This is a genomic window from Streptomyces sp. NPDC007907 (assembly GCF_042959365.1).
GTDB classification, from domain to species: Bacteria; Actinomycetota; Actinomycetes; order Streptomycetales; family Streptomycetaceae; genus Streptomyces; species Streptomyces indiaensis.
Genome location: NZ_JBIBKR010000008.1, coordinates 1 through 57,671, shown reverse-complemented (window position 1 = coordinate 57,671; position 57,671 = coordinate 1). Strand labels below are relative to the sequence as shown.

43 protein-coding genes and 2 pseudogenes (1 of these 45 running past the window's edge) are annotated in these 57,671 nt (G+C 72.3%); 27 read left to right on the top strand and 18 right to left on the bottom strand.

Translation table 11 applies throughout. From position 1 onward, the window contains the following. On the top strand, positions 1 to 197 hold the final stretch of the coding sequence (gene allB, locus ACFZDI_RS29810) for an allantoinase AllB (protein WP_391254616.1). 1,144 nt of this gene lie to the left of the window's left edge; the window shows 197 of its 1,341 coding nt (coding positions 1,145-1,341); its start codon lies beyond the left edge, outside the window; the stop codon is at positions 195 to 197. 38 nt (positions 198 to 235) lie between these two features. Beyond that, entirely contained in the window at positions 236 to 1,351 is a 1,116-nt protein-coding gene (gene alc, locus ACFZDI_RS29805) for an allantoicase (RefSeq protein ID WP_391254614.1), read from the top strand. Positions 1,352 to 1,497: 146 nt separating this feature from the next. On the opposite strand, the gene ACFZDI_RS29800 is transcribed toward alc, so the two are convergent. After that, the gene (locus ACFZDI_RS29800) at positions 1,498 to 2,241 is read right to left on the bottom strand and encodes a 3-oxoacyl-ACP reductase family protein (RefSeq protein ID WP_234845684.1); all 744 of its coding nucleotides are present in this window, start codon (positions 2,239 to 2,241) and stop codon (positions 1,498 to 1,500) included. A 237-nt stretch (positions 2,242 to 2,478) separates the two neighbouring features. Here ACFZDI_RS29800 and ACFZDI_RS29795 point away from each other — a divergent pair, with 237 nt between their 5' ends. Further along, on the top strand, positions 2,479 to 3,300 hold the full coding sequence (locus ACFZDI_RS29795) for an AIM24 family protein (RefSeq protein ID WP_391254612.1): 822 nt from the start codon (positions 2,479 to 2,481) through the stop codon (positions 3,298 to 3,300). Positions 3,301 to 3,407: 107 nt separating this feature from the next. Then, positions 3,408 to 3,803 (top strand): ribonuclease domain-containing protein, encoded by a 396-nt coding sequence (locus tag ACFZDI_RS29790; protein ID WP_391255261.1) that lies wholly within the window; start codon positions 3,408 to 3,410, stop codon positions 3,801 to 3,803. Positions 3,804 to 3,839: 36 nt separating this feature from the next. Here ACFZDI_RS29790 and ACFZDI_RS29785 read toward each other — a convergent pair whose 3' ends face one another. Further along, positions 3,840 to 4,040, bottom strand: coding sequence for a hypothetical protein (locus ACFZDI_RS29785; protein WP_234845681.1), 201 nt, complete (start codon positions 4,038 to 4,040; stop codon positions 3,840 to 3,842). 178 nt (positions 4,041 to 4,218) lie between these two features. Here ACFZDI_RS29785 and ACFZDI_RS29780 point away from each other — a divergent pair, with 178 nt between their 5' ends. Together ACFZDI_RS29780 and ACFZDI_RS29775 are read left to right on the top strand one after the other, a co-directional pair. Next, the gene (locus ACFZDI_RS29780) at positions 4,219 to 5,493 is read left to right on the top strand and encodes a histidine kinase (protein WP_391254609.1); all 1,275 of its coding nucleotides are present in this window, start codon (positions 4,219 to 4,221) and stop codon (positions 5,491 to 5,493) included. A 112-nt stretch (positions 5,494 to 5,605) separates the two neighbouring features. After that, a complete protein-coding gene (locus ACFZDI_RS29775; protein ID WP_391254606.1) occupies positions 5,606 to 6,283 on the top strand; it encodes a response regulator in 678 nt (225 codons plus the stop codon). 62 nt (positions 6,284 to 6,345) lie between these two features. On the opposite strand, the gene ACFZDI_RS29770 is transcribed toward ACFZDI_RS29775, so the two are convergent. Then, positions 6,346 to 7,368: a Gfo/Idh/MocA family oxidoreductase gene (locus ACFZDI_RS29770; protein WP_391254604.1), complete on the bottom strand. Its 1,023-nt coding sequence runs from the start codon at positions 7,366 to 7,368 to the stop codon at positions 6,346 to 6,348. Between the two features lie 128 nt (positions 7,369 to 7,496). Here ACFZDI_RS29770 and ACFZDI_RS29765 point away from each other — a divergent pair, with 128 nt between their 5' ends. From ACFZDI_RS29765 to ACFZDI_RS29745, 5 genes are all read left to right on the top strand, one after another. After that, on the top strand, positions 7,497 to 8,234 hold the full coding sequence (locus tag ACFZDI_RS29765; RefSeq protein ID WP_234845744.1) for a GntR family transcriptional regulator: 738 nt from the start codon (positions 7,497 to 7,499) through the stop codon (positions 8,232 to 8,234). A 113-nt stretch (positions 8,235 to 8,347) separates the two neighbouring features. Further along, positions 8,348 to 9,496 carry an ROK family glucokinase gene (locus tag ACFZDI_RS29760; protein WP_234845678.1) on the top strand — a complete coding sequence of 383 codons (1,149 nt, stop codon included), beginning with the start codon at positions 8,348 to 8,350 and terminating at the stop codon, positions 9,494 to 9,496. Beyond that, the gene (locus ACFZDI_RS29755; RefSeq protein ID WP_234845677.1) at positions 9,493 to 10,074 is read left to right on the top strand and encodes a sugar kinase; all 582 of its coding nucleotides are present in this window, start codon (positions 9,493 to 9,495) and stop codon (positions 10,072 to 10,074) included. Before ACFZDI_RS29760 ends, ACFZDI_RS29755 begins: the two co-directional genes overlap by 4 nt. A 107-nt stretch (positions 10,075 to 10,181) precedes the next feature. Then, positions 10,182 to 13,052: an SNF2-related protein gene (locus tag ACFZDI_RS29750; RefSeq protein WP_391254600.1), complete on the top strand. Its 2,871-nt coding sequence runs from the start codon at positions 10,182 to 10,184 to the stop codon at positions 13,050 to 13,052. A gap of 84 nt (positions 13,053 to 13,136) precedes the next feature. Beyond that, positions 13,137 to 15,620, top strand: a complete 2,484-nt coding sequence (locus tag ACFZDI_RS29745) for an SWIM zinc finger family protein (RefSeq protein WP_391254598.1) — start codon at positions 13,137 to 13,139, stop codon at positions 15,618 to 15,620. Between the two features lie 191 nt (positions 15,621 to 15,811). On the opposite strand, the gene ACFZDI_RS29740 is transcribed toward ACFZDI_RS29745, so the two are convergent. The 3 genes from ACFZDI_RS29740 to ACFZDI_RS29730 all read right to left on the bottom strand — a co-directional run bounded on the left by ACFZDI_RS29740 (position 15,812) and on the right by ACFZDI_RS29730 (position 19,259). Next, the gene (locus ACFZDI_RS29740) at positions 15,812 to 17,383 is read right to left on the bottom strand and encodes an oleate hydratase (protein WP_391254596.1); all 1,572 of its coding nucleotides are present in this window, start codon (positions 17,381 to 17,383) and stop codon (positions 15,812 to 15,814) included. A 198-nt stretch (positions 17,384 to 17,581) separates the two neighbouring features. Then, on the bottom strand, positions 17,582 to 18,004 hold the full coding sequence (locus tag ACFZDI_RS29735; RefSeq protein ID WP_391254593.1) for a hypothetical protein: 423 nt from the start codon (positions 18,002 to 18,004) through the stop codon (positions 17,582 to 17,584). A gap of 40 nt (positions 18,005 to 18,044) precedes the next feature. Next, positions 18,045 to 19,259, bottom strand: coding sequence for a globin domain-containing protein (locus ACFZDI_RS29730; protein ID WP_391254590.1), 1,215 nt, complete (start codon positions 19,257 to 19,259; stop codon positions 18,045 to 18,047). A 429-nt stretch (positions 19,260 to 19,688) separates the two neighbouring features. Here ACFZDI_RS29730 and ACFZDI_RS29725 point away from each other — a divergent pair, with 429 nt between their 5' ends. The 5 genes from ACFZDI_RS29725 (at position 19,689) to pflA (ending at position 25,720) form a co-directional block, all read left to right on the top strand. After that, complete coding sequence (locus ACFZDI_RS29725) at positions 19,689 to 20,594, top strand: universal stress protein (protein WP_391254587.1); 906 nt, start codon at positions 19,689 to 19,691, stop codon at positions 20,592 to 20,594. 26 nt (positions 20,595 to 20,620) lie between these two features. Continuing rightward, positions 20,621 to 21,526 carry a universal stress protein gene (locus ACFZDI_RS29720; RefSeq protein WP_391254584.1) on the top strand — a complete coding sequence of 302 codons (906 nt, stop codon included), beginning with the start codon at positions 20,621 to 20,623 and terminating at the stop codon, positions 21,524 to 21,526. Between the two features lie 294 nt (positions 21,527 to 21,820). After that, on the top strand, positions 21,821 to 22,261 hold the full coding sequence (locus ACFZDI_RS29715; protein WP_234847460.1) for a pyridoxamine 5'-phosphate oxidase family protein: 441 nt from the start codon (positions 21,821 to 21,823) through the stop codon (positions 22,259 to 22,261). A gap of 454 nt (positions 22,262 to 22,715) precedes the next feature. Beyond that, positions 22,716 to 24,977, top strand: a complete 2,262-nt coding sequence (gene pflB / locus ACFZDI_RS29710) for a formate C-acetyltransferase (RefSeq protein WP_391254580.1) — start codon at positions 22,716 to 22,718, stop codon at positions 24,975 to 24,977. Next, positions 24,974 to 25,720: a pyruvate formate-lyase-activating protein gene (gene pflA, locus ACFZDI_RS29705; RefSeq protein ID WP_234847462.1), complete on the top strand. Its 747-nt coding sequence runs from the start codon at positions 24,974 to 24,976 to the stop codon at positions 25,718 to 25,720. The genes pflB and pflA overlap by 4 nt, the downstream gene beginning before the upstream one ends. A 429-nt stretch (positions 25,721 to 26,149) precedes the next feature. On the opposite strand, the gene adhE is transcribed toward pflA, so the two are convergent. From adhE to ACFZDI_RS29690, 3 genes and pseudogenes are all read right to left on the bottom strand, one after another. Further along, on the bottom strand, positions 26,150 to 28,870 hold the full coding sequence (adhE, locus tag ACFZDI_RS29700) for a bifunctional acetaldehyde-CoA/alcohol dehydrogenase (RefSeq protein ID WP_391254576.1): 2,721 nt from the start codon (positions 28,868 to 28,870) through the stop codon (positions 26,150 to 26,152). Between the two features lie 337 nt (positions 28,871 to 29,207). Next, positions 29,208 to 31,878, bottom strand: a pseudogene (ppdK, locus tag ACFZDI_RS29695) (pyruvate, phosphate dikinase). A 36-nt stretch (positions 31,879 to 31,914) separates the two neighbouring features. Beyond that, a pseudogene (locus ACFZDI_RS29690) lies at positions 31,915 to 32,485 on the bottom strand (alcohol dehydrogenase catalytic domain-containing protein). Positions 32,486 to 32,872: 387 nt separating this feature from the next. On the opposite strand from ACFZDI_RS29690, the gene ACFZDI_RS29685 reads away from it, so the two are divergent. The 3 genes from ACFZDI_RS29685 (at position 32,873) to ACFZDI_RS29675 (ending at position 36,073) form a co-directional block, all read left to right on the top strand. Further along, a complete protein-coding gene (locus tag ACFZDI_RS29685; RefSeq protein WP_234847465.1) occupies positions 32,873 to 33,565 on the top strand; it encodes a response regulator transcription factor in 693 nt (230 codons plus the stop codon). Between the two features lie 130 nt (positions 33,566 to 33,695). Beyond that, complete coding sequence (gap, locus tag ACFZDI_RS29680; RefSeq protein WP_391254573.1) at positions 33,696 to 34,733, top strand: type I glyceraldehyde-3-phosphate dehydrogenase; 1,038 nt, start codon at positions 33,696 to 33,698, stop codon at positions 34,731 to 34,733. A gap of 347 nt (positions 34,734 to 35,080) precedes the next feature. Further along, positions 35,081 to 36,073 (top strand): Acg family FMN-binding oxidoreductase, encoded by a 993-nt coding sequence (locus ACFZDI_RS29675; RefSeq protein WP_391254570.1) that lies wholly within the window; start codon positions 35,081 to 35,083, stop codon positions 36,071 to 36,073. A 31-nt stretch (positions 36,074 to 36,104) separates the two neighbouring features. Here the strand turns inward: ACFZDI_RS29675 and ACFZDI_RS29670 are convergent, their stop codons facing one another. The 5 genes from ACFZDI_RS29670 to ACFZDI_RS29650 all read right to left on the bottom strand — a co-directional run bounded on the left by ACFZDI_RS29670 (position 36,105) and on the right by ACFZDI_RS29650 (position 43,456). Beyond that, on the bottom strand, positions 36,105 to 36,398 hold the full coding sequence (locus ACFZDI_RS29670; RefSeq protein ID WP_391254568.1) for a hypothetical protein: 294 nt from the start codon (positions 36,396 to 36,398) through the stop codon (positions 36,105 to 36,107). Between the two features lie 249 nt (positions 36,399 to 36,647). Next, the gene (gene narI / locus ACFZDI_RS29665; RefSeq protein WP_391254565.1) at positions 36,648 to 37,421 is read right to left on the bottom strand and encodes a respiratory nitrate reductase subunit gamma; all 774 of its coding nucleotides are present in this window, start codon (positions 37,419 to 37,421) and stop codon (positions 36,648 to 36,650) included. Continuing rightward, a complete protein-coding gene (gene narJ, locus ACFZDI_RS29660) occupies positions 37,418 to 38,209 on the bottom strand; it encodes a nitrate reductase molybdenum cofactor assembly chaperone (RefSeq protein WP_391254561.1) in 792 nt (263 codons plus the stop codon). The genes narI and narJ overlap by 4 nt, the downstream gene beginning before the upstream one ends. After that, positions 38,206 to 39,756 (bottom strand): nitrate reductase subunit beta, encoded by a 1,551-nt coding sequence (gene narH / locus ACFZDI_RS29655; RefSeq protein ID WP_391254559.1) that lies wholly within the window; start codon positions 39,754 to 39,756, stop codon positions 38,206 to 38,208. Before narH ends, narJ begins: the two co-directional genes overlap by 4 nt. Before the next feature lies 1 nt (position 39,757). Continuing rightward, positions 39,758 to 43,456, bottom strand: coding sequence for a nitrate reductase subunit alpha (locus tag ACFZDI_RS29650; protein WP_234847471.1), 3,699 nt, complete (start codon positions 43,454 to 43,456; stop codon positions 39,758 to 39,760). Between the two features lie 307 nt (positions 43,457 to 43,763). Between ACFZDI_RS29650 and ACFZDI_RS29645 the strand changes: the two genes are divergently transcribed. Then, complete coding sequence (locus ACFZDI_RS29645) at positions 43,764 to 44,732, top strand: Acg family FMN-binding oxidoreductase (protein ID WP_391254557.1); 969 nt, start codon at positions 43,764 to 43,766, stop codon at positions 44,730 to 44,732. 146 nt (positions 44,733 to 44,878) lie between these two features. Here the strand turns inward: ACFZDI_RS29645 and ACFZDI_RS29640 are convergent, their stop codons facing one another. After that, positions 44,879 to 45,301, bottom strand: a complete 423-nt coding sequence (locus ACFZDI_RS29640) for a pyridoxamine 5'-phosphate oxidase family protein (protein WP_391254554.1) — start codon at positions 45,299 to 45,301, stop codon at positions 44,879 to 44,881. Positions 45,302 to 45,616: 315 nt separating this feature from the next. Here ACFZDI_RS29640 and ACFZDI_RS29635 point away from each other — a divergent pair, with 315 nt between their 5' ends. Both ACFZDI_RS29635 and ACFZDI_RS29630 read left to right on the top strand, forming a co-directional pair. Beyond that, on the top strand, positions 45,617 to 46,900 hold the full coding sequence (locus ACFZDI_RS29635; protein ID WP_391254551.1) for an MFS transporter: 1,284 nt from the start codon (positions 45,617 to 45,619) through the stop codon (positions 46,898 to 46,900). Between the two features lie 47 nt (positions 46,901 to 46,947). After that, positions 46,948 to 47,421: a hemerythrin domain-containing protein gene (locus ACFZDI_RS29630; protein ID WP_391254550.1), complete on the top strand. Its 474-nt coding sequence runs from the start codon at positions 46,948 to 46,950 to the stop codon at positions 47,419 to 47,421. 59 nt (positions 47,422 to 47,480) lie between these two features. Here ACFZDI_RS29630 and ACFZDI_RS29625 read toward each other — a convergent pair whose 3' ends face one another. Next, on the bottom strand, positions 47,481 to 49,220 hold the full coding sequence (locus tag ACFZDI_RS29625) for a GAF domain-containing protein (protein WP_234847476.1): 1,740 nt from the start codon (positions 49,218 to 49,220) through the stop codon (positions 47,481 to 47,483). A gap of 367 nt (positions 49,221 to 49,587) precedes the next feature. Here ACFZDI_RS29625 and pcaC point away from each other — a divergent pair, with 367 nt between their 5' ends. Genes pcaC through ACFZDI_RS29610 form a run of 3 tightly spaced genes read left to right on the top strand, consistent with a single transcriptional unit; the run spans position 49,588 to position 52,388 of the window. Continuing rightward, entirely contained in the window at positions 49,588 to 50,895 is a 1,308-nt protein-coding gene (pcaC, locus tag ACFZDI_RS29620) for a 4-carboxymuconolactone decarboxylase (protein WP_391254546.1), read from the top strand. Positions 50,896 to 50,927: 32 nt separating this feature from the next. Next, complete coding sequence (locus tag ACFZDI_RS29615) at positions 50,928 to 51,563, top strand: MBL fold metallo-hydrolase (protein WP_234847478.1); 636 nt, start codon at positions 50,928 to 50,930, stop codon at positions 51,561 to 51,563. A gap of 45 nt (positions 51,564 to 51,608) precedes the next feature. Continuing rightward, complete coding sequence (locus ACFZDI_RS29610; protein ID WP_234847479.1) at positions 51,609 to 52,388, top strand: exodeoxyribonuclease III; 780 nt, start codon at positions 51,609 to 51,611, stop codon at positions 52,386 to 52,388. A 3-nt stretch (positions 52,389 to 52,391) separates the two neighbouring features. Here the strand turns inward: ACFZDI_RS29610 and ACFZDI_RS29605 are convergent, their stop codons facing one another. Beyond that, positions 52,392 to 54,161: a GDSL-type esterase/lipase family protein gene (locus tag ACFZDI_RS29605; protein WP_391254542.1), complete on the bottom strand. Its 1,770-nt coding sequence runs from the start codon at positions 54,159 to 54,161 to the stop codon at positions 52,392 to 52,394. 220 nt (positions 54,162 to 54,381) lie between these two features. Between ACFZDI_RS29605 and ACFZDI_RS29600 the strand changes: the two genes are divergently transcribed. Continuing rightward, complete coding sequence (locus ACFZDI_RS29600; protein WP_234847481.1) at positions 54,382 to 54,789, top strand: DUF6278 family protein; 408 nt, start codon at positions 54,382 to 54,384, stop codon at positions 54,787 to 54,789. A 140-nt stretch (positions 54,790 to 54,929) separates the two neighbouring features. Beyond that, positions 54,930 to 55,673 carry an amino acid ABC transporter ATP-binding protein gene (locus tag ACFZDI_RS29595; protein WP_234847482.1) on the top strand — a complete coding sequence of 248 codons (744 nt, stop codon included), beginning with the start codon at positions 54,930 to 54,932 and terminating at the stop codon, positions 55,671 to 55,673. Between the two features lie 221 nt (positions 55,674 to 55,894). On the opposite strand, the gene ACFZDI_RS29590 is transcribed toward ACFZDI_RS29595, so the two are convergent. Beyond that, on the bottom strand, positions 55,895 to 57,460 hold the full coding sequence (locus ACFZDI_RS29590) for a CocE/NonD family hydrolase (RefSeq protein WP_234847483.1): 1,566 nt from the start codon (positions 57,458 to 57,460) through the stop codon (positions 55,895 to 55,897). Positions 57,461 to 57,671: the final 211 nt, after the last annotated feature.

Sequence of the window (57,671 nt, the reverse complement as noted above, 5' to 3'; positions counted from 1 at the left end):
CCGACTTCGCCGTCCTCGCCCCCGACGAGACCTTCACCGTCGACCCGTTGGCCCTCCAGCACCGCAACCGGGTCACGGCCTACGCGGGCAGGACCTTGCACGGCGTCGTGAAGTCCACCTGGCTGCGCGGGCAGCGCATCGTCGCGGACGGCGAGTTCACCGAACCGAAGGGGCGGCTCCTCACCCGGACCAACTGAATCCCACCCCGGACACCCGAAAGGAAGACCTGATCATCGTGACGGCGATTCCCCGTTTCACCGGCGACGCGAACCCCTACGGAGGCGGCGACCCGTACGCGGACTACCGCACCGCCGACTTCCCCTTCACCTCGTACGCCGACCTCGCCGACCGGCGGCTCGGGGCCGGTGTCATCGCCGCCAACGACGAGTTCTTCGCCCAGCGCGAGAATCTGCTGGTGCCCGAGCCCGCCGCGTTCGACCCCGAGCACTTCGGGCACAAGGGCAAGATCATGGACGGCTGGGAGACCCGCCGCCGCCGGGGCGTCTCCGCCGACCACCCCTGGCCGACCGAGGAGGACCACGACTGGGCGCTGGTCCGCCTCGGCGCCCCGGGCGTGATCCGCGGGATCGTCGTCGACACCGCCCACTTCCGCGGCAACTACCCGCAGGCGGTGTCGGTCGAGGGCACCTGCGTGCCGGGCTCCCCGTCGCCGGAGGAACTCCTCGGGGACGACGTGAAGTGGACGACCCTCGTCCCGCGCACCGCGGTGGGCGGCCACGCGGCGAACGGCTTCGCCGTGGACGTCGAGCAGTGCTTCACGCACCTGAGGGTCAACCAGCACCCCGACGGCGGCATCGCCCGCCTGCGCGTCCACGGCGAGGTCGTCCCCGACCCCGCGTGGCTGGAGGCGCTGGGCACCTTCGACGTCGTCGCCCTGGAGAACGGCGGCCGGGCCGAGGACGCCTCCAACCTCTTCTACTCGCCCGCCTCCAACACCATCCAGCCGGGCCGCTCCCGCAAGATGGACGACGGCTGGGAGACCCGCCGCCGGCGCGACCAGGGTCACGACTGGATCCGCTACCGGCTGGCCGAGCAGGCCCGGGTCCGCGCCCTGGAGATCGACACCGCCTACCTCAAGGGCAACAGCGCCGGCTGGGCCTCGGTGTCCGTCAAGGACGGCGAGGACGGCGAGTGGCAGGAGATCCTGCCCCGCACCCGCCTCCAGCCCGACACCAACCACCGCTTCGTCCTGCCGGAGCCGGCCGTCGGCACCCACGCGCGCGTGGACATCTTCCCCGACGGCGGCATCTCCAGGCTCCGCCTGTTCGGCTCCCTGACCCCGGAGGGCGCGAGCCGGCTGGCGGCCCGCCACCAGGAGCTCGGCGGCTGACCCGACCCGTGGGGCGCACCGGCCGGACAGCACCGGTGCGCCCCACGCACTTCGGACGTACATCCCTCATGCCGCGCGTGCTTCACGACGTGCATGCCTGAAGCCGGGCGTGACTCACGACGTGCATGCCTCATGTCACGCGTGCCTCACGCCGCGTGGCCTCCGTCCACCGAGAACTCCGCCCCGGTCACGTACGTCGCCCCCGCCAGGTAGGCGACCATCGAGGCCACCTCCTCCGCCGTTCCGAACCGGCCCAGCGCCGTCATCGCCGCCTGGCCCGCCGCGAACGGTCCGTCCGCGGGGTTCATGTCGGTGTCGATGGGGCCGGGATGGACCAGGTTCGCCGTGATCCCGCGCCCGCCCAGCTCCCGGGCCAGTGCCTTGGTCAGACCGGCCAGGGCCGCCTTGCTCGTCGTGTAGAGCGTCCCGCCGGGCCCCGGCACCCGCTGGGCCATGCAGCTGCCGATCGTGATGATCCGCCCGCCCTCGGGCAGCCAGGCCGCGGCAGCCTGGGAGGCCAGGAAGACACCCCGTACGTTGACGGCGAGGACCCGGTCCACGTCCGCGAGCGACAGGTCCTCCAGCGGACCCAGCACCCCCACTCCGGCGTTGTTGACCAGGATGTCCAGCCGGCCCAGCGTCTCCGCCGCCGCGTCCACCATCTCGGCCGCCTCCGTGGCATCGCCCGTGTCCGCGCGCAGCGCCACTGCCCGGCGCCCCAGCGCCTCCACGGCCCGTACGACGTCCTGGGCCGCCTCCTTGCCGTTCACATGGCCGACGGCGACGTCCGCGCCCTCCCGGGCCAGCCGGACCGCCGTCGCCGCGCCGATCCCGCGGCTCCCGCCGGTCACGAGAGCCACCTTGCCGTGCAGGGTTCCTTGAGAAGTCATGGGTCCATCCCACCGGCCGCACGGCACCGGCGCTGGCGGCGAACGGACGTCGAGGTCCCCCCCCGGCCCGACGAGGCCCCCACGCTCCTCAGGCCCTCAGGCTCCTCAAGGTCCGCAGGCTCCTCAAGGCCCCCGGCCCGTCCACGCCCCCGGGTCCGACGAGGCCCCCCGGCCGTCGAGTTCCTCCGCCCGGAGCACATCCGGAACCTTTCCCTCCGCCTCCTCCGTTCTCCGGTCGTGACACTTCAGCAAGAGATCGTCGGCAACGCCATGCAGATGGCGGTCGTCAGCCTGCAGCCCGGTCAGACGGTGTACTGCGAGGCCGGGAAGTTCCTGTTCAAGACGACGAACGTGACCATGGAGACGCGCCTGGGCGGCCCGTCGGGCGGTGGCGGTCAGTCGCAGCCCGGCAGCAGCGCTTCCGGCGGCATGGGCGGGCTGCTGCGCCAGGCCATGGGCACGGCGATGCAGGCGGGCCAGCGCGTCCTGGCGGGCGAGTCGCTGGCCTTCCAGTACTTCACCACCCAGGGCGGCGAGGGCACCGTCGGCTTCGCGGGGGTGCTGCCCGGGGAGATGCGCGCGCTGGAGCTGGACGGCACGCGCGCGTGGTTCGCGGAGAAGGACGCCTTCGTGGCCGCCGAGTCCACCGTCGACTTCGGCGTCGCCTTCCAGGGCGGCCGTACCGGCAGGAGCGGCGGCGAGGGCTTCGTCCTGGAGAAGTTCACCGGACGCGGCACGGTGATCATCGCCGGAGCGGGGAACTTCATCGACCTGAACCCGGCCGACTTCGGCGGTCGCGTGGAGGTCGACACCGGCTGCGTCGTCGCCTTCGAGGAGGGCATCCGCTATGGCGTCCAACGCGTCGGCGGCCTCAACCGCCAGGGCCTGATGAACGCGGTCTTCGGCGGCGAGGGCTTGTCCCTGGCCACCCTGGAGGGCGACGGCCGCGTCATCCTGCAGTCCCTCACCATCGAGAGCCTCGCAAACGCCCTGCGAAAGGCCCAGGGCGGCGACAAGCAGGGCCCGACGGGAGGGCTGTTCTCGACGAACGCCCAGTGAGGGGGCGGGAGCGAGGGTGAACTTCCCGCGAACGGACGGGGCTTCACAGGAAATTCTCCTGGCTTGTCATTGACATGCCAGCGTCTACGCGCGTCATCATGAGCGTCATGAATTTCCCCCCACGCGCCTCGCGGCTGGGCGCAGCAGCCGTCCTCCTGTCCGCCCTCCTCGTCGGCGGAACCGTCTCCGCCACCACGGCCGACGCCGCCCCCACCGCCGTCGGCGACATCTGCTACAGCGACCTGCCGTCCCAGGCCCATGACACGCTCGACCTGATCGAGCAGGGCGGCCCCTACCCGTTCGACCAGGACGGCACCGTCTTCCAGAACCGGGAGGGCGTCCTGCCGGGCAAGTCGTCCGGCTACTACCACGAGTACACGGTCATCACCCCGGGCTCCTCCACGCGCGGCGCCCGGCGCATCGTCACCGGTGAGCAGAACCAGGAGGACTACTACACGGCCGACCACTACGAGTCGTTCGACCTGGTCGACCACGGCTGCTGAGCCCCGACGCCCGGGGGCCGGACGTCCGTCGGTGTCTCAGACGGACCTCCGGCTCCCGGCGGCCGCGAACAGGGCGACGCCCAGCACGAGCAGCGCGACGCTCGCGTAGATCTCGTAGCCGTCGAGGAACCCCAGGCGCTGCACCAGGCCCCAGTTCCAGTCGGTGAACTCGTGCACCAGGCCGGCCACGCCCTGGACCAGGGCGAGGAAGCCGAGAATCTCCAGTACCTGCTTCATGCCACCAGAGTCGTCCCGCGCACCCCCCACGCACATCGGCCGCGGGAGGGGCGCACGGCGACGGAAGTCCCCGCCGCCGCGCGGCGGCGGCATCGAAAGTATGCGTCGTGACGACTTCGGTCGACGATCCCGCCCGCGCACGGGTGGGGAGGGTGCCGACTGCGTAGATTGGTCGCTCGTGACGGGTGACGACGTGGGGCACGCCTCCCCGGTGCCGGTGGGGGAGACACCCGCACTGTTCACCGGACGCAGATGGTTCTTCCCGTCGGCCCTCCTGCACGAACTCGACCCCGACGCCGCCCGGCCCGGGCGGCGGCCCCGGCGCACCGCCCGGGACTGGGTCGTCGACTTCTTCTGCTTCATGCTGGCCGTGCTGGTGGGCGCGCTGGCCGCCGACGCCCTCGCCGGCAACCCGCACGTACCGGACGGACTCGCCGTCGTCGACCAGGTGGCGGGCGCACTGGCCTGTGCGGCCGTCTGGCTGCGGCGCCGTTGGCCGCTGGGGCTGGCCGTGGCGCTGACCCCCGTCAGCTTCCTGTCGGACACCGCGGGCGGCGCGGGCCTCATCGCCCTGTTCACCCTCGCCGTGCACCGCCCCTTCCGCTACGTGGCCTGGGTGGGCGGCGTCAACATGGCGCAGGTGCCGCTCTTCTACTGGGTGCGGCCCGACGCGGATCTTCCCTACCTGGTGAGCGTGGTGTTCGTCGAGGTGCTCACCGTGGCGACCATCGGCTGGGGCATGTTCGTACGGGCCAAGCGGCAGCTCCTGCTGAGCCTGCGGGACCGGGCCCGGCGCGCCGAGACGGAGGTGCGGCTGCGGGCCGAGCGGGCCCAGCGGCTCGCCCGCGAGGCCATCGCGCGGGAGATGCACGACGTGCTCGCCCACCGGCTCACCCTGCTGAGCGTGCACGCGGGCGCCCTGGAGTTCCGGCCCGACGCGCCCCCGGCTCAGACGGCGCGGGCGGCGGGCGTGATCCGGGAGAGCGCACACGAGGCGCTCCAGGACCTGCGGGAGATCATCGGCGTGCTGCGGGCGGGCGAGGCCGACGACACGGGCCGGCCGCAGCCGACCCTCGGGGCGCTGGACACCCTGGTCGCCGAATCCCGGCAGGCCGGCATGAAGGTCTCCCTCGACCACCGCGTCGAGGACCCCGCCGGCGTCCCGCCCTCGGTCGGCCGCACCGCCTACCGGATCGCCCAGGAGGGCCTGACCAACGCGCGCAAGCACGCCCCCGGAACGGAGGTCGCGGTGACCGTCACCGGCGCACCGGGCACCGGGCTCACCGTCCGTGTGCACAATCCGCCGCCCGAGGGCGAGGTGCCGCCCGTCCCCGGCTCCGGGCAGGGGCTGATCGGCCTCATGGAGCGGGCGACGCTGGCCGGAGGCCGGCTCGAGCACGGCCCCACCCCGCAGGGCGGGTTCGAGGTACGGGCGTGGCTGCCGTGGGGGTGAGCGCCCGGCCCCTGTGCCGTCCGACCCCTCTCCACCCGCCCGGCCCTCTCCCCGTCCGGGCCCCTTCCCGTTCCGACCCGCAGCCCGGGCCCGACGTGATCACGTACCGCTCATGACTGCGATCAGAGTGCTCCTCGTCGACGACGATCCGCTGGTGCGGGCCGGGTTGTCCTTCATGATGGGCGGCGCCGACGACATCGAGATCGTCGGCGAGGCCGCCGACGGAGCCGAGGCGGAGACGCTCGTCGACCGCACTCGTCCGGACGTCGTGCTCATGGACATCCGGATGCCGACCGTGGACGGTCTCACGGCGACGGAGCGGCTGCGCGCCCGCGAGGACGCCCCGCAGGTGGTGGTGCTCACCACCTTCCACGCCGACGAGCAGGTGCTGCGCGCCCTGCGCGCCGGCGCCGCCGGGTTCGTTCTCAAGGACACCCCGCCGGCCGAGATCGTCGCGGCGGTGCGCCGGGTCGCGGCCGGTGACCCGGTCCTGTCGCCCACGGTCACCCGGCAGCTGATGCGGCACGCCGTCGGCACCGCCGCCGACACGCGTCGCACCCGCGCGCGGGCACGCATGACCGACCTCAACGACCGTGAGCGCGAGGTCACCGTCGCCGTCGGCCGGGGCCTGGCCAACGCCGAGATCGCCGCGGCCCTCTACATGAGCGTCCCCACCGTGAAGACGCACGTCTCACGCATCCTGGCCAAGCTCGACCTCAACAACCGTGTGCAGATCGCGCTGCTCGCCTACGACGCGGGACTCCTGGAGGAGGAACCGGAAGGGCACTGACCGGCGGGCACCGACCGGTAGAGATCGACCGGCAGGGACAGCCGGGCCCGCAGGGACAGCAGTCAGGCGAACGCCGGAGGGGATCCGCCGGGGATCTCACCGAGGTGGACCGGCCTGCGCTCGCGGCGCGACAGCTCGCACGCCTCGGCGACCCGCAGTGCCTGCAACGCCTCGCGCCCGTCGCAGGGGTTGGCCCGCTCGCCCCGGACCACCTCGACGAACGCGTTCAGCTCCGCCTCGTAGGCTGGGCCGAACCGCTCCAGGAATCCCGACCAGGGCTTGTCCGCGGCCGGTGGCCCGGTCGGCTCGGTGGACGCGATCGGCGTACGGTCGTCCAGCCCGACCACGATCTGGTCGCGCTCCCCGGCGAGTTCCATGCGCACGTCGTAGCCGGCCCCGTTCATCCGGGTCCCGGTGAGGGTGGCGAGCGTGCCGTCGTCCAGGGTGAGGAGCGCGGCGGCGGTGTCCACGTCACCCGCCTCGCGGAACATCCGGGGCCCGGCGTCCGACCCGGCGGCGTAGACGTCCGTCACCTCCCGGCCGGTCACCCAGCGCAGGGCGTCGAAGTCGTGGATCAGCGTGTCCCGGTACAGCCCGCCGGACAGCGGCAGCCACGCCGCGTCCGGCGGCGCCTGGTCGCTGGTGAGCGCCCGCACGGTGTGCAGCCGCCCCAGCCGGCCGGACCGCACGGCCTCGCGCGCCCCCGTGTAGCCGGCGTCGAAGCGGCGCTGGAACCCCATCTGGAGAACCGTTCCGGCGGTCTCGACCTCGGCGATCGCACTCAGGCTGCCCGGCAGGTCCAGCGCGATGGGCTTCTCGCAGAACACCGGCAGACCCGAGCGTGCTGCCCGACCGATCAGTTCGGCGTGGGCCGATGTCGCCGTCGTGATGACCACGGCGTCCACCCCCCAGCGGAAGATCTCCTCCACGCCGGGCGCCGCCGTCTCGCCCAGCCGGTGCGCCAGTTCCTGGGCCCTGGCCGGGTCCGCGTCCGTCAGGATCAGGGAGCCGACGTCGCGATGCCGGCTGAGCGTGTTCGCGTGGATGGTGCCGATGCGGCCCGTACCGATGACGCCGATGCGCATGAGAACAAAGTGCGTGCGCAGCCCGCCGCTGTCAATCTGTATGTCCGGACAATCTGACTACACGACTTCCCGTCAACAACGCACGGGGCTACGCTCGGCCCGTGCCGAAACCAGAAGTGGACCCGACCGTGCAGCTCGAGCTGAGCGTGGACCGCAGCTCTCCCGTGCCGTTGTACTTCCAGCTGTCCCAGCAGCTGGAGGCCGCGATCGAGCACGGCACGCTGACCCCCGGCAGTCTGCTGGGCAACGAGATCGAACTCGCCGCCCGGCTCGGCCTGTCCCGGCCGACCGTCCGCCAGGCGATCCAGTCACTCGTCGACAAGGGCCTCCTCGTACGCCGCCGCGGTGTGGGCACCCAGGTCGTGCACAGCCAGGTCAAACGCCCCCTGGAGCTCAGCAGCCTCTACGACGACCTGGAGGCGGCGGGCCAGCGCCCGGCCACCAGGGTCCTCGTGAACAAGCTGGTCCCCGCCTCCGCCGAGGTCGCCGCGGCACTCGGCGTCGCCGAGGACAGCGACGTCCACCGCGTCGAACGCCTCCGCCTCGCCCACGGCGAGCCCATGGCCTACCTGTGCAACTTCCTGCCCCCCGGCCTCATCGACCTCGACACCGACCAGTTGGAGACGACCGGCCTCTACCGCCTGATGCGCGCGGCGGGCATCACCCTGCACAGCGCCCGCCAGTCGATCGGCGCCCGAGCGGCGACGGAGGAGGAAGCGGAGCGCCTCGCGGAGGAGACGGGGGCCCCGTTGCTGACGATGCAGCGGGTGACGTTCGACGACACCGGCCGAGCAGTGGAATACGGCACACACACCTACCGCCCGACGCGCTATTCGTTCGAGTTCCAGTTGCTCGTACGGACCTGATTTTTCACGGGCGCGGGGAACTGCGCGACCGGCCCCCACGCACCCGTACACGGCGACGGCGGGTTGTTGCCCCGCTCCGCACCCTGCCTCCCCGTGAGGCAGAATCGGGCGCGATGAGCACCTACCGCGACTTCACCGCCCCCATCGGCTCCCGCCGTGCCACGGCCCTGCGCACCGTCGGCACCCGGGAGCGCCGCTCGCACCTGACGGCCCCCCGCGTGCCCACGGTCGGCATCGACATCGGCGGTACGAAGGTGATGGCGGGCGTCGTCGACGCCGACGGCAACATCCTGGAGATGCTCCGCACGGAGACCCCGGACAAGTCCAAGAGCCCCAAGGTCGTCGAGGACACCATCGCCGAGCTGGTCCTGGACCTCTCCGACCGGCACGACGTGCACGCCGTCGGCATCGGCGCGGCCGGCTGGGTGGACGCCGACCGCAACCGGGTGCTGTTCGCCCCCCACCTGTCCTGGCGCAACGAACCGCTGCGCGACCGCCTCTCGGGCCGGCTCTCCGTCCCCGTCCTCGTGGACAACGACGCCAACACCGCCGCCTGGGCCGAATGGCGTTTCGGCGCCGGCCGCGGCGAGGACCACCTCGTCATGATCACCCTCGGCACCGGCATCGGCGGCGCGATCCTGGAGGACGGCCAGGTCAAGCGCGGCAAGTACGGCGTCGCCGGCGAGTTCGGCCACATGCAGGTCGTGCCCGGCGGCCACCGTTGCCCGTGCGGCAACCGCGGCTGCTGGGAGCAGTACAGCTCCGGCAACGCCCTGGTCCGCGAGGCCCGCGAGCTGGCCGCCGCCGACTCACCGGTCGCCTACGGGATCATCGAGCACGTCAAGGGCAGCATCGGCGACATCACCGGCCCGATGATCACCGAGCTGGCCCGCGAGGGCGACGCCATGTGCATCGAGCTGCTCCAGGACATCGGCCAGTGGCTCGGCGTCGGCATCGCCAACCTCGCCGCCGCCCTCGACCCCTCCTGCTTCGTGATCGGCGGCGGCGTCTCGGCCGCCGACGACCTGCTGATCGGCCCGGCCCGGGACGCCTTCAAGCGGCACCTCACCGGCCGCGGCTACCGCCCCGAGGCCCGCATCGTCCGGGCCCAGCTCGGCCCCGAGGCCGGCATGGTCGGCGCCGCCGACCTCGCCCGCCTCGTCGCCCGCCGCTTCCGCCGCGCCAAGCGCCGCCGCGTGGAGCGCTACGAGCGCCTCGAGCGGTACACGCAGTCGCTCCGCAGTACCCAGGAGACGCCGTGACCGCCTCCCTGCCCCACCAGGGCCCCTGGTCCGACGAACCGGGCCGGCCCGCCGAGGACCGCCGCCACATGATCCGCCGCAGGTCCCTCACCCTGCTGATCATCGTGCTGCTCATCGGCATCCCGGCCGGCTACCTCGTGATCTCCGCGAACCAGAGCCGCGACAGCGGCAAGGACAAGGAGGCGAAGTACTCGGCGACCGGCCTCACCGCGGGCTGGCCCTCCAAGCTCCAGCGCCGCATCTACCAGGTGCCCGTCCCGCACCCGGCCTGGCACGTGGCGTACTACGAGACCAACAACTGGAAGACCAGCCGCCTCTACACCCAGTTCGAGACCAACGCGGCCGGCCTGGACGCCTACCTGACCGGCCTGGGTGTGACCCGTAAGGACCTCAAGCAGGGCGACGTCGCCATCGGTGCCCGCGACCGGAAGATCACCGGCTGGAAGTTCGCCACGACCGACTCCTGGTACGGCTTCGTCCACAGGCAGAAGAACCCGGCACCCACCCACGACGTGGTCGTCGACCTGTCCAACCCGGCGTACCCCTGGGTATACGTCGTCTCCCGGACCGTGCCCTGATCCTGCCGGACCGTGCCCCGACCCAGCCGCCGGGGCCGATTGTCAGACCCCGCCCGTAGAGTCGGAGACAACTGATCCGACACCCGGGGCGGGAGGTGGCAGGACGTATGGCAGACACGGCTGTGATGGCCGAGCGGGCGGGGGAGACGACGGTCCCGGTCCGGCTCCCTGCCGTCTTCCTGCCCGCACCCCTGCCGCGCGAGGGGCGCATCGCCTTCTGGGACCCCGAAGGCGAACCCCTGCCCGCCCGCGGAGGCGGGGGCGCCGAGTCCGGCGGGGACGCCGCGGACACCGAGCTGACCGTCGTACGACGGCACGGCGCCACCGGCGTCCGGCGGCACACCACCCCCGCACTGACCCTCCCGCTCGACGCCGCCCTGCCGCTCCTCGTCCGCGCCCGGCACGACCCCGCGGCCCACCCCGCCACGGCCTGCTGGGGCGCCGCCGCCCTGCACGCCCTGCGGCTGACCGCCCGCGGCCGGCTGCTGCCCGGCCTCACCGCCACGGGCCACGACGCCTGGCGGGCCGGCCCCCTCGACCCGGACGACATCGCACACCTGCGCGCGGTGGCCGCCGCCCTGCCCTACGAGGGCCACGCCGTGCCGCTCCCCGGCCCCGGGCCGATCCACCTGCCCGAGCCGGAAGCGCTGGTGCGGGCTTTCCTCGACGCCGTCGCCGACACCCTGCCCCGCACCCCGGCAGCACCCCACACCTCCGGCCGGCCCTTCGCCGCCCGCGAGGCCACGCATCTGCCCACCGCCCACGACTGGGCCGCCGAGGTCGCCGCCGGGATGGACGCCGGCGTGCGGATCTCGCTCCGCCTGGACCTGTCGGCGTACGACCTGTTCGACGACGCCTCCGACGGCGGTGCCCGCAGCGCCGGCGCCGCGATCGTCCAGGTGCACAGCCTCGCCGACCCCACCCTCGTGGCCGACGCGGCGGCCCTGTGGGCGGGTGCGGCCGACGACGCCTTCGGCCCCCGCGCGCGCGTGGACGCGGCCCTCGCCGTCCGCCGCGCGGCCCGCGTCTGGCCCCCGCTGGACCGGCTCGCCGACCAGGACGTGCCCGACGTCCTGGCCCTGACCGAGGGCGAGGTCACCGACCTGCTGGGCATCGCGGCGACCCGGCTCGCCGCCGCGGGCGTCGCGGTGCACTGGCCCCGGGACCTCGCACAGGACTTGTCCGCGGCGGCGGTGGTCCGTCCCGCCCCCGGCTCGGCGACCGACGGCACCGGCTTCTTCGAGAGCGAGGACCTCCTCCAGTTCCGCTGGCAGCTGGCGCTCGGCGGCGACCCGCTCACCGACACCGAGATGGACGCCCTCGCCGAGGCCCACCGCCCGGTCGTCCGGCTGCGCGATCAGTGGGTGCTGGTCGACCCGGCGCTGGTCCGCAAGGCCCGCAAACGGGACCTCGGCCTGCTCGACCCGGTCGACGCGCTGTCCGTCGCCCTCACCGGCACCGCCGACGTCGACGGCGAGACGGTCCCGGCCGTCCCGGTCGGCGCGCTGGCCGCCCTGCGCGACCGCCTGACCGCGGGGATCCGCCCCGCCGAACCGCCCCCGCAGCTGCAGGCGACCCTCCGGGACTACCAGCTCCGCGGCCTCGCCTGGCTGGAGTCGATGACCTCCCTCGGCCTCGGCGGCTGCCTCGCCGACGACATGGGTCTCGGCAAGACCGTCACCCTCATCGCCCTGCATCTGAAGCGGGCGCGCAGCGAACCCACCCTGGTCGTGTGCCCGGCCTCCCTGCTGGGCAACTGGCAGCGGGAGATCACCCGCTTCGCCCCCGGCGTGCCCGTCCGCCGCTTCCACGGCCCGGACCGCAGCATGGACGGCCTGGACGGCGGCTTCGTCCTCACCACGTACGGCACCATGCGCTCGGCCGCCCCCGCCCTGGCCGAACGCGCCTGGGGCATGGTCGTCGCCGACGAGGCGCAGCACGTGAAGAACCCCTACTCGGCCACCGCCAAGGCACTGCGCACCATCCCCGCCCCCGCGCGCGTGGCCCTGACCGGCACGCCCGTCGAGAACAACCTCTCGGAGCTGTGGGCCCTGCTCGACTGGACCACCCCAGGACTCCTCGGCCCGCTGAAGTCCTTCCGCGCCCGGCACGCGCGCGCCGTGGAGAACGGCGAGGACGAGGAGGCGGTGGAGCGCCTGGCCCGGCTGGTACGGCCCTTCCTGCTGCGCCGCAAGAAGTCCGACCCGGGCATCGTGCCCGAGCTGCCGCCCAAGACGGAGACCGACCACCCGGTGCCGCTCACCCGCGAACAGGCCGCGCTCTACGAGGCGGTGGTCCGCGAGTCGATGCTCGCCATCGAGACGGCCGAGGGCATGCCCCGCCGGGGCCTGGTGCTGAAGCTCCTCACGTCGCTGAAGCAGATCTGCGACCACCCCGCGCTGTTCCTCAAGGAGGAGCACACCCCGGCTTCCGGCGACCGGCTCGCCGCCCGCTCCGGGAAGCTCGCCCTGCTGGACGAGCTGCTGGACACGCTGCTCGCGGAGGACGGATCCGCCCTGGTCTTCACCCAGTACGTCGGGATGGCCCGCCTGATCACCTCGCACCTGGCGACCCGGGCCGTCCCGGTCGACCTCCTCCACGGCGGCACGCCGGTCCCCGAGCGGGAACGCATGGTGGACCGCTTCCAGGCGGGTTCGACACCGGTCCTGGTGCTGTCGCTCAAGGCGGCCGGCACCGGCCTGAACCTCACCCGGGCGGGCCACGTCGTGCACTTCGACCGCTGGTGGAACCCAGCGGTCGAGGAACAGGCGACCGACCGTGCCTACCGCATCGGCCAGACCCAGCCGGTGCAGGTGCACCGCCTCATCACCGAGGGCACCGTCGAGGACCGCATCGCCGAGATGCTCCAGTCCAAGCGCGCCCTGGCCGACGCCGTCCTGGGCTCCGGCGAGTCCTCCCTCACGGAGCTGACGGACCGGGAGCTGTCCGACCTGGTGTCGCTGCGGAGGTCGTCATGACCCCCAGCGTGCGCTGCGAACCGCCCCCCCCGCCCTCCCCGCGGAGTACGTCATGAGCGCCCGCCCGCGCCCGGGGAGGACGACATGAACGCCCGCCCGGCCGACGAGGCCCGCCGTGCCCTGCGCGAGGCCCGGGAACGGGCGGCCCAGGATCCGGCCCCGGCCGCCCGTCCGGAGCCGCCGTCCCCGGCCGGGGGAGCGGCAGACCATGGGGCGCCCAGACCGGCAGACGTGGCCCGCGAGGCGCTGCGCAGGGCGGTGTCCGAGCAGCGGGGAAGCGGGCGGGTGGACGCAGACGCCTTCAAGTCCGCCGATGCCTTCGAGCTGGCGGCGTCCTCCGTGCCTGCCGCTTCCTCCGAGTCCGCCGAAGCCTCCGCCGACGCCGATGGTTCCGGGGCGGCCGCCGGTGAGGGGGTCGGTGGCGGTGCGCCCCAGGACACCGGCGCCACCGAACGCTCCGGCGGGCAGGAGGAGAGAATCGCCCCCGAAGGGAACCGTGGTGATCGCCCGGAGGGCGCCGACGCACCGCGTGCCGGCGAGGTGCCGCCCGAGGGCTTCCCGGCGGCCGTGACGCCGGAGCCGCCGGCACCCGGTGACCCGCACACGACCCCTGTGGAGGCCACGTCGGCCGGGGCCGCCCCCGCCCCACCCACCGGCCGGGCGGGGACCGGGCGGAGAGCCGCAGACGTCGCGCGCGAGGCGCTGCGCGCGGCACGGGACGACGCGCGGCTGGCTCGGGAGGAGACGGAGCGGGAAGGCGCCCGCCGCAGGCGCCGGGCCCGGCAGAGAGCCGTGGACGACAGGGCGGCGGCTGTGCGACGGGCGGGCGCGGACGCACCTGGCCCGGGTCCGCGTGACGTGGGGCGGCTGCTGTCCGGCGCATTCCTGATGCCGGACCTGCGGGACACGGCTTCCGAGGACGAGCCCACGGCCGACGGGTCCGGCGGCTCCGCCCGTATGACCGACCTGCTGCACGGCGCGGGCGACCGAGCGGCGGGGAGCTCGCGGCGGTCCGGCCCGAGCGTGCCGGCCCGGGAGACGCCCGACAACGCCCGCAGCCCGAGGCCCCGGATCGAGCCCGCCCCGCTCGGGACGGGCGGCTCGGCATCCCGTGATGCCGGCTCGGACCTGCCCACCGCCGACCGGACCCCCCGTCCCACCGACGACCGGGCGACCCGCGACTCGGACTCGGCCCGCCACACCGGCGCCTCCTCTCCTCCGGGCTCCGCACCCGTCGGCCCTGAGCCGCCCGCGGCCCCGGCCACCACCTCGACGACCCGCGCCCCTCGGCCCACCCGGACCCCTCGCTCCATGGCCGCCCCGGCGCGCGACCACGAACACCGCCGCACCTTCCCGCCCCTCCCACCCCGGGACGGCGACCGCTTCGCGGAGAGCTGGTGGGGAAACGCCTGGGTCGAGGCGCTGGAACAGGGCGCGCTGGACGTGAAGCGGCTGGAGCGCGGGCGGGGTTACGCGGGGCAGGGGCATGTCGACGCCATCACCGTGACGCCCGGACTGGTGCTGGCCTACGTCCAGGGCAGCCGCCCCCGCCCCTACCGCGTCCAGGTACGCCTGCGCACGCTCGACGACACCGACTGGGACCGTTTCCTGGACGCCGCCGCCGACCGCCCCGGCCACATCGCGGCGCTGCTCGACAAGGAGATGCCCCAGTCCCTCGCGGAGTGCGGCGTGCCGCTCCTGCCCGGCGCCGAGGAGCTGGAGCCCCACTGCAGCTGCCCCGACCGCGCCCACCCCTGCAAGCACGCGGCCGCCCTCTGCTACCAGACCGCCCGGCTGCTCGACGCCGACCCCTTCGTCCTGCTCCTGCTGCGCGGCCGGGGCGAGCGGGAGCTCCTGGACGCGCTGTCCCGGCTGAGCGCCACCCGCGCGGCGCGCGCCGCGCAGGACAAGGGGCCGGCGCCCCTGCCGGGCGTGCGAGCGGCCGAGGTCCTCGCCTCGCGCGCCCTCGCACCCCTGCCCGCTCCACTGCCTCCGCTCGCGCACCCCGAACAGCCCCCGGCCTACCCGGCGGCCCCCGGCGGCCCGGACCCCTTCGCGCTGGACCAGCTGGCCACGGACGCCGCAGCCCGCGCCCACGCCCTGCTCGGCACCGGCCGCGACCCGGTCGGACAGCTGACCTTCTGGCAGGACGCGGTCCGGCTGGCCGCGGCCCGACCGGGCGCGGGACTCACCGCCGGCACACGGTCGCTGTACGCGTCCCTCGCCGCCGCGGCCGACCGCACCCCGTCCGAGCTGGCCCGCGCGGTCGCCGCGTGGCGCCAGGGCGGACTGGAGGGCCTCGCCGTACTGGAAGAGCCGTGGGACCCGCCCGCCGGGCGATTCGACCGGGCCAGGCCGCTGCTCCTCGCCGCCGACCTGCCCGCCTTCCGCCCCTGGCGCAATCACCTCACGCACCCCCACGGTCACCTTCAACTCCGCCTCGGCCGCGACGGGCTCTGGTACGCCTACGAGTCCGAGCCGGGCCACGACGACTGGTGGCCGAGAGGCACCCCCGACCCGGACCCGGTCGGCGCGCTGACCGGCCTCGGGCTGCCCGGCGACCTGTGACGGCGCCCCGGGTGCTGCCGGGCCCCTGACCGTGGCGACGGCGTGAGGATTGTCTGGCCGGTCCTCAGGGTGGTCGTCACGAGCGGCCACGCTCGTCGGGCCGGTCACTCGCCCGCGCCGTACGGCGACGCAGGTACCGGCGCCCGCATCGCGACGCCAGGCCGGGACGCGTCGGCCGGCCGTGATCCGGGTCACCGACGGTGCACGGTCTCCCATGCGGCGGCCAGGACACGGGGATGGTGACGGCCCGCGAGGACGGCGGGCGGGGGCTCGCCGAGGTCGAGGAGCCGGGCCACCGCTGTCCAAGCGGTGCGGACGGAGTACTCGACGGTGCCCGCGACGTCGTCCGGCACGTCGGCGAACGGTCCGATGAAGGCGAGGTTGACGGATCCCTCGGGCACCACCTCGGGCCGGTCGTCGCGGCGGCGGGCCAGGAACTGACTGGTGACGTACGGCATGAGACAGGGAACGACGGTGGAGGCCGTCCGGATCCGGTCGGCCACGGTCTCGTCGAACGGCAGATGGTGCAAGACCTCGTCGAGGATCTCCCGGCCGGAGCACATCGTCATGGGCTTGGGCGTGTGGTTGCCGGCGCGGCCGGGGTGCAGGGCGTAACCCCACCAGACCCGGACCCCTTCGGGCTGTCCCCGGTGGACGGGCCGGCGCGGGGCGGCGATGGTGAGCAGCCAGTTGGAGCCGGTGAGCGTCATCGGGCCGCCGCGGCCGGTCTCGCCACCGCTGAACTTCTCCAGCGCGTCGAGGAATGCGCTGTCGCGGGTGGTCACCGTGAACGACTCGCAGCGGGACTCCTTGACGTGCTTGTCGAAGGCGGCAGGGTCGCCGAAGTCCTCGCGCCCACGGGACAGCCGGTGCCACAGCAGCCAGGCGTCCGAGCGATGGGCGTGCGGGGGCGGTGCGCAGTGGTGCGAGCCGAGGCTGACGGCGTCGTCGATCGCACCGTTGGTGACCAGGACCAGGTCCTCTGGGGCCACCTCGATCCGCTCGTCACGGCCGCTGTGGGACAGGTGGATGCGCTCGACCCTCGTACTCCTGCGGCCCGGCGCGAAGCCGAGATCGGTGACGTGGGCTCCGGTCCGAACGGTCACGCCCTTTTCACGCAGCCAGGCGGCCAACGGCCGCACGATGGAGTCGTATTGGTTGCAGCGGGCGCGGTGGATGCCCGACATGGCGGCGAACTCGGGAAGGAGAGGGAGGAAGCGCCTGAGGCAGCGGCGGAACTCGATGGCGCTGTGCCAGGGCTGGAAGGCGAACGTGGTGCACCACAGGAACCAGAAGTTCGTGGTGAAGAAGTGCTCGCCGAAGCAGTCCGTGATGCGCTTTCCGTCCAGGTGCCCCTCGGGGGTGGCCAGGCAGCGGATCAGCTCCAGCCGGTCGCGCTCGGAGAACCCCGTCGAGCGGGTGTCGGCGATCTTCCCGTCGCCGTCGACGAGGCGGGCGATGCCTCCTCGCCCCGAGTCCTCGTCGCCGGACAGGATGTCCTCGATGACCGACACCGAGGGGTCGTCGAGGGTGGGAATGCCGGACAACAAGTCGTGGGCGCAGCGGAATCCGGACTCGAACATCCGACCGCCGAGCAGGGGGTGGCCGGTGGCGGCCGTGCCGCCCGCGTCCCCGCTGCCGCCGATGTTCCGCTGCTCCTCGAAGAGGTGGATGTCCGCTCCGTCGAAGCCACCGTCGCGGATCAGGAACGTGGCCGCGGCGAGCGCCGCTATCCCGCTGCCCACCAGATAGGCCTTCGCCATCACTCAACTCCTCGTTCTCGCCCGCTGATCGGGAACCGCGCGGCATCAGCGTGTCCCGCGTCCGTGAGGCCCGTCAGTGGGCCATTGGTCACCCTCGTGGGCTGAACGGCCCGCCGGAGCGGCCGCCATGTGCGGGCACGGGGAACCACGGGCCCGGCCGGTGGACCGTCACCGACCGGGCCTGTCCTCACCGCAGGCCTACGCCGGGTGAGAGTCCGTCGTCGTGCCGCTTCCCTCCGCGGGAGGCGGGGTGCCGGGGCCGCCGCGCCACGGCGGGGCCGAGGTCCGATGGCCGCTGTGTCCGGTGTGGGCCGCCTTGTCGATCTGGCGGCGCAGCCGGTCCTGGAGCCGGTCGACGACCTCACGGCCGGTGCTCTCCTCGGCGAGCACGACGACCTCACGCCGCCCGATGTGCAGCGACGCCGTCGCCGACCACGGACGGTCCACGTGATGAGCGGCCGCCTTCGCGAGCCGCACCTCGCCGCTGAGGGCGGGAACGCCCGGCCGGCCGATGACGGCGTCGATCTTCTCGCGGGCGTACGCCAGAGTGTCGTCGTCCACCTCGCCGTCCGAACGCACCAGCACGCCGGGCGCGGTGGTCTGGAAGTCATTGCCGGTCATGTCGCTTCCTTTCCTGGAAGTGCGGTGGGACCTCCGGTGTTCAGGCCCCCGGGCCGGGCAGCCACAGGTCGGGACCGAAGACCTCGTAGCGGATGCGCTGTGCCGGAATCCCGGCGCCCAGCAGCTGAGTGCGGACCTGGCGCATGAACGGCAGCGGGCCGCACAGGAACACCGTTGCGCCCTCGGGCAGTTCGACGCCGTCGAGGTTCATCAGGCCCTCGCGGGCACCGGGCTCCTCCGGGCCGGGCTGCTCGTACCAGAAGACCGCGCGGGCCCCCGGCAGTTGCCCGACCAGCTCACGTGTCTCGGTACGCAGGGCGTGGTCGGCGGGGGAGCGGTCGGCGTGCAGGACCAGGACCGGGCGGGTCGAGCCGAGGGCGGCGAGCCGGGCCAGGATGCCTGCCATCGGGGTGCCGCCGATGCCTGCGGAGACCAGGACGACCGGCGTGGCGGCGTCTGCCGGCTCGTCGAGGAAGACGTCCCCGAAGGGAGCGGAGAGCGCCAGTTCGTCGCCCTCGTGCACCCGGTCGTGCAGCAGGTTGGAGACCTCACCGTCCGGTGCTCCGGCCGCCCCGGCGACCCGCTTGACGGTGATGCGCCGGAGATTCCCGCCCGGGTCGGAGGACAGACTGTACTGGCGCAGCTGGTGCACTCCGTCGGGCATGCGCAGGCGGACGCTGACGTACTGGCCCGCCAGGGCCCGCGGCGCCGGCCGGCCGTCGGCGGGCCGGAGGAGGAAGGACACCACGTCCGGAGTCTCGGTGCGGCGCTCGACGACCGTCCACTGCCGCCAGATCCGGCCGGGCTCCACGCCCGCGTCCTGGTACAGGCGGGCCTCCCGGCCGATCAGGGCGCCGGCCATGAGCCAGTACACCTCGTCCCAGGCGGCCGCCACTTCGGGAGTGACGGCGTCGCCGAGAACCTCGGCTATCGCGCCGAACAGGTACTTGTGCACGAGCGTGTACTGGTCGTCGGTTACTCCGACGGCGGCGTGCTTGTGCGCGATCCGGTCCAGCATCGTGTCCGGGCGGGTGTCCGGATCGTCGAGCAGCGCGGTCGCGAACCCGGCGATCGAGCCGGCCAGCGCTCGGCGCTGGGCCCCGCTGGCCTGGTTGCCGCGGTTGAACATCCCGTCCAGCAGCTCGGGCCGATCACGGAACATCGCACCGTAGAAGCGCGTCGTGATCTCGTCGAGCGCGCCGGCCACGGCGGGCAGTGTGGCACGGACCACGGCGGCGGATTCTGCGGACAGCATGGTGCCTCCCGGACAGGGGCTGATGAGGGGGAGAGGCAGCTCCGATGGGGGCGGCCGTTTCCTGTGTATCAGGCACCGGGCGGCATTTCGGCGGCGTTCGCCGGTGCGGGGCGAAGAGAGGCCGAACGGCCCCATGGATCAGGGAACATCGGTCCCACGGCCCGGTCCGCCGCGGGGCCGTACGGCACCGGGACGACCTCCTGTCGGCTCTGTCCCTGCGGTCCCTCAGGGGCGCGCCCGAGCCGGGGCGCTCCGCCCGCGCCCGCGAGCCTCGCGCTGTGAGGGGGCCGGGCGGTCTGCTGCCGGCGGCACCACCTGGCCGGGAGCGTGGGGACCATTGGCCCCGGACCGGGGGACCTGCGGTCTCTGCACCGCGGCCTGCCCGCACCACCACCCTTGCATCGCAACCCGATTCAGGAGGTGGACAGCATGTCCCGCAACGTCACCGTGGGCCTCGACGGCTCGCCGGAGAGCCGTGCGGCCGCCGAGTGGGCGGCCCGCGAGGCCAAGCTGCGCGGCCTGCCGCTGCGGCTGGTGCACGTCTGGGAGCCCGTCCCGGAACCGATGGCGCAGGCCCCGCTGCTGGGCGCCGAGACACAGGCGCACTGGAGTGAACGGATACCGCGTGAGGCGGCTGAGGCACTCCGTCTGCGCCACCCCGGCGTGCAGGTGGAGGCGGAGCAGATTCCCGGGCGGCCGATGGACGCGTTGGCGAAGACGTCGAAGGACGCTGAACTGCTGGTCCTCGGCTCACGTGGGCTGAGTGGTGTGGGCGGATTCCTCGTCGGGTCCGTGGGCATGTCCGTGATCGCGCACACGGACACTCCCGTCGTCCTGGTACGGGCCGGGGGACAGGCCGCCGACGAACACGAGAAGGACCCCGCAGGTCTTCCCTCCGCCGCCACGCCGTACCGGCCGGTGGTGCTCGGCCTCGACACGGGCCACCCCGATGACACGGTGATCGCTTTCGCCTTCGAGGAGGCCGCCCGTCGCGACACCGCCCTGCGGGTCGTGCACAGCTGGAACCTTCCGCCCTATTTCGCCTACGGCCTGCCCGTCGACCTCGAGCTCAACACCGAACTGGGGCGGCAGGAGGCCGCCGCCCTCACCGCGGTGCTGCGGCCCTGGCGGCAGAAGTACCCGGACGTCCGAGTCGTCGAGGAGTCCCGTTCCGGCAGCCCCGCCAACCACGTCATCGACGCCTCCCGCGAGGCGTCCCTCGTCGTCGTCGGACGCCGGGTCCGCCGCAGCCCGTTCGGCGCCCACATCGGACCCGTCACGCACGCGGTGCTGCATCACGCGGCCGCCCCCGTGGCCGTCGTCGCGCACGACTGACCGAGCTCGGTGGAGGAGTGGAGATCATGAACGCGGCTGTCGAGCGATCCCTCGGCGGGCCCTTGGTCGTGGGCGTGGACGGCTCCGAGCCGAGTCTGCGGGCCGTGGACTGGGCGTCCGACGAGGCCGCGCTGCGCGGAGTGTCACTGCGGGTGGTGTACGCCTGCCTGTGGGAGCGGTACGAGGGTGCCGCCCTCGCCCGGGAGCTCGGCAGGCCGGCCGCGCTGCCCCTGGCCCAGGAGGTGGTGGGTGCCGCCGCCGAGCGGGCCCGCGGCCGGCACCCCGGTCTCCTGGTGAGCGCCGCCGTGGTGTTCGAGGAGCCGGAGTACGCCCTGGTCCGCGAGGGGCGGAACGCCTGCGCGCTGGTGGTGGGCACCCGCGGCCGCAGCGGCATCGCGGAGATGCTGCTCGGTTCCGTCAGCCTGGCCGTCGCCGCGCATGCCGACTGCCCGGTGATCGTGCTGCGCGGCAGCCACGACAACCAGGCGACGCCGCCGGTTCACGGCCGGGTCGTCGTGGGCGTCGGCGAGGACGCGAAGGCCTCGGCGGCGGTGAGGTTCGCCGCCGAGGAGGCGCGGCGACGCGGGGTGCCTCTGGAAGCCGTACGGGCCTGGCGCTGCCCCGCACACGAGAGCACCGACCATCCGCTGCTCGCCGGGGAACCCGCGCGGCTGCACGAGGAGCGGGCCGTCGAGCAACTCGAAGCGGCGCTCCAGGAGCTCCCGGCGGGTGTCGAGGTGCGGCGGCGCACCGTCGAGGGCCACCCCCGCCGGGTGCTGGCGGACGCCTCGCACCGTGCCGACCTCCTGGTCGTCGGCGCCCGGCGCCGCGAGGGGCACATCGGACTCCAGCTCGGCCGCGTGGCCCACGCGCTGCTGCACCACTCCGCCTGTCCGGTCGCGATCGTGCCGCACCAGGGGCACGACGCCTGACCGGTGCGTTCTGAGGCTCGCCGCCGAAACGGGGACGCAGGTCCGCACATTGCGCGGCGGGCACCCCCAGTCGGCCGAGGGGGGACCTTCCGGCACCGCACGGCGGCGGCACCTGCGGACTGCGGTCCGATGCGGGCACCTCTCCCGAAGGCCTGGGTCACCGGGGAGCCGTCGCGGCGTGACAGGGGTCGTTCTCCGGGGCGGCCGGGACCGATGGCCCCCCGGGTTCCCGTCCCACGCGGTTCAGGATGGAAAGCCGCAGTACCGCTGTACCAGGCTGAAGGCAGGTGGCTCATGTATCCCAACGACGGCTTCCGCGAACTCGGGCGGCAGGAGTGTCTGCGGCTGATGACCAAGGTGCCCGTCGGCCGCATCGTCTTCACGCGCGGGGCCCTGCCCGCCGTACTGCCGGTGAACTTCGGCCTAGACGACGACGGCGCGGTGCTGCTGCGCACCTCCGCGGCTTCGGATCTGGTCCGCGCGGTCGAGGGCGCGGTGGTGGCCTTCGAGGCGGACGACGTCGACGCGGCCCGGCAGTCCGGCTGGAGCGTTGTCGTCACGGGCTCCGCCACGGTGGTGACAGACGCCGCCGAGCACGAGCGCCTGGCCCGCACCGGCCCGGCCTCCTGGGTGCCCGCGCCGCAGGAGGCCTTCATCCGCATCGAGCCCGAGCTGGTCACCGGGCGTGAGCTGGTCGGCGGACGCACCCTGTATGGGGTGGACATCGGCACTTGACGGTCTCCTCCGGCCTTACCGGCGAGAGCCCGCTCGCCCGGCCCGAGGGGAATCCGCCCGGGGCCGTTCGCCCCGATGGGACGGGCCGCACGGCGTGCGGACGGGTTCCATCGGCCCCTGCCCCCGGCCGACGCGGGTGACGAGCATCTTTCGTGGACCCGCCGCGGGATCGGCCCCGCGGCCGGCCTGCCGGAGGTCGCCGACTGGTCGTGGGACGGCTGACGGCTTCCGGCAGGCCGTTCGCCGAAACCACCTCCTCTGCGCCGTCGTCCTCCTCGCTCCCGCGGTCGCGGGCGACGGCGCCGCCTGGGGTTGCTGACCGGGCTCAACGGCCCGGCCGTGAGGGACTGATGGCGCGCCCCTGGTGCGCCGACAGGCCCTCCCCGCAGGCAGCGCGGGCGACGAGCATCGACAGTGCAGAGATTCTGCGTGCGGAGTGAGGGAGAGACCGGCGATGACGGCAACGGTGACGGCTGGACCCCGGGCGACGACCGAGGCATGGCGAGGCTTCGCCGGCACGCGCTGGCGGGACCGGATCGATGTGCGCGACTTCATCCAGGCCAACTACACGCCCTACGAGGGCGACGCCGGCTTCCTGACCGGCCCGACCGAGCGCACCCGCGCGGTCTGGGGCAAGGTCAGCGCACTGTTCCCCGAGGAGCGGCGGCGCGGCGTCCTCGACGTGGACACCGCCACCCCGTCGACGATCACCTCGCACGCGCCCGGCTACATCGACCCGGACCGTGAGCTGATCGTCGGCCTGCAGACCGACGCCCCGCTCAAGCGCGCGATCATGCCCAACGGTGGTCTGCGGATGGTGGAGAACGGCCTGAAGGCGTACGGCTACGAGCCCGACCCCTTCGTCACCAAGGTCTTCGGCGGCTACCGCAAGACCCACAACGACGGAGTCTTCGACGCATACACCCCCGAGATGCGCGCCGCCCGCAAGGCCGGGATCATCACCGGCCTCCCGGACGCCTACGGCCGCGGCCGGATCATCGGCGACTACCGGCGCGTGGCCCTGTACGGCACCGACCGGCTCGTCGAGGCCAAGCGCGCCGAGCGTGCCCTGCTGGACGCACAGCCGTCCCGCCCTGACATCATCCGCGACCGCGAGGAACTGGCCGAGCAGATCAGGGCGCTGGGTGAACTGGCCCGGATGGCGGCCACGTACGGCTGCGACGTCACCCGGCCCGCCACCAACGCGCACCAGGCGGTGCAGTGGCTCTACCTCGGCTTCCTGGCCGCGGTAAAGGAACAGAACGGCGCCGCGATGTCGCTGGGCCGCACCTCGACGTTCCTGGACGTCTACCTCCAGCGCGACCTGGACGAGGGGACCATCGGCGAGACCCGCGCCCAGGAGCTGATCGACGACTTCGTGATCAAGCTGCGGATCGTACGGTTCCTGCGCACCCCCGAGTACGACGCCCTGTTCTCCGGCGACCCCACCTGGGTGACCGAGTCCATCGGCGGCGTCGGCGACGACGGCCGTCCGCTGGTCACCCGCAGTTCCTTCCGCTTCCTGCAGACCCTGTACAACCTCGGTCCCGCTCCGGAGCCCAACCTCACGGTGCTGTGGTCGCCCCGGCTCCCCGAGGGGTTCAAGCGCTTCTGCACGCAGGTCTCCATCGACACCAGCGCGATCCAGTACGAGTCCGACGAGCTGATGCGCCCGCGCACCGGCGACGACACCGCGATCGCCTGCTGCGTCTCCGCGATGGCCGTGGGCAAGCAGATGCAGTTCTTCGGTGCCCGCGTCAATCTCGCCAAGGCCCTCCTGTACGCGATCAACGGCGGCCGGGACGAGATGACCGGTGAACAGATCGCGCCCGCGGCGCCCGCGCTGACTCGCGATCACCTCGACTACGAGCAGCTGCGGGCCGCGTACGACCACATGCTCGACTGGCTTGCGGCCACGTACGTCGACACCCTCAACGTCATCCACTACATGCACGACAAGTACGCCTACGAGCGCATCGAGATGGCCCTGCACGACCACCCCGTGCACCGCTTCATGGCCTGCGGCATCGCCGGCCTCTCGGTCGCCACCGACAGCCTGTCCGCGGTCAGGTACGCCCGTGTGAAGGTCGTCCGCGACGCCACCGGACTCGCCGTCGACTACGAGATCGAGGGCGACTACCCGGCCTACGGCAACAACGACGACCGTGCCGACGCCATCGCCGCCGATCTGGTGGGGTCGTTCATGGCGAAGGTCCGCAAGCACCCCGCCTACCGGAACGCCGAGCACACCCAGTCCGTGCTGACCATCACCTCCAACGTCGTGTACGGCAAGCACACCGGCAACACCCCCGACGGCCGCCGCGCCGGCCGGCCCTTCGCGCCCGGCGCCAACCCCATGAACGGCCGTGACCGGCACGGCGTGGCGGCCTCGGCCCTCTCCGTGGCCAAGCTGCCGTACGAGGACGCTCGCGACGGCATCTCGCTGACCACGACGATCACGCCCGAGGGACTGGGGCACGATCCGGCCGAGAGGGCGGGCCACCTGGCCGGCATCCTGGACGCGTACATGGCCTCCGGCGGCTTCCACATGAACGTCAACGTCCTGGACCGCAAGACACTCGAGGACGCCATGGAACATCCCGAGAAGTACCCGGAGCTGACGGTCCGGGTCTCCGGGTACGCCGTCAACTTCGTCCGCCTGACCCGTGAGCAGCAGCTCGACGTGATCAGCCGCACCTTCCACGGATCGCTGTGAACACCACCGTCGAGCCGGTGACGGGCCGGGTCCACTCCTGGGACCTGTCCACGGGAGTGGACGGTCCGGGGACCCGGTTCGTGCTGTTCCTCAGCGGCTGCCCGCTGCGCTGCCTGTACTGCGCCAACCCGGACACCTGGCACCTGCGTGACGGCAGGCCGACCACCGTCGACGAGGTGATGGCCGAGATCGAGAAGTACCGGCCCTTCATCACCACCGCCGGCGGGGGGGTGACCCTCACCGGCGGCGAGGCCCTGCTCCAGCCCGCTTTCACGGCCGGGATCCTCCGCCGGTGCAAGGAGCTGGGACTGCACACCGCCCTGGACACCTCCGGTTTCCTCGGCGCCCGGGCGACCGACGCACTTCTCACCGACACCGACCTGGTCCTGCTGGACATCAAGTCCTTCGACATCCGCACCTACCGGAGGCTGACCGGCGGTGACCTCGCCCCCACCCTCACCTTCGCCACCCGCCTGGACCGGCTCGGCGTCACGGTGTGGATCCGCTACGTCCTCGTGCCCGGCTGGACCGACGACCCGGCGGCCGTGGACGGGCTCGGCGCGTTCCTCGCCGGGCTCGGCAACGTCGACCGGGTGGAGGTCCTGCCGTTCCACAAGCTCGGCGCCCACAAGTACGACGCGCTGGGCATCCCCTTCCCGCTGCGCGACACACCGGCACCGGATCCGGAGCTGACGGAGCGGGTGCGCGAGCAGTTCCGGGAGCACGGCATGCGGGCCCTGTGAACGGCGGGCACACCAGGGACGGACGGGCATCCGCGAAGCGCCCTGCGGTGAGATGACGCCTCGCGGGTGCGCCGGGTCAGGTCAGTGTGCTGCTGCCGCGGCCCGGAGGATGGACGAGGCTGCCGAGGTGATCGGGTTGTCCTCGAGGTAGTGAATGCCGTGCCCGGCCGCCCGGGCCGCCGTTGCGCGGGCGTGGGCCGGGGTGTTGGCGGTCAGGTTCCCTTGAGCGCGTCGGTTGCCGCCTCGCGCCGCACCATGGCGTCCACCGCGTCGTCATTCACCACGCAGGCCACGGTCAGGCCACTCGCGGCGACCGCCTCTTCGGCGGATCCAGGAACGCTCCGGCCAAAGCCCGGCCCATCATGGTTCAACCTGCCGGGCCTCAGCGAGGCGGTGGTCTCTCAAGGGGGGTGTTCGCGGAAGGGCCTCTCAGCCGGCGCGGGAAGTACCGGAGTCCCCAGGCGTGCCGGGCCGGCCGTAATAGGCCGCTCGCATGATCTCTTCCATGTCGTCGAGCATCGGCATCCGCGGATTGGCCGGCGCGCACTGATCCTCGTAGGCGTTCAGCGCCTGCTGGGACAGCGCGCCGAGGAAGCTGCGCTCGTCCACGCCGAGAGCCTTGAAGGACGCTTCGATACCGACCGCGTCGCGCAGACGCTCCGCGGCGCCGGCGAGCGACTCCACCCCCTCGGCCGGGGTCGCGGCGGCCAGCCCGAGGCTTCGGGCGATGTCCTGGAAGCGTTCGGGAGCGCGGTAGTTCTCGTACTTGGGCCAGCCGGTCAGCTTGGCCGGGACCGTTCCGTTGTAGCGGATGACGTGGGGGAGAAGCACGGCGTTGGTGCGGCCGTGGGCGATGTGGAAGGTGGCGCCGAGGGTGTGGGACATGGCGTGGACGATGCCGAGGAAGGCGTTTCCGAAGGCCATGCCCGCGATGGTGCCCGCGTTGTGCATCTTCTCCTGCGCGTCCGGGCGGGCCGCCCGGACGTTCACCGCCGCCTCGATGTTGCCGAAGACCAGACGGATCGCGTGCAGGGCGAGGCCGTCGGTGAAGTCGTTGGCGTAGACGGACACATATGCCTCGATGGCGTGTGTCAGGGCGTCGAAACCGCTGTCGGCCGCCAGCGCCGGAGGCAGTCCGGTGGTCAGGAGCGGGTCGACGATGGCCACGCTGGGCGTCAGCGCGTAGTCGGCCAGCGGGTACTTCTTGCCCGTCGCCGGGTCGGAGATCACCGCGAAGGGAGTGACCTCGGCGCCGGTACCGGAGGTGGTGGGCACACACACCAGGCGCGCCAGCTTGCCGAGCACGGGGAAGCGGAAGGCGCGCTTGCGGATGTCGGAGAACTTGTGCCGCATGTCCGCGAAGTCGACGTCCTTGCCGTCGGCCTGCTGCTCGTAGAGCAGCCACATCACCTTGGCGGCGTCCATGGGCGAACCGCCGCCCAGCGCGATGATCGTGTCCGGACGGAAGTCGCCCATGAGGCGGGCCCCTCGGCGGACGGAGTCGATGCTCGGCTCCGGCTCGACATTGTCGATGATCTGGACGGTCACCGGTTCACGACGGCGCTGCAGGACGTGGGTGACGCGGTCGACGAAGCCGAGGCGGGTCATGGTGGCGTCGGTGACGATCGTGACGCGGTGGAGCTCCGGCATGTCGGCGAGGTAGCGGATGGCCTGCGGCTCGAAGTAGATCTTCGGCGGGACCTTGAACCACTGGAGATTGTTGCGGCGGGCGGAGACCCGCTTGACGTTCAGGAGCTGGGGAGCGGAGACGTTGTTGGACACCGACGTGCTGCCCCAGGAGCCGCAGCCCAGGGTCAGGGAGGGCAGCAGGTTGTTGTAGATGCCGCCGATGGCCCCCTGCGAAGAGGGGGAGTTGACGATGACCCGAACGGTCTTCATGCGCTTGCCGTACGCCTCGGCGAGTGCACGGTCCTCGGTGTGGATGACGGAGCTGTGGCCCTGGCCGTGGAACGCGACCATGTCGGCGGCGAGGTCGAAGCCCTGCTGCTCGGAGCCGGCACGCAGCACGGCGAGGACCGGGCAGAGCTTCTCGCGGGTCAGAGGCTCGTCCGGGCCGACCCGTTCGGCCTCGACCAGGATGACCGACGTCCCGGCGGGGACGGTGAACCCGGCCTGCTCGGCGATCCATTGCGGGCTCCGGCCGACGGCTGCCGAGTTCACCTTCGGTTCGCATCCACCCCCAGTACCGGGCCGGGGGTGTCCCCCGTGCGAGGCGTCGGCGGGGAAGAGGAAGCGCTCCAGCTTCGCCTTCTCCTCGGCGGTGGCCAGATGGGCGTGCAGGGTGCGGAACTCGGCGAGGGCGGCGTCGTAGATCTCCCCGTCCAGGATGACGGCCTGCTCGGAGGCGCAGATCATGCCGTTGTCGAACGACTTCGACAGCACCAGGTCGTTGACGGCACGGCGCAGCTTCGCGCTCTGGTGCACATAGGCGGGCACGTTGCCGGCGCCCACGCCCAGGGCGGGCTTCCCGGCCGAGTAGGCGGCCTTGACCATGGCATTTCCGCCGGCGGCGAGAATGAGGGAGACACCGGTGTGGTGCATGAGTGTCCGGGTCGCCTCGACGGACGGGGTCTCGATCCACTGGACGCAGTGCTCCGGCGCTCCCGCGGCCACGGCGGCGTCACGCACGATCCGGGCTGCTTCGGCGCTGCACCGCTGGGCGGAGGGGTGGAAGGCGAAGACGACCGGGTTGCGGGTCTTCAACGCCATCAGTGCTTTGAAGATCGTCGTGGAGGTCGGGTTGGTGACGGGCGTGATCGCGCACACCACGCCGACCGGTTCCGCGATCTCGACGATGTCCTCGATGTCGTCGCGGGCGATGACACCGACGGTCTTCATGTGGCCCATGCTGTGCGTGACGTGCTCGCACGCGAACATGTTCTTCGCGGCTTTGTCCTCGAAGACACCGCGTCCGGTCTCCTCCACCGCGAGCCGTGCGAGCGCGGTGTGCCGGTCCAGGGCGGCGACCGACGCCTTGTTGACGATGTGGTCGACCTGTTCCTGGCCGAGCCCTTCGTAGTCGGCCAGTGCCTTGAGCCCGTTGGTGACCAGCCGGTCGACGGCGACGGCGATGTCCGACGGCGCCTCGGCGGTGGCAGTGTTCGCGGGTCGGTCGTCCTGGCGGGTCATGGGGGAGCCTCCGAAGTGGGGACGTGAAGCCGCACGGTCTGCGGCCGTACAGGAGCGGCGCTGCGGGAAGCGGCCGGGCTCCACCGCCAGCGTCTCTCGGGCACCGTTCCGCCGCGCAGGTCCTCCGGGTCCCGGGCGGGTGTCCGAACGGCCCGCGTCACCCGGGCCGGGTGGCCCCACTCCCTTGCCGCCCGGCGCAGATCCCGGCAGGGCGGTTCTCGGGCGGCCACGTGCGGGCGAGCCTGTCCGCAGGTGTGGCCGACGTGCTCGCGTGCCGGGAGCCGAGCGCGGTGCCGGGCCCCCGGGGGCTGCTCCCTGGATGAGCCCGGCGAGTCCGTCACCTGCTGTCGCCGCCCTCCGCCTCGGGCAGGGCGGCACGTCCGGCCTCCAGCCGCGCCACCGGGACGCGGAACGGTGAGCAGGAGACGTAGTCGAGTCCGGCGGCGTGGAAGAAGTGCACCGACTCCGGGTCGCCGCCGTGCTCCCCGCAGACACCGATCTTCAGGCCGGGCCGTGTGGCGCGGCCCTCGGCGACGGCGATGCCGACCAGACGGCCCACGCCGTCGCGGTCGATCGTCTCGAACGGGGACACCTTGAAGATGCCCTTGTCCAGGTAGGCGGAGAAGAACGCGGCCTCCACGTCGTCGCGGGAGAAGCCCCATGTGGTCTGAGTCAGGTCGTTGGTGCCGAAGGAGAAGAACGCCGCCTCTTCGGCGATACGGCCCGCGGTGAGGGCGGCCCGGGGCAGCTCGATCATCGTGCCGACCGGGCACTCGACAGGAACGCCCGTGGTCTTGCTCACCTCGGCCAGGACCTGCTCGACCTCCTGGCGGACGAGTCGAAGCTCCTCGACCGTGTCGATCAACGGCACCATGATCTCCGCCCGCCTGCTTGCGTTCGGCGACGGCCTCCGCGATCGCCCGCACTTGCATGGCGACCAGTCCCGGCGCCACCAGCCCCAGGCGGACGCCCCGCAGGCCCAGCATCGGGTTCTCTTCGTGCATGCGGTTGACGGCGTCGAGCAGTTCGGTGTCGTGCGCGCCGGGCGGGGATCCGTGGGCTTCGGCGGCGGCGATGCGTACGGCGAGTTCGGTGCGGTCGGGCAGGAACTCGTGCAGCGGCGGGTCGAGCAGGCGGATGGTGACCGGCAGGCCGTCCATCGCCTCCAGGATTCCGGCGAAGTCCTGCCGCTGAAGGGGGAGGAGGGCGTCCAGCGCGCGTTCACGTTCGGCATCGGTCCGGGCCAGGATCATCGCCTCGACCAGCTGCCGGCGGTCGCCGAGGAACATGTGCTCGGTGCGGCAGAGACCGATGCCCTCGGCTCCGAACCGGCGGGCGCGGGCGGCGTCCTGGGGAGTGTCCGCGTTGGCCCGGACACCCAGCCGCCGTACCCGGTCGGCATGGTGCATGGCGCGGGCCACGGCGTCGACCACGCCCGCCGAGCCCTCACCCGTCTCGAAGTACCGCATCACCGCGGAGTCCACCAGCGGAGCCGCGCCCTGGTGGACGGCGCCCTCCGAGCCGTCGACGGAGATGACCGTGCCTTCCTCGACGGTGGTGTCCCCCACGCTGAAGCGGCGCTCTCGCGGGTCGACGCTGAGGTCTTCGGCACCGCACACGCACACCTTGCCCATGCCGCGGGCCACCACCGCCGCGTGGCTGGTCTTGCCGCCTCGGCTGGTGAGCACCGCCTGGGCGGCGACCATGCCGGGCAGGTCGTCGGGGGTGGTCTCCTGCCGTACGAGAATCACCTTCTCCCCGGCCGCGGCACGCCGGACCGCCTCGGCGGAGTCGAAGACCACGGCACCGACGGCGGCGCCGGGCGAGGCGGGGATGCCGTGCGCAAGCGCCGGGCCGACCGCGTCGGTGTCGAAGCGCGGGAACATCAGCCGGGCCAGGGCTTCCCCGCCGACCCGTGCGAGTCCTTCGTCGGGGGTGATGAGTTCCTCGTCGATCAGTCCGGCGGCGATGGCGAACGAGGCCTCCGCGGTGCGCTTGCCCACCCGGGTCTGCAGCATCCACAGCCGGCCGCGCTCGATGGTGAACTCGATGTCGCACAGGTCGCGGTAGTGGGTCTCCAACAGGCCCATGTGGTCGCGCAGTCGGACGTACGCTTCCGGGTTCAGGTGCTTGAGCTGCTCCAGCCCGACGGTGTTGCGGATGCCCGCGACGACGTCCTCGCCCTGGGCGTTGGGCAGGTAGTCGCCGTACAGTCCGCGGTGCCCGGTGGCCGGGTCACGGGTGAAGGCGACACCGCTGCCGGAGTCGGGTCCGAGATTGCCGAACACCATGGTCTGCACGTTGACGGCCGTACCCAGGTCGTCGGAGATGTGCTCGCGTCGGCGGTAGAGGCGGGCCCGCTCGCCGTCCCAGGACTCGAAGACGGCCAGGACCGCCCGGCGCAGCTGCTCGGCCGGGGACTGCGGGAAGTACTCGCCGGTCTCGTGGCGGATCAGTCCCTTGTACGCCTCGACGAGTTCGGAGAGATCCCTCGCGTTTAGGCCCAGGTCGTCCACGGCGCCCCGGGCTTCCTTCAGGCGGACCATGGCGTTCTCGAACAGCGCACCGTCGACGCCCATGACAGTGCTGCCGAACATCTGCACGAGGCGGCGGTAGGAGTCCCAGGCGAAACGTTCGTCGCCGGAGGACTTCGCCAGGCCCAGGACGGATTCGTCGTTGAGGCCGACGTCGAGGATCGTCTCCATCATGCCGGGCATGGAGAAGCGGGCGCCGGAACGGACGGACAGCAGCAGGGGGTCGTCCGGCTGCCCCAGCCGCCGTCCGGCGGCCTTTTCCAGGACGGCCAGGTGATCGGAGATCTCGCGGATCAGACCCCCAGGTTCGGAACCGGTGGTGAGGAAGGCGCGGCAGGCCTCGGTGGTGACGGTGAAGCCGGGCGGTACCGGCAGACCCATGCGGGTCATCTCGGCCAGATTGGCGCCCTTGCCGCCGAGCAGGTCGGCCATGTCACGGCCGCCCTCGGTGAACGCGTACACGTAACGGACCATGACAGTGCTGTTCCTTCCCGCTTCGCAGGGGGCGGCTCACATCTCGAAGACGATGCGTGCCTTGATCCGGCCGGTCAGGACGTCGGCGATGGACTCGCCGACGCTCGCCGGGGGCCGGGTCTCATGGATGACCTCGGTGCGTCCGGCGGCATGCAGCCGGAAGACCTCGCCCAGGTCCTGGCGGGTGCCCGCGATGGAGCCGATGACGGAGGTGCCGTTGAGGACGGTGTCGAAGATCGAGGATCTTCCCGGCGTACCCGCCGTCCACGCTGTAGCCGGTGTTCCCCTGCTGCTCGCACAGCGTCTCCCAGCCGGACAGGCAGTGCTCGCGGCGCCCGCACGCCCAGCCCGGCCAGGGCACCGCCACGCGCTGCCCGACCGCCGGACGGGTCACGCCGTCGCCGAGCGCTTCGACGATGCCGACGCCCTCGTGGCCGGGGACGAACGGCGGGGTCGGCTTGACGGGCCAGTCACCGTGCGCGGCGCGGATGTCGGTGTGGCACAGCCCGGACGCCTCGAGCCGGATGCGGACCTGGCCGGGCCCTGGTTCCGGCCGTTCCTCGATCACCAGCGGCTCGCCGAAGGACCGGACGACTGCTGCCTTCATGGACCTCTCCTCGGACTCCGTCAGCGTGGTGTGGTTCAAAGAATCGACCGCTGCCCGGCGCCGCGGCAGGTGCTGGACGTCCTCGTGAGGGGGACCGGTCGGCCCTGAACCGTGCGCGCCACCGGACCCCCGGCCCGGCGGAACTCGCTCCGAGGGACGAGCCACGACGTGTGCCGGCAGGACGTGTGGTGGCAGCATGACGCCAGAGGGCGACCGCGCCCGCGTGCGGATCCGGCCCGCCGGACGACGCAGGGACCACCGGGCCAGTAGGGCCGACCGGCCCTGGCCCTTCGGCCCGGGATCACGCAAGATCTGCGGTAGACATGGACCGGGCGCACTCACGGGCGAAGCCCGGTGCGGATTCAGACGCAGAACGAGGAGTATCCGATGGCGGACGGCGAGCAGCCCGGCCCCGGCAACCCGATCCGGGTCTTCCTGCTGGACGACCACGAGGTGGTTCGGCGCGGGGTGCACGACCTGCTGGACGACGAGCCGGACATCACCGTGGTCGGCGAGGCCGCCAATGCCGAGCAGGCCCTGACCCGCGTGCCCGCCCTGCGCCCCCAGGTAGCGGTGCTCGACGTGCGCCTGCCCGACGGCGACGGGGTGACCGTGTGCCGGGAGCTGCGCTCACGCATGCCGGAGCTGGCCTGCCTGATGCTGACGTCCTTCGACGACGAGGAGGCCCTGCTGGACTCGATCATGGCCGGTGCCTCCGGGTACGTGCTGAAGCAGATCCAGGGCTCCGACCTGGTGTCGGCCGTACGCACGGTGGCCGCCGGCCAGTCCCTGCTCGACCCCAGCGCCACCGCCAAACTGATGGCCAGGCTGCGTCAGGGCCAGGAGCCGGAGCCCGAGCCCGACGCCCTGCCGGGCCTGACCGACCGGGAGCGGGAGATCCTGGCCCTGATCGGCGAGGGCCTCACCAACCGGCAGATCGGCCAGCGGCTCTACCTCGCCGAGAAGACGGTGAAGAACCACATCTCCCGGCTGCTGGCCAAGCTCGGTGTGGAGCGGCGCGTCCAGGCCGCCGTCATCGCGACCCAAGCCCAGGACCGGCTGAAGCAAGAAGGCCACTGACACCGATGCGGGGTCCGCCGCGGGGCCGAACGTCCCGCGGCTCGCTCCCGTACGGCCCATGCCCGATCGCATCCCCGGCCGACAGGCTGGCAGCGCAGACAGACGCAGACGGATCGGGAGGATGTCGGACATGGGCGTGCGCGTGGGCATCAACGGCTTCGGCCGTATCGGACGCAACTATCTGCGCTGCGCACTGCAGCGCGCGGAGACCGAGGCCGGCACGGCCGCAGAGGTGGTGGCGGTCAACGACCTCACCTCACCGGCCACCCTGGCCCACCTGCTGGCGTACGACTCGACGTACGGCCGCCTCGGCCGCCCCGTCGAGCACGACGACACCTCGATCACCGTCGGCGGGCACCGGATCGCCGTGACCGCCGAGCGCGACCCGGCCGCCCTCGACTGGGCCGGACTGGGCGTGGACGTGGTCATCGAGTCCACCGGCCGCTTCCGCACCCGCGAGCAGGCCGGGCTGCACCTGAAGGGCGGCGCCCGCAAGGTACTGCTGTCGGTGCCGGGAAAGGGCGTCGACGCCACCGTCGTCATGGGCGTCAACGAGGACAGCTACGACCCGGAGCGGGATCACGTCGTCTCCAACGCCTCGTGCACCACCAACTGCGTGGCGCCCATGGTGAAGGTGCTCGACGACCGCTTCGGCCTCGTCAAGGGCCTGATGACCACCATCCACGGCTACACCAACGACCAGGTCGTCCTCGACGGCCCGCACAAGGACCTGCGCCGCGGCCGCAGCGCCGCCGTCAACATCATCCCCACCAGCACGGGTGCCGCCCGCGCCGTCGGCCTGGTCCTGCCGGAGCTGGCTGGCACCCTGGACGGCGTCGCCGTACGCGTCCCCGTCGAGGACGGATCGCTGACCGATCTGAGCGTCATCCTCGACCGGCCGGTGACCGCCGACGAAGTCAACGCCGCGTTCCGGGAGGCCGCCGACGGGCCGCTGAAGGGCGTCCTGCGTGTGTCCGACGCCCCGATCGTCTCCCGTGACGTCGTCGGCGACGCGGCCTCCTGCGTCCTGGACGCCCCTCTGACCCAGGCGCACGGCGACCTGGTGAAGGTGTTCGGCTGGTACGACAACGAGTGGGGCTACACCAACCGGCTCCTCGACCTCACGGAGTACGTGGCCGTTACGCTGCCCGCGAGCCCCTCGCGGTAGCCGATCCCGGCACCCGCACCGCTACGGCGATCCCTGCCTGACCCCTGCCGGACCATGGGCGCGAGAGCGACGGGCGCCCGCGGGGAAGGGGGCCAGTGAGGGCCCTGCGGGGCGCGGCCGCGGTCTGTCGTGCCGCAGGGTGTGTCGTCGGCCCGAACACGCGAGGTGCGGCCACGCTTCGCTGAGACGCCCGCTGCCCCTCGGGCGGACACGGGAACTGGTTCGTCGGGCGCGGACCGATCACGGTCGCGGCCGAGACATGAGCCGACCCGTCCGGCATATGGCTTACCGGGGGTACACGGCCGAGGCGGACCCGCAGGGGGCCCGCGAAGGGTGAGGAGGACGCCATGGCTGCGCGGCAGCTCGACGAGAAGACCGTGACGGGGCTGGTGGCCGAGGCCGCTGCGGCGCCCTCCATGCACAACGCGCAGCCATGGCGCTTCCGCTACCTGACCGGAGATCGTGCCCTTCTGCTGCGCGCCGATCCCGAGCGCGCCATGCCCCGGTCCGATCCCGACGACCGCGCCCTGCACATCGGCTGCGGTGCCGCCCTGTTCAACCTGCGTGTCGCCGCCGCGCACGCGCACCTCTGCCCCGTGGTCCGGCTGCTGCCCGAGCCTCAGGACCCACTGCTGCTCGCTGCCGTCGAGCTGGCCGACGAGGCCGGGCGCCCGCGGGACGATGACCTCGCGCGGCTGCACCCGGCGATCCGCGAGCGGCGCACCAGCCGCCACCCCTTCGCCGAGAAGGACCTCCCCGAGAACGTGCGGGCCACCCTGCAGGGTGCTGCCGAGCGCGAGGGGGCCGTGCTGTTCTTCCCCGGACCGTGGCACGCCGAGACCGTTCTCGACCTGATCCGCGACGCCGAGAGCCGGGACGCCCTGGACCCGGAGACGAGCGAGGACCTGGTCCGCTGGACCCGGCTCGGGCCGGAGGCGGACACGGCGGTCGACGGCGTCCCCGAGTACGCGTTCGGTCCGCGTAGACGCGACGGCAAGGCTCCCGTGCGCGACTTCGCCGGACGCCGGCGTGTGGCGGACCGCGGGACCAGCACGTTCGAGCACAGCCCGCACCTGGCCTTGCTGAGCACTGCCGGGGACGGACCGGCCGAGTGGCTGCGCGCAGGACAGGCGTTGGAGCGGGTCCTGCTGGAAGCGACCCTGGCCGACCTGGCCACGTCTCTGACGTCGCACGCGTTGGAGGACCGCGCGCTGCGGTTGCTGACCCGCGACCCCGCGTCGGGGACGGGCCAGGTGCACATGGTGTTGCGCCTGGGATACGGCCCGAGGGGTCCGGCCACGCCCCGCCGCCCGGTACGGGACGTGCTGGAGATCGTGTGAGCACACGTCCCCGAGCCGCCCAGCGGCGTTCTCAGGCGTGCCGGTGACTTCGGCCGGAGTCGAACTCTTCCCAGGCCAGGTCCCACTGAGCCCGGTGACGCGCGGCCAGGCGTACGCGGACGGCCCACCACATTCCTGCCACCAGGACACACACGCCTGCCCCGGTGGCCGCGCCGAGGGCGGCTCCCTGGGAGCGGGCCTGGGCGGGGGTGGGCGGGGCAGCACGGAGGCGGCCGGCACCATCGAGCCACACCGTGGTGGACGAGCCCGCCTTGCCGCCCGCCGGCACCGACGTCACACCGGTCCGGGAAGAGCCGTCGGGCATCCTCCACCGCACGGCCGCCCGGGACCTGGCACCACAAGCAGCAGCACCGCCGCCGCGGCCACTGCGCTCCAGGCTTCGGCGATGTCGGAGCTCCGCCTGAGCGGGTTGCGCCGCCAGCGCCAGGACACCACCCTGCCATCTCGCTTCAGCATGCGTGCACACCTCCGGGCATGACGAACCTGAACATCACGTCGTCGGTGCCGGACGGTCGTCGCGTCCGGCTCCGGCACGGTCCCTGGCTCATGCGGCTCATCGTGAACCGGAGGCGGACCGGGGCCGGCTCGCACTCACCGGGGCCCCGGCCGGTGCGGGCCGCCTCCGGTACACCACGTACGGGCGGACGAGGTAGCCCACGGGGGCGCTCCACACATGCACGAGCCGGGTGAACGGCCAGGCGGCGAAGAGCAGGAAGGCGGTCAGGGCGTGCAGTTGGAACAGAAGCGGCGCCCCGGCGATGGCCTCGGGCTCCGGCTGGAGGACGAACAGGCCGCGGAACCAGACGGAGACGGTGGAGCGGTAGTCGTAGCCGGCGCCGAAGACGTTGTGGGCGAACGTGGCGGTGATGCCGAGCAGTACGGTGGCGGAGAGCAGCGGGAAGAGGAACTTGTCGCTGCGGTCGGTGCCGAGGCGGATCCGGCGGGTCACCAGGCGGCGGGCGCACAGCATGGCGAGGCCCGTGACCATGGCGACGCCCGCCACCGAACCCGCCCAGACGGCCGTGGTGTGGTAGGCGTGCTCACTGATACCGACGGCCTCGGTCCACGCGTCGGGAACGGCGAGCCCCACGACATGCCCGGCGATCACCATGAAGGCGCCCAGGTGGAACAGCGGGCTGCCCCAGCGCAGCCACCGGTGTTCGAGGAGCTGGGTGGTGCGGGAAGTCCAGCCGAACTGGTCCTGCCGATAGCGCCACACATGCCCGACCAGGAACACGGCGAGGCAGATGTACGGGACGGCGACCCACAGCAGCAGATCGACGCGGCTTGCCGAGGCGGCGGCCGGTGGGGAGAGCGCGGCGTTCATCGGGAGCCTTCCGGACGGCTGGTCGGAGTGAGCGGCACACGGGTCGGCGGGGCGGGCATGGGCGGCACGAAGGCGGCTGGAGGTGCGAACTCGCCTTCTCCGTAGGCCCCGTAGGGGTCGAGGCCGACCTCCTCGTTCGGTGGGCCTTCGGCGACCAGTCGGGCCACCGCGGCGCGGTCGGCCTCGGTGGGCGGGGGCAGCAGGCTGAGCAGCGCGGCCAGGACGTGCCGGTAGGGGGAGCCGGAGCCGGTCAGGGCGTGGTGGATCAGCTCCAGCCCGCGCCGGTGCCGACGCAGGGGCGCCTCGCCGCCACCCGGGCCTGCCAGGGCGGCGAACTCCAGCACGACCGGGAGGTGGTCGGGCAGCTCGCCCCCGTCGGTACTCCAGCCGGCAGCCCGGTACTGCTGGTTCAAGGTGAGCAGGGCCATGCCGCGGCGGCGGGTGTCGCCGTGCAGGTAGTAGGTGAGGTAGAGACTGCTCTTGCGGCGCAGGTCGAACATCTCGACGTAGTGCCGCTCCAGCGCCGCGGGCTCCTGTGCGGCGAACCAGTCGGTGAACCGGGCCAGGTGTTCCGCCCCGGGCGTGGCCGACAGGGCCTCCACCACGGTTGTCAACTCCGGCCGTGCTGAGGTCAGTTCCGCGTCGGGATACTGCAGGAGCAGCGACACGAGCCGCAGCGTCAGCGCCCGGCCCGCCGTCTCCTCGGGTGTGAGCCGGGCGGGGCGGCGAACGGCTGCCCGGACGCGGGTGCGGACGAGGGCGGGAATGGTTGCGGGCAGCGGGCTCACGGTCGGCCTCCGGCAGTGGTGTTGCGGCGCAGGGCCGGGATGCCGAGCATGATCTTCCGGGGCGCGGGATCGCCGGACGTCTCGACCGGGCAGCGGTTCTCCATCGCGGTCAGCGCGGCGGCGTCCTCCTTGTGCGCGGCGGGGACGACATACCGGTCGGTGTACTTGGCGACGGCGATGAGCCGGTGCAGGTCCTCCGCCTCGCGTGTGGTGAGGTCCACGGCCGTCAGCACCGCTTCGTCACCCCTCTCGCCGAGGGTGCGTTCGCGCATGTACGAGCGGAGTGCGGTGAGTTTCATCAGCACCCCGGCGACGACATCGGTGTCCCCGGCGGTGAACAGTTCGGCCAGGTATTCCAGGGGGATGCGCAGCCGGGTCACGGCGGCGAACACATGGTCGGGGTCGTCCTGGTTGCCGCCCGTGGCGTCGACGGCGTCGAGGACGGGGGAGAGCGGCGGGACGTACCAGACCATCGGCACGGTCCGGTACTCCGGGTGCAGCGGCAATGCCACCTTGTAGCGCGTGACCAGGTCGTAGACGGGGGAGCGGCGGGCCGCGTCCAGCCAGTCCTCGGGGACACCCGATTCGCGTGCGGCCGCGATCACTTCGGGGTCGTGCGGGTCCAGGAAGACGCCACGCTGGGCGTCGAGGAGGTCCTTCTCCTCGGGGGTGGCGGCGGCCTCACCGACCTTGTCGGCGTCGTACAGCAGCAGCCCCAGGTAGCGCAGGCGTCCCACGCAGGTCTCGGAGCAGACGGTGGGCTGTCCGGCCTCGATACGGGGGAAGCAGAAGGTGCACTTCTCGGCCTTGCCGGTGGCGTGGTTGACGTAGACCTTCTTGTACGGGCATGCCGTCACGCACATCCGCCAGCCGCGGCAGCGGTCCTGGTCGACGAGAACGATACCGTCCTCGACCCGCTTGTACATCGCCCCGGACGGACATGCGGAGACGCAGGCCGGATTGAGGCAGTGCTCGCACAGCCGGGGCAGGTGGAAGAGGAAGGTCTGCTCGAACTCGAACTTCACCTTCTCCGCCCAGGCGCCGGACAGATTCGGGTCGCCGCCGGCGTGCTCGGGCGCGCCGCCCAGACCGTCCTCCCAGTTCGCGCCCCAGGTGATCGCGGTGGGCTTGCCGGTGAGGACCGAGCGCGGGCGGGCGACCGGGACGTCCTTCTGCGCGGGGGCGCTGACCAGGTTGTCGTAGTCGTAGGTGACCGGCTCGTAGTAGTCCTCGATCGACGGCAGGTCGGGGTTGGAGAACAGCGACAGCAGCCGCTTGATCCGGCCGCCCGAGCGCAGGACGAGGCGTCCGCGCTTGTCGAGCATCCAGCCGCCCTTCCACTGCTGCTGGTCCTCGTAGCGGCGGGGGTAGCCCACGCCGGGCTTGGTCTCGACGTTGTTGAACCAGGCGTACTCGACGCCGGTGCGGTTGGTCCACGTCTGCTTGCAGGTGACCGAGCAGGTGTGGCAGCCGATGCACTTGTCGAGGTTCATCACCATCGCCACTTGGGCCATGACCCGTCCGACAGTGGTTTCGCCACGGGGCATGTCAGTACTCCACTTCCTGGCTGCGGCGGCGGATGACGGTGACTTCGTCGCGCTGGTTGCCGGTCGGGCCGTAGTAGTTGAACGCGTAGGTGAACTGCGCGTAGCCGCCCGCGAGATGGGTGGGTTTGAGCAGCAGCCGGGTCAGGGAGTTGTGGATGCCGCCGCGCTTGCCGCCGACCTCGGTCTTCGGCACGTTCACATTGCGGTCCTGGGCGTGGTACATGTACACGGTGCCCTCGGGCATCCGGTGGGTGACCACGGCACGGGCGGCGACGACGCCGTTGCGGTTGTACGCCTCGATCCACTCGTTGTCCTTCACCCCGATCTTGCCGGCGTCCTCCGTGGACATCCAGATCGTGGGTCCGCCACGGGACAGGTCGAGCATGTACTTGTTGTCCTGGTAGTTCGAGTGGATGGACCACTTGGAGTGCGGGGTCAGATAGCGGACGGTGACCTCGGCCCGGCCCTCCTCGGCGAGGTGCTCGTCGCCGTAGTGCTTGGGCGTGTTCAACGGCGGCCGGAATACGGGGAGTTGTTCGCCGAGTTCGGTGATCCAGTCGTGCTGGACGAAGAAGTGCTGGCGGCCGGTGAGGGTGTGCCAGGGCTTCTTGTGCTCGGTGTTGATGACGAACGGCGAGTAGCGGCGGCCTCCGGTCTCCGAGCCCGACCACTCGTAGGAGGTCATCACCGAGCGGGGCTGGGTCCGGGTGTCGGCGAAGGTGATCCGCTCCGCCTCGCGCTCCGAGGCCAGTTCGACCAGACCTTCGCTGCCCGTCTGCCGCTCCAGGGCGCGGAATCCCTCGGTGGCCAGGCGGCCGTTGGTGGTGCCGGAGAGGGCGAGGATCGCCTCGCACATGTGGCTCGCGGTGGCGAGCGAGGGCCGTCCGGCGGCGACCCCGTCGCGCACGGTGCCATTGAGGCGCCGGAGGTCGTCGATCTCCTGGTCCGGGTGGACGGTGACGCCCTTGGTGGTGGTGCCCAGGGTGTCGAGCAACGGACCGACGGCGCGCATCTTCTGCCCGATGACGGCGTAGTCCCGTTCGATGACGGCCAGCTTGGGCATGGTGCGCCCCGGGATCGGTTCGCACTCACCGGCCTTCCAGTCCCGGACCGCCCCGCCGGGCTGGGCGAGTTCGTCCGGGGTGTCGTGCAGCAGCGGCACGGCGAGGACGTCGGTGCGGGTGCCGAGGTGCTCGGCGGCCAGCTCGCTGAACCGGTCGGCGATGGTCAGGAAGGTGTCGTAGTCGGTGCGGGCCTGCCAGGGCGGGGCGATGGCCGGGGTGAAGGCGTGCACGAAGGGGTGCATGTCCGTACTGGACAGGTCGTCCTTCTCGTACCAGGTCGCCGCCGGCAGGACGACATCGGCGAGCAGTCCGGTCGACGTCATCCGGAAGTCCATGCAGACCAGCAGGTCGAGCTTGCCTTCCGGTGCTTCCTCCCGCCACACCACGTCCTTGGGCCGGTGCTCGGGCGGGGTCTGCGCGGAGCGGACGGCCGCGTCCGTGCCCAGCAGGTGCCGCAGGAAGTACTCGTTGCCCTTGCCGGAGGAGCCGAGCAGGTTCGCCCGCCAAACCGTCAGCACACGAGGGAAGTTGGCGGGATCGTCGGGGTCCTCGGCGGCGAACCGCAGCCGCCCGGACTTCAGCTCGTCGACGATGTGCTCGGCGACCGGACGGCCCGCCACCGCGGCTTCGTCCGTCAGGTCGAGCGGGTTGCGGTTGAAGCCTGGGTGTCCGGGAGTCCACCCCAGCCGCACGGCCTGTGCCAGGCAGTCCGCGAACCCCTTGCCCTGGAACCGGCCCTTCCCCAGCGGGGACGCCAGCTCCTCGGGCCCGAACGCCTCATACCGCCACTGGTCGGAGTTCAGGTACCAGTAGGAGGTGCCCGCCATGTGCCGGGTGGGCCGCTGCCAGTCGAAGGCGAACGACAGATGCTGCTGCCCGGTGACCGGGCGGACCTTCTCCTGACCGACGTAGTGTGCCCAGCCGCCGCCGTTGACGCCCTGGCAGCCGGTCATGGTCGTCAGCGCCAGGAAGGCGCGGTAGATGGTGTCCGAATGGAACCAGTGGTTGGTGCCGGCACCAAGGGCGATCATGGAACGGCCGTTGGTCCGCTCGGCGTTGCGGGCGAACTCCCGGGCGATACGGGCCGCCTGCTGGGCCGGGACGGAGGTGATCGTCTCCTGCCAGGCCGGGGTGCAGGGCTCCGAGGCGTCCTCGTACGAGGACGGCCAACTGCCCGGAAGACCGGGACGCCGCACCCCGTACTGGGCGAGCATCAGGTCGAAGACCGTGGTGACGAGGCGGCCCCCGACCCGGCGGACCGGAACACCGCGCAGCATCACCGATCCGCCCTCGGTTGTCCCCTCGTCGAATCGGGGCAGGGCGACGGTCGCGGTGTCTTCGGTCGACTCCAGCAGGCTCAGCTCGGGTACGACGTCGCCCAGGTCGAGGTTCCAGCGGCCTCGCTCGGCTTCCCCCCACCGGAAGCCGAGCGAGCCGCCGGGGACCACCGGATCACCGGTGGCCCGGTCCAGGAGTACGGTCTTGGACTCGGCGTGCTCCGTGTCGTGCCCGAGGTCGGCGGCGGTCAGGAAACCGTCCGGGACGAGACCGCGTTCGTGCTCGCGCAGGGTCACCAGGAACGGGGCGTCGGTGAACGTGCGCAGGTAGGCCTGGAAGTAGGGCACTTCGCGGTCGACGAGGAACTCGCGCAGGATGACATGCCCCATGGCCATCGCGAGCGCGCCGTCGGTCCCCGGGTGCGGAGCCAGCCACTCGTCGGCGTGCTTGACGTTGTCGGCGTAGTCGGGGCTGACCGCGACGACCTTGGTGCCGTTGTAGCGGGTCTCGGTGAGGAAGTGCGCGTCGGGCGTGCGGGTCACGGGGATGTTGGAACCCCACATGATCAGGTAGCCCGCGTTCCACCAGTCCGCGGCCTCCGGTACGTCCGTCTGGTCGCCGAAGACCTGAGGCGAGGCGATCGGCAGGTCCGCGTACCAGTCGTAGAACGACAGCAGGGTGCCGCCGATCAGTGAGTGGTACCGCGCACCGGCCGCGAACGACGCCATGGACATCGCCGGGATCGGGGAGAAACCGGCGACCCGGTCGGGGCCGTACGCCTTGACGGTGTGCACCTGGGCGGCGGCGATCAGCTCGGACACCTCGTCCCAGTCGGCCCGCACCAGCCCGCCCTTGCCCCGGGCCCGCTTGTAGGCGCGGGTCTTCGCCGGGTCGGAGGTGATCTCGGCCCAGGCCGCCACCGGGTCGCCGAGCCTGCGCCGGGCCTCACGCCACAGGTTCAGCAACGCGCCCCGCACGTACGGGTAGCGGACCCGGCTGGGGGAGTAGGTGTACCAGGAGAACGACGCGCCGCGCGGGCAGCCGCGCGGCTCGTACTCGGGGCAGTCGGTGCCGATCGACGGGTAGTCGGTGGCCTGGTGCTCCCAGGTGATGATGCCGTCCTTGACGTACACCATCCACGAGCAGGAACCGGTGCAGTTCACGCCGTGCGTGGAGCGCACCACCTTGTCGTGCGCCCAGCGGTCCCGGTAGAAGCCCTCCCACTTCGGGTCGCCCGTCCCGAACACGGCGCGTCCGTCGGCCGACACCTCGCGACGGGTCAGCAACCGTCGGGCGGCCAGCGGCCAGCCCTCACCGGCGCTCGACGTCCGGCGCCGCGCGTTCTGATCGTTCTCCATGGCCAGGACGCTAGGCGGGGCACTGCCTCCGCCACCTCGGGCCGGCGGTCCCTGACGGTTGGCCTACCGGCCCCATGCGGCGGGCCGCGATGGGGGCCAATGGTCCCGCTGCCGGGTCCGGTCGACCGGGGAGCCACGAGGCGGGCCTGAGCGCATGAGGGGGGATCAGCACCCTCCTCGGGCCGTTCACCGGAGTGCGGAATGAGGCCACATGGCCCGTCGCCGAAGGGCCGGTCAACCCTCCTCGGGAACGCAACGGCGGCGCAGGGTGGGGGAGAACGGGGAAGAAGGTGGAGAAGGAGCCGTGATGCAGACCCGGGAAGTCGACGCCTCGGCGGTTCAGGCCCTGCTGGCCGCGGGGGTGGCGGCGCCGTCGATCCACAACACGCAGCCCTGGCGGTTCGGGCTGGACCCGGACAGCAGGTCGATCCTGGTCCGTGCCGACCGGGGACGCAGGCTGCCGCTGGCCGATCCTCAGCGACGCGCCCAGCACCTGTCGGTGGGCGCCGCGGTCTTCAACATCCGGGTGGCCGCGGAGCACCTGGGCTGGCATCCCGTCGTCCGGCTGCTTCCCACCGCAGACGATCCGGACCTGCTGGTCACGGTGCGACTGGCCGATGTCCCCCCAGGCCGGCGGCCGTCCTTGCGGGGTCTGTACGAGGCGGTCGAGCGGCGCCACACGAGCCGGATGCCCTTCACCGGCCGTCCGGTGCCGGACTCCATCGTCTCCGAGTTGATCGGCTCGGCCCGGGCCGAGGGCGCACACCTGGACGTTCCCGACATCATGGCGACCCGGGGCCTGCTGAGCCTGACGGCCGCTGCCGAGGCCCGCAACGCCGTCCATCCCGCCCGCGCGGCCGAGGCGCGTACGTGGATCACCGCGCCGGGAACGGACGCCGCCTACGGCATTCCCATGACAGCCCTGGGTCCGCGGGACGCGTCCGGGCGGATGCCGGTGCGGGACTTTACCGGTGCGCTGCCCGTGCCGCAGCTGCCCGCCTTGCGTTTCGAACGCCATGCCCAGGCGGCGCTGCTGTGGACGACCCACGACGGGCGCGAGGACTGGCTGCGTGCGGGGCAGGCGTTGCAGCACGTGCTGCTGACGGCGACCGTGCACGGGGTACGGACCTCGATGCTGCACCAGGCGATGGAGTGGCCCGACCTGCGGGAGGCGATGGCCCGGTCGAGGCGGCGGTGCCACCCACAGCTGCTGGTCCGCTTCGGGTACGGCCCGGAGGGCGCGCCCACGCCCCGCGCGTCCGCACACCTGGTGTGAGGTTCCGTCACGGGGCCGGAGCGGGAGACCCGCCATGGGGGTACCGGATCGGCGGGATGACGCGCCGTCAGCACGACCCCCTGTCTGCGGGGTGGGGGCGTCATGCGGTGGGCGACCAGGGTCCCGGGGCCGCCACGGACGGTGCCTCACCGCGTGCCGGGCGTTCCCCTGAGCTCGCGTCCGGTGACCATCTCGGACTCGATCCGTACGAACACGGCGTCGTGCAGGGGCATCCAGGAGCTGGGGCCGGACTGCAGGAGCCGTTCGTGCTCGGCCGGATCAGTCACCTCGGTGGCCCGTCCGGTGACGACCACGCTCCAGCCGGACCGGGTTGCCGCATCGAACTCGTCCGCCTCGAACGCGATCACCACGCCGTCGATGACGCGGACGAGGTCCGATCCAGGTGAGGTGCACACCAGGACGGAGGCGTCCGCGTCCAGAGAGAAGTTGACGGGGAGGACTGCGGGCAGGGCTTGCCGGGTGTAGACCACACGGCCGACCGGCACCTTGGCGAGCAGACGCAGGCACTCCTGCCGGTCGAGTGCGCGAAAGGCGTCGTTCTGGAACATCAGCCCATCGTCCCCCGCGGGTGCGGGGCGGGGTAGGGCCGACCGGCCCTTCCCCACCCGGCTCCCGGACCGCCGTGCCAGCCGCCTGTTGCGGAGGGGCGGCGCGGGCACCGTGCGAGACGGGGCTGTGGGAGGGACGGCCGGGGCCGGGCGCGGGGGCCGGTCCGGCCCCCGGGAGGGACTGATGGCCCATGCCGTCCGTGAGTCCGCCTGCGGACACTGGCCACGGGACGCCGTCCGGCAGGCAACCGGCCTGTCGTGTACGCGTCATTCCAGTGGCGTCGTGCCACCACGCGGAGGAAAGGGACGGACACCATGGTCCAGCCGTTGAGGTCCAAGCGAGACAGCTCACCGTCGGGTGCTCCGGTGCCGGGCCGGGCGTGGCTGATGCTGACGCTGGCCACGATCGGTTTCGCTGTGAACTTCTGGGCGTGGGCGCTGCTGAGCCCGCTCGGCCCGCGGTTCAAGGACAGTCTCGGTCTCTCGTCCTTCGAGCAGTCGCTGCTGGTGGCCGTACCGGTCGTCGTCGGCTCCCTTGGGCGCATCCCGGTCGGCGCGCTGACCGACCGGTTCGGCGGCCGGGTCATGTTCCCGATCGTGTCGGTGACCACCATCGTGCCGGTGCTCCACCTCGGCCTGGCCGGACATTCCTCCCTCGCCGCACTGCTCGTCGGGGGATTCTTCCTCGGCATCGGCGGGACCGCCTTCGCCGTCGGCGTGCCCCTCGTCAACGCCTGGTTCCCGCCCGAACGGCGAGGACTCGCCATCGGCGTCTTCGGCGCCGGCATGGGCGGCACCGCCATCAGCGCCCTGACCACCGTCAGGCTCGTCGACGCGAACAGCATGGCCAGCCCCTTCCTGATCACCGCCGCGGTGCTGGCCGTGTACGCCGTCGCCGCCGCGCTGCTCCTGCGTGACGCACCCGGCCGCACCGTGCCCACCGAGCCGCTGGTCCGCCGGCTGGCAGCCACCGCTCGCCTGGGCATCACCTGGCAGGCATCCGCGCTGTACGCGGTCGCCTTCGGTGGCTACGTCGCCTTCTCCGTCTACCTGCCCACCTACCTCAAGACCGGCTACGGCCTCACTCAGGCCGACGCCGCCAACCGCATGGCCGGGTTCGTGCTCCTCGCGGTGGCGATGCGCCCGGTCGGCGGCTGGCTGTCGGACCGAATGGGCCCGGTCCGGGTGCTGACGGGCTCGCTCGCCGTGGTCGTGGCCGGAGCGGTCGTGCAGTCGTTCACCCCGGCCCTGGCACCGGTCGGCACCATCGCCTTCCTCTCCATGGCCGCCGCGCTCGGCGCGGGCAGCGGAGCGACCTTCGCCCTGGTGGCCCTGCTGACCCCGGCCAACCAGGTCGGCTCCGTCACCGGCGTGGTCGGCGCCGCGGGCGGTCTGGGCGGCTTCCTGCCGCCGCTGGTCATGGGCTCCCTCTACGGGGCGTACGGGACGTACGCGGCCGGTCTCGTCCTGCTCGCGATCGTGGCCGCCTCCGCACTGGCGTACACCCTCACCGGTGTCCGCTCCGCCGTCCACGGCGACGACCGGGCTCCGCGCGCCGCTCTTGGGCGCCGGCACCGCACCGCCCGGACCACCGTCTGACACCGCGCGGCTGAGAGCCACGGACGAACAGGAAGGAACGGACAGCGGTGTGCGAGTACTGCGGCTGCCAGGCGCTGGAGACGATCGACGAGCTGACCCGGGAGCACGAGCGGGTGGTGACGCTCATCAGCCACATACGCGACGCCCGGGGTGACGGCGCGATCGCCAGGATGGCCGAGCTCGCCCGCGCGATCACCTCTGTGCTGGGCCCTCACACCCGGGTGGAGGAACGCGGACTGTTCCCGGCCCTGGCGGGGGACTTCCCCGAACAGATCGTCGCGCTGGAGGACGAGCACCGCCGGATCGAGGCGGTGCTGGCCGAGGCGGACGGACCGTTCCTGACCGACCCCGCCTGGCCGGACCGGCTCGTCGAGACCCTCGCTCTGCTGCGCGAGCACATCCTCAAGGAACAGGACGGCGTCTTCCCGGCCGCACTCGCCCACCTCGACACCGAGCAGTGGGAAGCGGTCGAGAAGGTGCGCGCGGAGGCAGGCAGCGCCCTGTCCCGACCGCCTGCCTGATGGAGGAGCTGGCCACCGAGTGCAGCCTCGACTCGCGGTCGGCGGGCCGGCTCCGACGCTCAGGCCCCGGCCGCAGCGGGAAGGGGAACCGCCCAGTCCACGATGGTGCCGGTGGGTTCGTTCGGAGTGAAGGTGAAGCTGCCGCCGAGGTCGGTGGCGCGGCGGCGCAGGTTGTCCAGACCGCTGCGACGGGTGACGGCGGGGTCGACGCCGGTGCCGTTGTCGGCGACGCGCAGGTGAAGCCGACCGCCGTCGGTCTCGGCGGTGACCTCGACGGCGGTGGCGTGTGCGTGCCGGGCGGTGTTCGAGAGGGCCTCGCGCAGTACCGCCAGCAGGTGCTCGGCGTAGTCGGCCGGGACTCCGGTGTCCAGCAGGCCGGTCATGCGCAGGGCGGGCGTGAAGCCGAGTACGGCGGCGGCCTGGTCGGTCTCGGCCAGCAACTGCCCGCGCAGCCCGCCGCGGCTGTCGGCACGGTCGTGCTCGCGGAGCGCGTAGATCGTGCCGCGCACCGTCTTGATGGTGTCGTCCAGGTCGTCCACGACCCGCTGCACACGCTCGGCCACCTGGGGCCGGTCGGAGATGCGGCCCAGTACCGAGTTCAGGGTGAGCCCTGAGGCGAACAGCCGCTGGATGGCCAGGTCGTGCAGGTCGCGGGCGATGCGGTCGCGGTCGGAGAGGACCATGAGGTGCTCGGCTTCGCGCCGGTGCTCGGCGATCTCCAGGGCGAGGGCCGCCTGGTCGGCGAACCCGCTGATCATGGTCATGGTGGCCTCGGAGAACTCCGTGCCCCCGGACAGGTTGGCGACCTGGAGAACCCCGCGCACGGCCTCGCCCCCGCCCAGCGGGAGCAGGAATCCCGGCCCCAGATCGATCTTCCCCGCGGAGCCGCCCCCGGCCTGCGGCTCCTCCGACAGGGTGCTGCTCGTCACCCGCTCGTTGGACTGGTAGACCTTCGCCGCCAGCGTGGTGGCAGGCAGGACCAGCCCGCGCACCTGCTCGGCGCTCTCGCCCTCCGCGGCCTCGATCACCAGCTCCTCGCCCCCGTCGAGCGGTACCGCCAGCGTTACCAGATCAGCGCCGGACAGCGTCCTGACCGTGGCGGCGATCCGGTGCAGTACCCGGTCCGGGTCCGTACCGGACAGCAGGCTGCGGCTCAGGTCACTGCTCGCCGCCAGCCACTGCTCACGGCGCCGGGAGTCCTCGTACAGGCGGGCGTTGTCGATCGCGACACCGGCCGCCGCCGCGAGCGTGCGCAGCACGGCTTCGTCATCGTCGTCGAACTCCACCCCGCCGCGCTTGTCGGTCAGATACAGGTTGCCGAACACCTGGTCGCGCACGCGCACCGGCGCCCCCAGGAACGTGGTCATCGGTGGATGCCCCTCGGGGAAGCCCACCGAGGCGTGATGGCGGCCCAGGTCGGACAGGCGCAGCGGCTCCGGTTCGCGGATCAGCAGCCCGAGGATGCCCTCGCCCTCGGGATAGTGACCGATCGCCTCGATGGTGCTCTCGTCCATGCCGACCGTGATGAACTGCAGGATCTTCCCCTCTTCGCCGATCACCCCCAGCGCGCCGTACCGGGCGTCCACCAGGGTGACGGCGGACTCGGTGATCCGGCGCAGCACCACGTCGAGATCCAGGTCGGTGCCGATGGAGAGGACCGCGTCCAGCAGCGTGTGCACCCGGTCCCGGGTCGCGCGGACCTGCTCCACCTGCGCCTGCAGCCCCTCCAGCAGCTCATCCAGCCGCAACTGGGGCGCCGCCGGGCCGCCCCTCCGCCCCTGCGCCGGGCTCTCGGTCATTCCCGCTCCCTCCTGTGAAGAGGTGCCACAGGCACCTCTTCATGATGCCCGCAGGGCTCTGTCGGCGGCCGAATGGCATGAGTTGAACGGTGCTGTCGGGCAAGATTCTATGACCCCGGGTTGCGCGTGACCGAAGGTCAATGCGTGAACGGTGCGGGACCGCCCGGCGTCCTGCACGCCTGCCCCCACGCCCTCACCGGTGCCGGGCCGGAGCGGCGCATGTTCCCCGGCCGCGATCCCCACGCGCGACGCGGCCTCGGTCACGGACGACGTCGTGGTCTGCCGGACGTGCCGCGCCGGGAGGGTCAGGAGCCGCCGGGTTCCCCGGGCTCTGTGAGACTTCGTGATACGTGAGAGGGTCTGAGGCGTGAGTGAGACACCGTCGAACACCCTGCAATACCGCTTTGACGGGCCAGAAGAGGCTCCCGTCCTGATCCTGGGTCCCTCCCTGGGTACCACCTGGCACATGTGGGACCGTCAGGTCCCCGAGCTGACCAAGCAGTGGCGGGTCTTCCGGTTCGACCTGCCCGGCCACGGCGGAGCCCCCGCGTACCCGGCGGGCTCGGTGGGGGAGCTCACCACGCGGCTGCTGGCCACCCTCGACCAGCTCGGCGTGCAGCGCTTCGGTTACGCGGGCTGCGCGCTGGGCGGCGCCGTCGGCATCGAGTTGGCCCTGCGCCACCCCGAGCGGCTCGCCTCGCTCGCGCTGATCGCCGCCTCGCCCCGCTTCGGCACCGCCGACGAGTTCCGGCAGAGAGGCGTGATCGTCCGCACCAACGGCCTCGACCCGATCGCCCGGACCGCGCCCGAGCGCTGGTTCACCGGCGGGTTCGCCGCCGCGCAGCCCGCGATCACCGAGTGGGCCGTGCAGATGGTGCGCACCACCGACCCCGGCTGCTACATCGCCTCCTGTGAGGCGCTCGCCTCGTTCGACGTCCGCCCCGAACTCGGGCGGGTCGGCGTACCGACCCTGGTCCTGGTCGGCTCGGACGACCAGGTCACCGGCCCCGCCGAGGCGCGCACCCTGGTCGCCGGCATCCCGGACGCCCGCCTCGCCGTCGTCCCCGGCGCCTCCCACCTGGTGCCCGTGGAGCAGCCCGCGGCGGTCACCGACCTGCTCGTACGGCACTTCTCCACCGCCTGGCAGCCCGCCTACGAGACCTCCACCGGCCAGAACGCCCTGCCCCAGGCCGCCCTCAAGCCGGTCCTGTCGCCCGCCCCGCCGCAGCCCCCGCAGGCCGGGCCGGTCGCCGAGATCGCCCCCGTCGCCGTACCGCCGCAGGCCCAGGGACGGCCCGACCCGTACGACGCCGGGATCAAGGTCCGCCGCGAGGTCCTGGGCGACGCGCACGTCGACCGGGCGCTCGCCCAGGCCGACGAGTTCTCCGGAGACTTCCAGGAGCTCCTCACCCGCTACGCCTGGGGCGAGATCTGGGACCGCCCCGGCCTGGACCGGCGCACCCGCAGCTGCGTCACCCTCACCGCCCTGGTGGCCGGCGGTCACCTCGACGAGCTGGCCTTCCACACCAGGGCCGCCCTGCGCAACGGCCTCACCCCGGGCGAGATCAAGGAAGTGCTGCTCCAGGCGGCCGTCTACTGCGGTATCCCCGCCGCGAACAGCGCGTTCAAGGTGGCCCAGCAGGTCATTCGCGAGGAGACCACGCCCCAGGAATGAGCCCGCGGGAGACGCGGAGGCAGGATGGACTCATGAAGCTCACGAAGATGTCGCACGCCTGCGTCCGTCTGGAGAAGGACGGCCGGACCCTCGTCCTGGACCCCGGCGCCTTCAGCGAGGGGGACGCCGCGCTCGGCGCGGACGCGATCCTCGTCACCCACGAGCACCCCGACCACTTCGACGAGTCGCGGCTGCGCGCCGCGATGGAGCACAACCCGGCCGCCGAGATCTGGACCCTGAAGGCGGTCGCGGAGAAGATCTCGTCTGCCTTCCCGGGCCGCGTGCACACCGTCGGTCACGGGGACACCTTCACCGCCGCCGGTTTCGACGTCCAGGTCCACGGCGAGCTCCACGCGGTGATCCACCCGGACATCCCGCGCATCACCAACGTCGGCTACCTCGTCGACGGCGGCAAGATCTTCCACCCCGGCGACGCCCTCACGGTCCCGGACCACCCGGTGCAGACGCTGATGCTCCCGGTCATGGCCCCCTGGAGCAAGATCTCCGAGGTCATCGACTACGTGCGCGAGCTGAAGCCGCAGCGCGCCTACGACATCCACGACGCCCTCCTCACCGACCTGGCCCGCCCGATCTACGACCGGCAGATCGGGCAGCTCGGCGGTTCGGAGCACCTCAGGCTGACGCCGGGGGAGTCCGCCGAGGTCTGACGGGGCCGGGCGGCGTTGTCAGACCCGCCGGGTAGGTTGTGGGGCATGCGCATCGCGACCTGGAACGTGAACTCGATCACTGCCCGCCTGCCGAGGCTCCTGGCCTGGCTGGAGAGCAGCGGCACGGACGTGCTGTGCCTCCAGGAGGCCAAGGTCGCCGAGGAGCAGTTCCCCGCGGAGCAACTGCGCGAGCTGGGTTACGAGTCGGCGGTCCACGCGACCGGCCGGTGGAACGGCGTGGCGGTGCTCTCCCGCGTCGGCATCGAGGACGTCGTCAAGGGCCTGCCCGGCGATCCCGGCTTCGACGGCTCGGTGGAGCCCCGCGCGATCTCCGCGACCTGCGGCCCGCTGCGCGTCTGGTCGGTCTACGTGCCGAACGGCCGTGAGGTGGAGCACCCCCACTACGCCTACAAGCTCCAGTGGTTCGAGGCGCTCAGGGCCGCCGTCGCCGGTGACGCGGCGGGCAGCCGCCCGTTCGCGGTGATGGGCGACTACAACGTGGCGCCGACGGACGACGACGTCTTCGACCCGGCCTTCTTCGAGGGCTCCACCCACGTCACCGCCGCCGAGCGGGCCGCCCTGGCCTCCCTGCGCGAGGCCGGCCTGTCGGACGTGGTCCCGCGCCCCCTGAAGTACGAGCACCCGTTCACGTACTGGGACTACCGCCAGCTGTGCTTCCCGAAGAACCGCGGCATGCGCATCGACCTGGTGTACGGCAACGCGCCCTTCGCGAAGGCGGTGAGTGACGCGTACGTGGACCGTGAGGAGCGCAAGGGCAAGGGCGCGTCGGACCACGCGCCCGTCGTCGTGGACCTGGACGTCTAGGCCCTAGGGCCGCAGCAGCCCGAGGTCGACCGAGTCCGCCAGGGCGGCCAGTCCTGTGTCGCCCGGGTGCAGGTGGTCCCCGCTGTCGTGGGCGGGGAGCATCCGGGCGGGCCGCTGCGGGTCGCGGACCACGGCGTCGAAGTCGAGCACTGCGTCGAAGACCCGGCCGTCGCGGATCCACGTGTTCACCGCGACGCGCTCGGCGTCGACGGCTGCGGTGCACCGCGCCTCGCCCTCGCAGGGCAGGATCGTCGCCGCGAGCATCCGCAGCCCCCGGGCGTGCCCGCGCTCCGCGAGTGCGCGCAGCCCCGCGATCAGCTGCTCCGCTGAGGTCCCCCACCGCAGGTCGTTCACCCCCTCGAAGACGACGGCCGTACGCGCCGACGGCTGGGCGAGGACGTCCCGGTCGAAGCGGTGCAGGGCGCTCACCCCGGCCGTGTCCGTGGACACCCCGTCGCCCGGGTACCGGTCGGTGACGACGCGGTTGCCGGAGACGCCCAGGTTCAGCACGCCGTAGCGCGGGACGGTGTCCTGCTTCAGCAGCCGGCCGGCCAGCACGTTCGGCCAGCGCCGGTTGGCGTCCACCGTCGACTTGTCGCCGTCGGTGATCGAGTCCCCGAGCAGCACCACCGATCCCGGCCCGCCGCTCACGTCGACCCCGGCGAGCAGCGGCCAGCGGGTGATCACCGAGGTGTACGCCCCGGCGGCGCCGTCCGCCGCGTGATCACCGGGCTCGCTGACGTAGGAGCGCTGCTGGGCGAGGCCGTGCACGGGCGCCGTGGCCACCGTGCCGGGCAGATGGAAGCTCACCAGCAGGTTGGCGTCCGCGGGGACGGAGAAACCGAGCGGATCGCTGTACGCCTGGGCCCCGGCCGGGATCGTCACGCCCGCCGCACCGCCGAACGACAGGCTCACCGGCGTGCCCCGCGAGGCAGCGCCCGTCGCCTGCACCGCGACCGTGGCGCTCCCGATCCGTACCGGAGCCGCCGCGAAGGTGTTGTCGAACCGCACCCGCACCCGCGGCCCGCCGGCCGAGGTGTGCACGACCAGCCGCAGCGTCCGGTCCGTCCAGGGCCCCACGGTGGCGTAACCGCCCGTGGCCGTCGTCCAGCTGCCCGTCCAGTCCCGCGTGGCGGTCCTGACCGCCACCGCGAAGACGTGCAGCCCGGCCGCGTCCGGCAGCCGGACGGAGGTGACCGCGCGGCCCGGGACCAGCGGCACCGTCACGACGTACAGGCGGGCCTGCCCGGCGAGTTGACCCTCGGGCGTGTTGATGTGCGGCAGGGCCACCACCTTGGTCGCGAGCGGCCCCGTGCGCCAGTCGGAGGTGGTCAGCCGGTACCCGGAGCGGGAGCCGTCCGCGTAGGTGACCGTGCCCGGGCCGCCCACCTCGGTGCCGGCGGTGCCGGCCACCAGGAAGGCCAGGGCGTCCCCGCGCCCCGTGACCCGGACGTGCTGCCCGGCGGCGCGCACGTTGTCCGGCTCGCCCGGCCGCCGCTTCGGCCAGGTCAGCCGGGCGCCCTGCACCGTAAGGGCGCGGCCGGGCGTCCAGCCCGCCGCGGCGAGGTCCTGCGCGGACAGGGAGGCGCCGGAACCACCGAAGTCGGCCTGGCCGGGGGAACCGTCGTCGCTGACGGCAACGTCGTCGAACAGCCGCTCCAGCGGCACCGCGGCGGCGGCCGGTCTCTCCTCGACGGCCCCCGCCGACACCGACGGGACCAGCGACCCGCACAGGGCCAGGACGATCAGAATCCCCCGGACACATCGGCGCACGGCCGACTCCTCCCGCTCAGCGACACACGACGCGACAACACGAAACGCAGGGACGGAACTGACGAGGTAACGACGGCGGGACGCAAGACGCACGGTGAAGTTAGAGAGACGGGAGTGACCCGTCAACGCGCGTCGCGTGAACTCGGCCTGAACATGACCGGGATCGGCGGGTCCGCGCGCCCTGTGGTGCGTACGGCGGTACGAATGACACGCTGGACGTATGAACATCCCTTTCCTGGGCCACCGGCGCCAGAAGGTCGGGTTTCCCGACCCGGCGGGCATCGCGGACCTCCTCGCCGAGTGCGAACTGCTGCGCTCCCAGGCGTCCCGGGCGGGTGTCCGGCTGGACGACACGGCGGACTCTCTGGAGGCGCTGGACCAGCTGCTGCCGCGCTGGCGGGACGACGAGGAGACCCTGACCTGGCTCGGCAACGACGCCGGTCTGTACCTGGGCAGCGTGATCGTGCGCACGGTACCCGGGGCCGCCTGGGAGATCCGCTCCGACGGTCAGCCCGTCGTACGACTGGACTCCGGCCGCGAGATCGACGTCGTCGACTCCGGCCACGCATGGGCCGCGTTCGGGGTCCCCGAGTTGTCGCAGCTCTACGCGGAAGTCGCGGAATCATGAACCCCCTGGCCAGAACCTTTGGCCCAAAGTCCGACGTAAATACGGCTAATGATCGAAAAGTGCGTGTCGCCCGCCACGTTCGATCTTGCCTGGATACGTTGCGGCCACCACCACACAGCTGAGAGTGAGTAGGGCTGAGCATGGCCGTCGAGCCGCTGATCGAGCTGCGTGACGTCAACAAGCACTTCGGGGAGCTGCATGTCCTCCAGGGCATCGACCTCACCGTCGGCCGGGGGGAGGTGGTCGTGGTCATCGGCCCGTCGGGGTCGGGCAAGTCGACCCTCTGCCGGGCCATCAACCGGCTGGAGACCATCGAGTCCGGGCAGATCGTCCTCGACGGGCAGCCGCTGCCGGAGGAGGGCAAACCCCTGGCCCGGCTGCGCGCGGACGTCGGCATGGTCTTCCAGTCGTTCAACCTCTTCGCCCACAAGACCGTGCTGCAGAACGTCTCCCTCGGACAGGTCAAGGTCCGCGGGCGCGGCAAGGAGGACGCCGACAAGCGCTCGAGGGAACTCCTCGACCGGGTCGGCGTCGCCGATCAGGCGGACAAGTACCCGGCGCAGCTCTCCGGCGGCCAGCAGCAGCGCGTGGCCATCGCCCGCGCCCTGGCCATGGAACCCAAGGTGATGCTGTTCGACGAGCCCACCTCGGCCCTCGACCCGGAGATGATCAACGAGGTGCTGGAAGTCATGAAGCAACTCGCCCGTGAGGGCATGACCATGATCGTCGTCACCCACGAGATGGGCTTCGCCCGCTCGGCCGCCAACCGCGTGGTCTTCATGGCCGACGGCAGGATCGTCGAGGACCGCACGCCCGACGAGTTCTTCACCAACCCGAGCAGCGACCGCGCCAAGGACTTCCTCTCCAAGATCCTCAAGCACTGAACGGACGGACACCGGACGGATCGTCGCACCGGACCTCGACTACGATGTGCCCTTCATCCCTGTCGGAGAGGGGGACTTCGCCGAAGGCCGCCGATCCCGTCGGGGAGAGCAGGCCGCACGCCCGGTCCGCGGGGCATTCCCACCGGGTGCGGCCCCCGTGACCCGAAGGCCACGGGGGCGGCGGTTCACATCGGCCAGGCCCGTCCGGCGGCAGCCGGAGATCACTGCTCGCGCAGCGGAACCGACACGTACGACGGGTCGTTCGCCGGCGAGGAGAAGGTCAGCTGCGCGCCGGACGGGTTGTGCTCGATGTAGAGCGGGTCGACCGTGTCGACGACCAGGGCGAGGCGATGCCCGGCCGGGACGTCGTAGGCCGTGGAGTACAGCTCCAGGTCGACGCCGAACGGCTTTCCGGGGGTGCGCCCGTGGAAGGTGTACGGCGCGTGGGTGACCAGCTTGCCGAGGCCGAGCGGCCCCACGTCGTACAGGTAGGCGACGAGGGTGCCGCTCTCCTTGGTCGGGGTGAGGGTCGTGTGCAACGTGGCCGTTCCGCGCACCTGTTGGGCCGTGGCGGACTTCTCCGACTGCCAGACGGCGGCCCAGCGGCGCGGGAGCAGCGGGATCGAGGCCATCGGCGGGATGCGGGCCACCTGGTCGAGGATGCTGGACAGGAAGACGACACCGCCGTCCGCCCCGGAGTTCACGTTCGCGCGGATCGTCCTCGTGTCCCCGAGGGTGATCTTCCGGTCGTTCGCGCCGACCGACTTCCAGTCCGGGTAGCCCTCGTAGCCGCCCCCGGAACGGGACTTGAGCTGGACGGGCTGCTCGTGGTCGATGCCGTTGTCCTCGCCCCGGAGGTAGTGGTCGAACCAGCGCGCGGTGTCCGTCCAGATGTCGTTGGGCAGCCCGAAGAGACCGGTCAGCTCGGCGGTGGCGTGGTCCCCGGACCGCATCTCCAGCCGCTTCGGGCCGGTCAGCTTCTCGTAGAAGTCGACGTACTGGTTGGGCGGGAAGACGCTGTCGCCCCAGGTGTTGGCGAGCATGATCGCCGCGCCGTTGTCGTTGATCCGGTCGATGTAGGTCGCAGCGGAACGTTTCTTCCCCCAGGCGACGAGTTCGGGCTCCTTCGCCAGGTTGGAACCGTAGAGGTCGTTGAACGTCTGCCGCAGTTCCGGGCTCTGGCGGCCCGTCACCACGCTCGCGCCGTCCAGCAGGGCAGCGGCCTGGAGGTGCTGGGTGCGTCCGGAGTAGATCGAGTCGATCAGGTCGGCCCAGCCGCTGAGCGAGGCGACCGCCTTGACCCGCTTGTCGTGTGCGGCGGTGAGCAGGCTGATGCCCGCGCCGTAGGAGACGCCCGCCATGCCGATGTGCCCGGCGTCGGCGGGGGTGTGGGCGAGCGCCCAGTCGATGACCTTCGACGCGTCGGCGACGTCGGGCGGGCCCGCCACTTCTATCTCGCCGCCCGACTGCCAGAAGCCGCGCACGTTGTAGGTGACGACGACGTACCCGGAGTCGGCGAGCTTCTGCGCCTGGGCCAGGTACTCGACCTGGGGCAGGCCCCAACTCGTGGGCATCACGAGCAGCGGGTAGCGGTCGGTGCCGGAACCGGCCGGGGTGACGACGTTGGCCTTGAGGACGGTGCCGCCGTCGCCGGCGATGTCGACGAAGCGGACGGGGTGGGGCGCCGCCTGGGCGGTGGGGGCGAGTCCGAGGGCGGTGCCGGCGACCAGTGTCGCCGAGACGGCGCCTACGGCGGTGGTGCGCAGGGCCTTGCGGTGGTGTCCCACGGGTCACTCCTCACTCGTGTCAGTGCAAAGTGACCGAACGGTAACCGCGGTCCCTTACCAGGGGTAACCCATCGGTAAGTTACGTGCCAGTAACGATTGTTGAGCGGTGGAGGAGTCTAGTGCCGCGGCAGGCAACGTTTGCCCGTGAAGGAGCGGCGTCCGGTGCGTGCTCTCGGCGTGCCGGCCGGAAGCCCTCGTACTGGACGTACTT

Coding starts and splice junctions, on each gene's coding strand:
- ACFZDI_RS29595 (WP_234847482.1), top strand. CDS start 54,930: ATGGCCGTCGAGCCGCTGATCGAGCTGCGTGACGTCAACAAGCACTTC.
- ACFZDI_RS29625 (WP_234847476.1), bottom strand. CDS start 49,220: ATGACCGAGAGCCCGGCGCAGGGGCGGAGGGGCGGCCCGGCGGCGCCC.
- ACFZDI_RS29685 (WP_234847465.1), top strand. CDS start 32,873: ATGGCGGACGGCGAGCAGCCCGGCCCCGGCAACCCGATCCGGGTCTTC.
- ACFZDI_RS29740 (WP_391254596.1), bottom strand. CDS start 17,383: ATGGCGAAGGCCTATCTGGTGGGCAGCGGGATAGCGGCGCTCGCCGCG.
- ACFZDI_RS29675 (WP_391254570.1), top strand. CDS start 35,081: ATGGCTGCGCGGCAGCTCGACGAGAAGACCGTGACGGGGCTGGTGGCC.
- ACFZDI_RS29645 (WP_391254557.1), top strand. CDS start 43,764: ATGCAGACCCGGGAAGTCGACGCCTCGGCGGTTCAGGCCCTGCTGGCC.
- ACFZDI_RS29790 (WP_391255261.1), top strand. CDS start 3,408: ATGAATTTCCCCCCACGCGCCTCGCGGCTGGGCGCAGCAGCCGTCCTC.
- ACFZDI_RS29725 (WP_391254587.1), top strand. CDS start 19,689: ATGTCCCGCAACGTCACCGTGGGCCTCGACGGCTCGCCGGAGAGCCGT.
- narH (WP_391254559.1), bottom strand. CDS start 39,756: ATGCCCCGTGGCGAAACCACTGTCGGACGGGTCATGGCCCAAGTGGCG.
- ACFZDI_RS29615 (WP_234847478.1), top strand. CDS start 50,928: ATGAAGCTCACGAAGATGTCGCACGCCTGCGTCCGTCTGGAGAAGGAC.
- ACFZDI_RS29750 (WP_391254600.1), top strand. CDS start 10,182: ATGGCAGACACGGCTGTGATGGCCGAGCGGGCGGGGGAGACGACGGTC.
- ACFZDI_RS29800 (WP_234845684.1), bottom strand. CDS start 2,241: ATGACTTCTCAAGGAACCCTGCACGGCAAGGTGGCTCTCGTGACCGGC.
- ACFZDI_RS29775 (WP_391254606.1), top strand. CDS start 5,606: ATGACTGCGATCAGAGTGCTCCTCGTCGACGACGATCCGCTGGTGCGG.
- gap (WP_391254573.1), top strand. CDS start 33,696: ATGGGCGTGCGCGTGGGCATCAACGGCTTCGGCCGTATCGGACGCAAC.
- ACFZDI_RS29730 (WP_391254590.1), bottom strand. CDS start 19,259: ATGCTGTCCGCAGAATCCGCCGCCGTGGTCCGTGCCACACTGCCCGCC.
- ACFZDI_RS29610 (WP_234847479.1), top strand. CDS start 51,609: ATGCGCATCGCGACCTGGAACGTGAACTCGATCACTGCCCGCCTGCCG.
- ACFZDI_RS29735 (WP_391254593.1), bottom strand. CDS start 18,004: ATGACCGGCAATGACTTCCAGACCACCGCGCCCGGCGTGCTGGTGCGT.
- ACFZDI_RS29745 (WP_391254598.1), top strand. CDS start 13,137: ATGAACGCCCGCCCGGCCGACGAGGCCCGCCGTGCCCTGCGCGAGGCC.
- ACFZDI_RS29635 (WP_391254551.1), top strand. CDS start 45,617: ATGGTCCAGCCGTTGAGGTCCAAGCGAGACAGCTCACCGTCGGGTGCT.
- ACFZDI_RS29650 (WP_234847471.1), bottom strand. CDS start 43,456: ATGGAGAACGATCAGAACGCGCGGCGCCGGACGTCGAGCGCCGGTGAG.
- ACFZDI_RS29770 (WP_391254604.1), bottom strand. CDS start 7,368: ATGCGCATCGGCGTCATCGGTACGGGCCGCATCGGCACCATCCACGCG.
- pflB (WP_391254580.1), top strand. CDS start 22,716: ATGACGGCAACGGTGACGGCTGGACCCCGGGCGACGACCGAGGCATGG.
- ACFZDI_RS29720 (WP_391254584.1), top strand. CDS start 20,621: ATGAACGCGGCTGTCGAGCGATCCCTCGGCGGGCCCTTGGTCGTGGGC.
- ACFZDI_RS29640 (WP_391254554.1), bottom strand. CDS start 45,301: ATGTTCCAGAACGACGCCTTTCGCGCACTCGACCGGCAGGAGTGCCTG.
- ACFZDI_RS29715 (WP_234847460.1), top strand. CDS start 21,821: ATGTATCCCAACGACGGCTTCCGCGAACTCGGGCGGCAGGAGTGTCTG.
- adhE (WP_391254576.1), bottom strand. CDS start 28,870: ATGACCCGCCAGGACGACCGACCCGCGAACACTGCCACCGCCGAGGCG.
- ACFZDI_RS29785 (WP_234845681.1), bottom strand. CDS start 4,040: ATGAAGCAGGTACTGGAGATTCTCGGCTTCCTCGCCCTGGTCCAGGGC.
- ACFZDI_RS29600 (WP_234847481.1), top strand. CDS start 54,382: ATGAACATCCCTTTCCTGGGCCACCGGCGCCAGAAGGTCGGGTTTCCC.
- narI (WP_391254565.1), bottom strand. CDS start 37,421: ATGAACGCCGCGCTCTCCCCACCGGCCGCCGCCTCGGCAAGCCGCGTC.
- ACFZDI_RS29670 (WP_391254568.1), bottom strand. CDS start 36,398: ATGCCCGACGGCTCTTCCCGGACCGGTGTGACGTCGGTGCCGGCGGGC.
- ACFZDI_RS29760 (WP_234845678.1), top strand. CDS start 8,348: ATGAGCACCTACCGCGACTTCACCGCCCCCATCGGCTCCCGCCGTGCC.